The sequence below is a fragment of the Shewanella sp. 125m-7 genome, assembly GCF_052977045.1.
The window spans coordinates 1-51,810 of the sequence record NZ_JBRILQ010000038.1 but is presented as its reverse complement, the minus strand read 5'-3'; the positions used below and the strand labels follow the sequence as shown (position 1 = coordinate 51,810).

At 43.3% G+C, this 51,810-nt stretch carries 40 protein-coding genes and 12 tRNA genes; 26 read left to right on the top strand and 26 right to left on the bottom strand.

Features of this window, described 5'->3' with window-relative positions; translation table 11 throughout:
- Positions 1-117: 117 nt before the first annotated feature.
- From prmC to hemA, 3 genes are read right to left on the bottom strand one after another with little or no spacing between them, the layout of a single operon-like run.
- The gene (prmC, locus tag ACVBIL_RS16155) at positions 118-960 is read right to left on the bottom strand and encodes a peptide chain release factor N(5)-glutamine methyltransferase (protein ID WP_447167976.1); all 843 of its coding nucleotides are present in this window, start codon (positions 958-960) and stop codon (positions 118-120) included.
- A 47-nt stretch (positions 961-1,007) separates the two neighbouring features.
- Complete coding sequence (gene prfA / locus ACVBIL_RS16150) at positions 1,008-2,093, bottom strand: peptide chain release factor 1 (protein ID WP_447167975.1); 1,086 nt, start codon at positions 2,091-2,093, stop codon at positions 1,008-1,010.
- A 13-nt stretch (positions 2,094-2,106) separates the two neighbouring features.
- Positions 2,107-3,357 (bottom strand): glutamyl-tRNA reductase, encoded by a 1,251-nt coding sequence (gene hemA, locus ACVBIL_RS16145; RefSeq protein ID WP_447167974.1) that lies wholly within the window; start codon positions 3,355-3,357, stop codon positions 2,107-2,109.
- Positions 3,358-3,615: 258 nt separating this feature from the next.
- Between hemA and lolB the strand changes: the two genes are divergently transcribed.
- The 3 genes from lolB to ACVBIL_RS16130 all read left to right on the top strand — a co-directional run bounded on the left by lolB (position 3,616) and on the right by ACVBIL_RS16130 (position 6,136).
- Positions 3,616-4,272: a lipoprotein insertase outer membrane protein LolB gene (gene lolB / locus ACVBIL_RS16140; RefSeq protein ID WP_447167973.1), complete on the top strand. Its 657-nt coding sequence runs from the start codon at positions 3,616-3,618 to the stop codon at positions 4,270-4,272.
- The gene (gene ispE / locus ACVBIL_RS16135; protein ID WP_447167972.1) at positions 4,269-5,123 is read left to right on the top strand and encodes a 4-(cytidine 5'-diphospho)-2-C-methyl-D-erythritol kinase; all 855 of its coding nucleotides are present in this window, start codon (positions 4,269-4,271) and stop codon (positions 5,121-5,123) included. The genes lolB and ispE overlap by 4 nt, the downstream gene beginning before the upstream one ends.
- A 65-nt stretch (positions 5,124-5,188) precedes the next feature.
- The gene (locus tag ACVBIL_RS16130; RefSeq protein ID WP_447167971.1) at positions 5,189-6,136 is read left to right on the top strand and encodes a ribose-phosphate pyrophosphokinase; all 948 of its coding nucleotides are present in this window, start codon (positions 5,189-5,191) and stop codon (positions 6,134-6,136) included.
- Positions 6,137-6,239: 103 nt separating this feature from the next.
- On the opposite strand, the gene ACVBIL_RS16125 is transcribed toward ACVBIL_RS16130, so the two are convergent.
- The 15 genes from ACVBIL_RS16125 to ACVBIL_RS16055 form a co-directional block, all read right to left on the bottom strand.
- Positions 6,240-6,656, bottom strand: a complete 417-nt coding sequence (locus tag ACVBIL_RS16125) for a hypothetical protein (RefSeq protein ID WP_447167970.1) — start codon at positions 6,654-6,656, stop codon at positions 6,240-6,242.
- A gap of 44 nt (positions 6,657-6,700) precedes the next feature.
- The gene (locus ACVBIL_RS16120; RefSeq protein WP_447167969.1) at positions 6,701-7,159 is read right to left on the bottom strand and encodes a hypothetical protein; all 459 of its coding nucleotides are present in this window, start codon (positions 7,157-7,159) and stop codon (positions 6,701-6,703) included.
- Positions 7,160-7,337: 178 nt separating this feature from the next.
- Positions 7,338-7,412, bottom strand: a tRNA-Gln gene (locus tag ACVBIL_RS16115).
- 20 nt (positions 7,413-7,432) lie between these two features.
- Positions 7,433-7,517: transfer RNA gene (locus tag ACVBIL_RS16110), tRNA-Leu, on the bottom strand.
- Positions 7,518-7,603: 86 nt separating this feature from the next.
- Positions 7,604-7,678: transfer RNA gene (locus ACVBIL_RS16105), tRNA-Gln, on the bottom strand.
- A 20-nt stretch (positions 7,679-7,698) separates the two neighbouring features.
- Positions 7,699-7,783 (bottom strand) — tRNA-Leu (locus ACVBIL_RS16100).
- 85 nt (positions 7,784-7,868) lie between these two features.
- Positions 7,869-7,943 (bottom strand) — tRNA-Gln (locus ACVBIL_RS16095).
- A gap of 48 nt (positions 7,944-7,991) precedes the next feature.
- Positions 7,992-8,076: transfer RNA gene (locus tag ACVBIL_RS16090), tRNA-Leu, on the bottom strand.
- Between the two features lie 133 nt (positions 8,077-8,209).
- Positions 8,210-8,286, bottom strand: a tRNA-Met gene (locus ACVBIL_RS16085).
- A 5-nt stretch (positions 8,287-8,291) separates the two neighbouring features.
- A tRNA-Gln gene (locus ACVBIL_RS16080) sits at positions 8,292-8,366 on the bottom strand.
- A gap of 50 nt (positions 8,367-8,416) precedes the next feature.
- Positions 8,417-8,501, bottom strand: a tRNA-Leu gene (locus tag ACVBIL_RS16075).
- A 163-nt stretch (positions 8,502-8,664) separates the two neighbouring features.
- Positions 8,665-8,741: transfer RNA gene (locus ACVBIL_RS16070), tRNA-Met, on the bottom strand.
- A gap of 706 nt (positions 8,742-9,447) precedes the next feature.
- Positions 9,448-10,539: a redox-regulated ATPase YchF gene (gene ychF, locus ACVBIL_RS16065; RefSeq protein WP_447167968.1), complete on the bottom strand. Its 1,092-nt coding sequence runs from the start codon at positions 10,537-10,539 to the stop codon at positions 9,448-9,450.
- Positions 10,540-10,592: 53 nt separating this feature from the next.
- Complete coding sequence (gene pth / locus ACVBIL_RS16060) at positions 10,593-11,177, bottom strand: aminoacyl-tRNA hydrolase (RefSeq protein ID WP_447167967.1); 585 nt, start codon at positions 11,175-11,177, stop codon at positions 10,593-10,595.
- 315 nt (positions 11,178-11,492) lie between these two features.
- Positions 11,493-12,692 (bottom strand): FAD-dependent monooxygenase, encoded by a 1,200-nt coding sequence (locus ACVBIL_RS16055; RefSeq protein WP_447167966.1) that lies wholly within the window; start codon positions 12,690-12,692, stop codon positions 11,493-11,495.
- 266 nt (positions 12,693-12,958) lie between these two features.
- On the opposite strand from ACVBIL_RS16055, the gene ACVBIL_RS16050 reads away from it, so the two are divergent.
- The 7 genes from ACVBIL_RS16050 (at position 12,959) to ACVBIL_RS16020 (ending at position 19,606) form a co-directional block, all read left to right on the top strand.
- Positions 12,959-13,330 (top strand): hypothetical protein, encoded by a 372-nt coding sequence (locus tag ACVBIL_RS16050; protein ID WP_447167965.1) that lies wholly within the window; start codon positions 12,959-12,961, stop codon positions 13,328-13,330.
- A 95-nt stretch (positions 13,331-13,425) separates the two neighbouring features.
- Positions 13,426-14,853 (top strand): tRNA (N6-isopentenyl adenosine(37)-C2)-methylthiotransferase MiaB, encoded by a 1,428-nt coding sequence (gene miaB, locus ACVBIL_RS16045; RefSeq protein ID WP_447167964.1) that lies wholly within the window; start codon positions 13,426-13,428, stop codon positions 14,851-14,853.
- A gap of 162 nt (positions 14,854-15,015) precedes the next feature.
- Positions 15,016-16,056 carry a PhoH family protein gene (locus ACVBIL_RS16040; RefSeq protein ID WP_447167963.1) on the top strand — a complete coding sequence of 347 codons (1,041 nt, stop codon included), beginning with the start codon at positions 15,016-15,018 and terminating at the stop codon, positions 16,054-16,056.
- On the top strand, positions 16,049-16,519 hold the full coding sequence (gene ybeY / locus ACVBIL_RS16035; protein ID WP_447167962.1) for an rRNA maturation RNase YbeY: 471 nt from the start codon (positions 16,049-16,051) through the stop codon (positions 16,517-16,519). Before ACVBIL_RS16040 ends, ybeY begins: the two co-directional genes overlap by 8 nt.
- A 27-nt stretch (positions 16,520-16,546) precedes the next feature.
- The gene (corC, locus tag ACVBIL_RS16030) at positions 16,547-17,428 is read left to right on the top strand and encodes a CNNM family magnesium/cobalt transport protein CorC (protein WP_447167978.1); all 882 of its coding nucleotides are present in this window, start codon (positions 16,547-16,549) and stop codon (positions 17,426-17,428) included.
- A gap of 38 nt (positions 17,429-17,466) precedes the next feature.
- Positions 17,467-19,011 carry an apolipoprotein N-acyltransferase gene (gene lnt, locus ACVBIL_RS16025; RefSeq protein ID WP_447167961.1) on the top strand — a complete coding sequence of 515 codons (1,545 nt, stop codon included), beginning with the start codon at positions 17,467-17,469 and terminating at the stop codon, positions 19,009-19,011.
- Between the two features lie 217 nt (positions 19,012-19,228).
- Complete coding sequence (locus ACVBIL_RS16020) at positions 19,229-19,606, top strand: helix-turn-helix domain-containing protein (RefSeq protein ID WP_447164548.1); 378 nt, start codon at positions 19,229-19,231, stop codon at positions 19,604-19,606.
- 660 nt (positions 19,607-20,266) lie between these two features.
- Here the strand turns inward: ACVBIL_RS16020 and ACVBIL_RS16015 are convergent.
- Together ACVBIL_RS16015 and ACVBIL_RS16010 are read right to left on the bottom strand one after the other, a co-directional pair.
- The gene (locus ACVBIL_RS16015; RefSeq protein WP_447167960.1) at positions 20,267-27,793 is read right to left on the bottom strand and encodes an ImpA family metalloprotease; all 7,527 of its coding nucleotides are present in this window, start codon (positions 27,791-27,793) and stop codon (positions 20,267-20,269) included.
- A gap of 1,080 nt (positions 27,794-28,873) precedes the next feature.
- On the bottom strand, positions 28,874-31,744 hold the full coding sequence (locus ACVBIL_RS16010) for an EAL domain-containing protein (RefSeq protein ID WP_447167959.1): 2,871 nt from the start codon (positions 31,742-31,744) through the stop codon (positions 28,874-28,876).
- A gap of 87 nt (positions 31,745-31,831) precedes the next feature.
- Between ACVBIL_RS16010 and ACVBIL_RS16005 the strand changes: the two genes are divergently transcribed.
- Positions 31,832-33,373 (top strand): EAL domain-containing protein, encoded by a 1,542-nt coding sequence (locus tag ACVBIL_RS16005; RefSeq protein WP_447167958.1) that lies wholly within the window; start codon positions 31,832-31,834, stop codon positions 33,371-33,373.
- A 52-nt stretch (positions 33,374-33,425) separates the two neighbouring features.
- On the opposite strand, the gene ACVBIL_RS16000 is transcribed toward ACVBIL_RS16005, so the two are convergent.
- Entirely contained in the window at positions 33,426-33,926 is a 501-nt protein-coding gene (locus tag ACVBIL_RS16000; protein WP_447167957.1) for a zinc ribbon-containing protein, read from the bottom strand.
- A gap of 111 nt (positions 33,927-34,037) precedes the next feature.
- Here ACVBIL_RS16000 and leuS point away from each other — a divergent pair, with 111 nt between their 5' ends.
- The 14 genes from leuS to lipA all read left to right on the top strand — a co-directional run bounded on the left by leuS (position 34,038) and on the right by lipA (position 48,214).
- Positions 34,038-36,617, top strand: coding sequence for a leucine--tRNA ligase (gene leuS, locus ACVBIL_RS15995; RefSeq protein WP_447167956.1), 2,580 nt, complete (start codon positions 34,038-34,040; stop codon positions 36,615-36,617).
- 34 nt (positions 36,618-36,651) lie between these two features.
- Complete coding sequence (locus tag ACVBIL_RS15990; protein ID WP_447167955.1) at positions 36,652-37,146, top strand: LPS-assembly lipoprotein LptE; 495 nt, start codon at positions 36,652-36,654, stop codon at positions 37,144-37,146.
- Positions 37,146-38,177 (top strand): DNA polymerase III subunit delta, encoded by a 1,032-nt coding sequence (holA, locus tag ACVBIL_RS15985; RefSeq protein ID WP_447167954.1) that lies wholly within the window; start codon positions 37,146-37,148, stop codon positions 38,175-38,177. The genes ACVBIL_RS15990 and holA overlap by 1 nt, the downstream gene beginning before the upstream one ends.
- Positions 38,178-38,191: 14 nt before the next feature.
- Positions 38,192-38,842 (top strand): nicotinate-nucleotide adenylyltransferase, encoded by a 651-nt coding sequence (gene nadD / locus ACVBIL_RS15980; protein ID WP_447167953.1) that lies wholly within the window; start codon positions 38,192-38,194, stop codon positions 38,840-38,842.
- A gap of 98 nt (positions 38,843-38,940) precedes the next feature.
- Positions 38,941-39,270 (top strand): ribosome silencing factor, encoded by a 330-nt coding sequence (gene rsfS, locus ACVBIL_RS15975; RefSeq protein WP_447167952.1) that lies wholly within the window; start codon positions 38,941-38,943, stop codon positions 39,268-39,270.
- Positions 39,270-39,740 (top strand): 23S rRNA (pseudouridine(1915)-N(3))-methyltransferase RlmH, encoded by a 471-nt coding sequence (gene rlmH, locus ACVBIL_RS15970; RefSeq protein ID WP_447162497.1) that lies wholly within the window; start codon positions 39,270-39,272, stop codon positions 39,738-39,740. The genes rsfS and rlmH overlap by 1 nt, the downstream gene beginning before the upstream one ends.
- An 84-nt stretch (positions 39,741-39,824) precedes the next feature.
- Positions 39,825-41,681: a penicillin-binding protein 2 gene (gene mrdA / locus ACVBIL_RS15965; protein ID WP_447167951.1), complete on the top strand. Its 1,857-nt coding sequence runs from the start codon at positions 39,825-39,827 to the stop codon at positions 41,679-41,681.
- Positions 41,678-42,784, top strand: coding sequence for a rod shape-determining protein RodA (gene rodA, locus ACVBIL_RS15960; RefSeq protein WP_447167950.1), 1,107 nt, complete (start codon positions 41,678-41,680; stop codon positions 42,782-42,784). The genes mrdA and rodA overlap by 4 nt, the downstream gene beginning before the upstream one ends.
- Before the next feature lie 115 nt (positions 42,785-42,899).
- The gene (gene mltB, locus ACVBIL_RS15955) at positions 42,900-43,898 is read left to right on the top strand and encodes a lytic murein transglycosylase B (RefSeq protein ID WP_447167949.1); all 999 of its coding nucleotides are present in this window, start codon (positions 42,900-42,902) and stop codon (positions 43,896-43,898) included.
- The gene (locus ACVBIL_RS15950; protein WP_447167948.1) at positions 43,885-44,667 is read left to right on the top strand and encodes a septal ring lytic transglycosylase RlpA family protein; all 783 of its coding nucleotides are present in this window, start codon (positions 43,885-43,887) and stop codon (positions 44,665-44,667) included. The genes mltB and ACVBIL_RS15950 overlap by 14 nt, the downstream gene beginning before the upstream one ends.
- 104 nt (positions 44,668-44,771) lie before the next feature.
- Positions 44,772-45,944: a serine hydrolase gene (locus ACVBIL_RS15945; RefSeq protein WP_447167947.1), complete on the top strand. Its 1,173-nt coding sequence runs from the start codon at positions 44,772-44,774 to the stop codon at positions 45,942-45,944.
- A gap of 291 nt (positions 45,945-46,235) precedes the next feature.
- Positions 46,236-46,502, top strand: coding sequence for a DUF493 family protein YbeD (gene ybeD, locus ACVBIL_RS15940; protein ID WP_447167946.1), 267 nt, complete (start codon positions 46,236-46,238; stop codon positions 46,500-46,502).
- Positions 46,503-46,596: 94 nt separating this feature from the next.
- A complete protein-coding gene (gene lipB, locus ACVBIL_RS15935; RefSeq protein ID WP_447167945.1) occupies positions 46,597-47,256 on the top strand; it encodes a lipoyl(octanoyl) transferase LipB in 660 nt (219 codons plus the stop codon).
- On the top strand, positions 47,249-48,214 hold the full coding sequence (lipA, locus tag ACVBIL_RS15930) for a lipoyl synthase (protein ID WP_447167944.1): 966 nt from the start codon (positions 47,249-47,251) through the stop codon (positions 48,212-48,214). The genes lipB and lipA overlap by 8 nt, the downstream gene beginning before the upstream one ends.
- Positions 48,215-48,294: 80 nt before the next feature.
- On the opposite strand, the gene rimI is transcribed toward lipA, so the two are convergent.
- From rimI to ACVBIL_RS15905, 5 genes are all read right to left on the bottom strand, one after another.
- Positions 48,295-48,705, bottom strand: coding sequence for a ribosomal protein S18-alanine N-acetyltransferase (rimI, locus tag ACVBIL_RS15925; RefSeq protein ID WP_447167977.1), 411 nt, complete (start codon positions 48,703-48,705; stop codon positions 48,295-48,297).
- A gap of 26 nt (positions 48,706-48,731) precedes the next feature.
- The gene (locus ACVBIL_RS15920) at positions 48,732-49,079 is read right to left on the bottom strand and encodes a hypothetical protein (RefSeq protein WP_447167943.1); all 348 of its coding nucleotides are present in this window, start codon (positions 49,077-49,079) and stop codon (positions 48,732-48,734) included.
- 253 nt (positions 49,080-49,332) lie between these two features.
- A tRNA-Trp gene (locus ACVBIL_RS15915) sits at positions 49,333-49,409 on the bottom strand.
- A gap of 196 nt (positions 49,410-49,605) precedes the next feature.
- Positions 49,606-49,682: transfer RNA gene (locus ACVBIL_RS15910), tRNA-Trp, on the bottom strand.
- A 139-nt stretch (positions 49,683-49,821) separates the two neighbouring features.
- Complete coding sequence (locus ACVBIL_RS15905) at positions 49,822-50,772, bottom strand: glycoside hydrolase family 16 protein (RefSeq protein ID WP_447167942.1); 951 nt, start codon at positions 50,770-50,772, stop codon at positions 49,822-49,824.
- Between the two features lie 499 nt (positions 50,773-51,271).
- Here ACVBIL_RS15905 and ACVBIL_RS15900 point away from each other — a divergent pair, with 499 nt between their 5' ends.
- Positions 51,272-51,421 carry a hypothetical protein gene (locus tag ACVBIL_RS15900; RefSeq protein ID WP_447167941.1) on the top strand — a complete coding sequence of 50 codons (150 nt, stop codon included), beginning with the start codon at positions 51,272-51,274 and terminating at the stop codon, positions 51,419-51,421.
- The last annotated feature ends 389 nt before the right edge of the window (positions 51,422-51,810 follow it).

The following is a 51,810-nucleotide window of genomic DNA, read 5'->3' as shown; positions in this document are numbered from 1 at the left end:
ATCCACGTTCAGTGCTCTATATACCCAGCCGCTACCCACTTAAATATAAACAGTAGTGCTTATCCGAATAGCATTACTATCAATAGTGCCTTTTAGGTTTTGTTTTTTATCCTACGCTTAGCGTGGCCAGCGACCTAATGTACAGCGATCGTTACTGCCAAAGTCGCGTACTGTAGCAACATTCTCGTAGCCGAGCTCAATTAACTTTTCTCTTAACTCGATAGCTTGCTGATAACCATGTTCCAGTAGTAAATAGCCACCAGGAGCTAAATAATCACGGGCACAATTAGCAATATGAAATAAGTCAGCAAACCCTCTCAGTGGTGCAGTGAGTGCACTTTGTGGCTCAAACCTAACATCACCTTGAGAAAGATGTTCATCTTGTTCATCAATGTAAGGCGGGTTAGATACAATCAAGTTAAAATCGTAGCACTCAACCGCATCAAACCAGTCACTCTGAAACACATCAACTTGCTCAAGCTTTAGATTGGTTCTATTTTCTTTTGCCAGCGCGACCGCATCATCCACCTTATCAATCGCACACACTTGCCACTCATTACGCTCATGGGCCAGTGATAGCGCTATCGCGCCAGTCCCAGTGCCTAAGTCGAGTACTTTAGCGGTTTCCGCTAAAGGTAAATTAAGCGCCGTTTCAACTAGAATTTCAGTATCTGGACGTGGAATAAGCGTTGTCGGGTTAACTCTAAATGGCAGAGACCAAAATTCCCGTTCGCCAACAATGTGCGCGATAGGGTTGCCACGCAGACGCTTAGCTAGCATCTGTTTAAACTCAGACACCTCTTCAGGCTCTAGGCTCTTTTCAGGCCAAGTATATAAATAACTGCGTGGTTTATTAATCACATGTAGCAACATGACCTCAGCATCAAGAGATGCTGAGTCTGAGATACTTTCAAGCTGCGAAGAGGCCCATTTAAGCGCCCCTGAGATAGTTAATTGCAAGGAATATCCTTATTCATCTGTAGCACAGTAATGAGGTGGATGAAGGTCTAGCCTTCACCTAGTGCTGCAAGCATATCCGCTTGGTTTTCAAAAATGAGAGGTTCGATAACACAATCGATATCGCCTTCCATAAACTCGCCTAATCGGTACAGAGTTAAGTTAATTCGGTGTTCACTTACACGACCTTGTGGGAAGTTATAAGTACGGATACGCTCAGAACGGTCACCACTACTGACTAGGTTACGGCGTGTACTTTCTTCTGCACTACGACGCTTCTCGTCTTCAACCGCTTGAATACGCGCAGCAAGTACGCTCATCGCTTGGGCACGGTTCTTATGCTGTGAACGTTGATCCTGACACTCAACAACAATACCGGTAGGAATATGCGTAATACGAATAGCCGAATCCGTCTTGTTAACGTGCTGACCACCGGCACCTGATGCGCGGAATGTATCAACTTTAAGATCGGCTTTGTTGATTTCAATCGCTTCGGCTTCTGGCACTTCAGGCAATACGATAACTGTACAGGCAGAAGTATGTACGCGGCCTTGAGACTCGGTTTCTGGTACACGCTGAACACGGTGTCCGCCAGACTCAAATTTCAGTTTACCGTAAACGCCTTCACCACTGATTTTAGCAATCACTTCTTTAAAGCCGCCATGTTCACCGTCGTTGGTGTTCATAACTTCAATCTGCCAGCGTTTGCTTTCAGCGTATCTGCTATACATGCGGAACAGATCGCCCGCAAAAATAGCCGCTTCGTCACCACCCGCACCTGCGCGGATTTCGATAAAGCAGTTGTTATCATCATTAGGATCTTTTGGAAGTAGCAGAATTTGCAACTCATCTTCTAGGGTTGCGATCGCTGATTTAGCGATTTTAAATTCTTCCTGAGCCATCTCTTTTAGCTCAGCGTCATCTTCTTCCATCATCTCTTTAGCAGACTCAAGATCTTCTTCTGCTTGTTGAAATGCTTTAAAAGTGCTGACCACATCCTCTAATTGAGAATATTCTTTAGACAAGGCGCGGAAACGCTCCTGATCGGCAATAATGCTTGCATCGCTCAGTAACGCCAATACTTCTTCATTACGTTCAAGTAAGCCTTCAAGCTTACGAATCACACTGTCCTTCATTTAAACGCTAACCTTAGTCTTTATCTAGTCCAAGCACAGATCTTAATTGTCCAAGAGAATTCAAATCCCCTTGGCGACTCGCAGCGGTAAGCGCTTGTGTCGGTGCGTGGATCAGCTTGTTGGTAAGCTTGTTGGCCAGTTCTAGTAAGACTTGCTCACTATTACCACCCTGGGCCAACTTGTTGACCGCTCGCTCTACCAACTCATCTTTAATCGCCATACTCTGAGTGCGATATTCACGGATACTGTCTACCGACCCTAAAGAACGGATCCATTCCATAAATAGATGAGCTTGATCTTCTGCAATTAATTCTGCTTGCTCGGCGGCTTCTCTTCGAGACGCCATATTCTGTTCAATAATGCTTTGCAGGTCATCGACGGTATAGAGGAATGCATCATCTAGATCCGCAACTTCAGCCTCAATATCTCGAGGAACTGCTATATCAACCAATAACATAGGCTGATGACGACGCTGCTTAAGCGCTTTTTCTACCATGCCCTTACCAAGTATTGGTAACGGGCTAGCCGTAGAGGATATCACGATATCGGCCTTAGGGAGAAAATCTGGGATCTGTTCGAGTGTAATTGCTGTTGCGCCAAACTCATCACACATGGCTTCGGCACGTGAAATTGTGCGATTAGCCACAACCATGGATTTAACGCCATTGTCTTTTAAGTGACGCGCAACCAGCTCAATTGTCTCACCTGCACCAACCAATAAGACTTGGGTCGTGCTTAGCGATGAGAAAATATGTTTTGCCATACTCACTGCGGCAAAGGCAACAGAGACTGCAGCCGCACCTATTTCGGTCTCAGTGCGGATCTTTTTCGCAACCGAAAAGGTATTTTGAAATAGTCGGTCCATAGTCGCTGCAACTGTGCCAGCTTCTTTGGCTTTCACAAAAGACTGCTTCACCTGACCTAAAATTTGCGGTTCACCCAAAATCAGTGAATCGAGTCCAGCAGATACACGCATTAAATGTTTAACCGCTTCCTGACCTTTGTATTGGTACAAGCAAGGCGCAACATCTTCATGAGATAGTTGATGATAATCTTCCAACCAAGCAACAACATCAGCCGCTTCACTGTTGTTACAGTAAAGCTCTGTACGGTTACAGGTGGAAATGATGACGGCTTCGCCCGATCGTGTATGAGACGCAAGACTCTTCATGGCATCATGAATTCTGTCTGGTGCGAATGCGACTTTCTCACGTAGGTCGACCGTGGCCGTTTTATGGTTAATTCCGATTGCTACAAGGCTCATTTGACTCGTTCTGGACTCTTGGGCATCTCATTTATTGGTGCCATTCTACTGAATTGATGTTGTTAAAAACAGAATACGCTTAACAAAACCGAATAATAATCTATGTTCTTACCCATTTTTTCAATTAGCATCACTTTTTTAACAGATATGTCACGCTAAAACGACATTAACCATTGTACAAAAGCAATTTTTTGCATATGGGCATTGGTAATTCATTCAACCCCTCGTATCATAAGGGCTCTTTTATATCAGTAATAGATGAATAATTTGAGCCAGTTCACAAAAAGCACTTATCTATGGGTGATATTGGGCACTATTTTCATTAGTGGCTGCTCAACTACCATACCAGACAACCTAATTCCCGTCTCTGTTAACAAAGTGCAGCAGGCCAGTGCGTGGGAAATGCAAGGAAAGCTTGCAGTTAGAACCCCTGAAGATAGATTTAGTACTAACCTATATTGGCTGCATAGTCCTGAGCGAGATGAACTTAAACTCACGACCATGTTGGGTACAACTTTATTGTCACTTTCAAGCCATGATGGCAACGCAATACTCGAAGTTGACGGCAAAACGTATACCGACACCGATGCCCAACGTTTATTAACTCGCGTTTCTGGTTGGTCTATTCCTATCGACTCACTGCCGCTATGGCTCACAGGCCAGCTCACTCAAGGCGACAGACTGATCAGCACTGATAATCAAGGCCGCCCAATAAAGTTGCTGAACTCCGAGCAACTTCCGCCTTGGGAAGTTGACTTTAAAAGCTGGCAAACCCAAAGCGGCGCAGAAGTGCCTAGACTACTTAATTTACAACGCGGCGATATCCGCCTAAAGCTGCAACTAAATCAATGGCAGGCCTTAGCTCCACAAAGCCAGATACTGATGCAACCAACCTCACCCGAGAGCTCTTTATGACTACGGCACTTTCATTAGGCTGGCCAGCACCAGCCAAGCTTAATCTATTCCTACATATCAATGCCCAGCGCCTTGATGGATATCACGAACTTCAAACTCTGTTTCAGTTCATCGAACATTGTGACTATTTAGACTTTAAAGTGTTGGAACAGACAACACTAAAATTACACTCCAACATGACAGGTGTTGTTGCTGACAGCGATAACTTAATTCTTAAAGCCGCAAAATCACTTCAATCACGCACAAATTGTCAGTTAGGCGCTGAAATTTGGCTTGATAAACGCTTGCCCATGGGAGGCGGGCTCGGTGGAGGCTCATCTGACGCGGCCACCACATTAGTCGCTCTGAATCAGCTATGGCAAACAGGTCTTACCGTTACTGAACTGGCTGAGATAGGATTAACACTTGGCGCTGATGTACCTGTTTTTATTAATGGTTTTTCAGCTTTTGCCGAAGGTGTTGGAGAAAAACTCCAAAATGTAGAGCCCGTTGAACCCTGGTATTTGGTATTAATTCCCCAAGTGCATGTCTCTACAGCGGAAGTATTCCAAGACCCCGAACTGCCTCGAAATACACCAAAGCTAAGCCTTGACTCATTAATGAACAGCCCATGGAAAAATGACTGCCAATCATTAGTCGCAAAACGCTACCCACAAGTTGCCAAGACCTTAGGCTGGCTGATAGAATATGCGCCGTCCAGAATGACCGGAACAGGAGCATGTGTTTTTGGTCAATTCGAACAGGAACAAGAAGCTAAAGATGTATTGGCGAAATTGCCTGCATCGATACATGGCTTTGTTGCGAAAGGGGCAAATATATCGCCGTTAATGCTGAGACTAGCTCAGTGTTAACTAAATCCTGGGATGGCTTTTAAATCCCAGCCACTATCATGAAGCATACGCCTGAGGTTGATACAGTGCCTGACATTAAACTTTTTGCCGGTAACGCAACACCTGATCTCGCTAAGAAGATAGCCGACCGTCTATTTTGTAAACTTGGAGACGCAGAGGTAGGCGTTTTCAGTGACGGCGAAATCAGTGTCCAAATTAATGAAAATGTACGTGGTGCGGATGTATTCATCATTCAATCTACTTGCGCTCCTACTAACGATAACCTAATGGAACTTATCGTTATGGTTGACGCGCTTCGCCGTGCATCAGCTGGTCGTATTACAGCGGTTATTCCTTACTTTGGTTACGCGCGTCAGGACCGTCGTGTTCGTAGTGCTCGTGTACCTATTACTGCTAAAGTGGTTGCAGATTTTCTATCAAGCGTTGGTGTAGACCGCGTATTGACTTGTGATCTACACGCTGAACAAATTCAAGGTTTCTTCGACGTTCCAGTTGATAACGTATTCGGTAGCCCTGTGTTACTAGAAGACATGTTAGCTAAGAACCTAGATAACCCTGTAGTCGTTTCTCCTGACATCGGTGGTGTAGTGCGTGCTCGCGCCGTTGCTAAGCTACTTGATGATTCTGATCTTGCGATTATCGATAAGCGCCGCCCACAGGCGAACGTTGCGCAAGTTATGCATATCATAGGTGATGTTCAAGGCCGTGACTGCATCATCGTTGATGACATGATCGATACTGGCGGAACATTGTGTAAAGCTGCTGAAGCATTAAAAGAGCACGGTGCAAATCGTGTATTTGCTTATGCAACTCACCCAGTGTTTTCTGGTAATGCCGCCAAGAATATCGCTGAATCAGTGATCGATGAAGTAATTGTTACCGATACGATTCCATTGAGCGATGAAATCAAAGCATTAGAAAAAGTCACTCAATTGACTATGTCGACTGTTATGGCTGAAGCGATTCGCCGCGTAAGCAACGAAGAATCAATCTCTGCGATGTTCAAGCACTAATTCATCACGAATTAGCCAGCAAGATAAGCAGAAATAGAAACGCACTCAATTGAGTGCGTTTTTTATGCCTAGCGCTAACCGTTAGCTATCTCTTACTATGCCATTACTCAATAAAACTGCGTTTTAGCGCATCATCTCTTACCGCCTGAGTCACATCATAAGCGATGCTACGACGTAACTTAACCAGCCAACCATCAACCTTACCCATATTCACTTTACAGCTATTCTTAGCGCAGCCAGGACGTTCAGCGCTTATCAGCTTAACCGCGACGCTATTATCTTTGACCAGTAACTCAGCTTGAATTATATAGGTTTTATAGTTTAAATTAGCGTACCTAAGGCCGGCCTCATCTTTACTAAATACCCAATGATTACGTTTAAGCGCATCGGTCAACATGCTATCTAAGTCTTTAACGTAACTTCCATATGGGATGGGATCTTGGTAAAGCTGTAGCTCACTTGCCGCCACAGGTAGTAAACAACTGGTTACCATGATCACAGCTGCAATCACTTTCTTCATGTTTTGTCCTTTAACACTTCTTGAGCGCTAGTTGTTTAAAATGATTAAAGCCGTGCCAGCTGCTTACCAATGCTATTTCTCAGGTTTTTTATGTAGTTATAATAGCCACGGCTATTTTTATAACAGATGTCATCTATCAGGTTCTGGCAAATATAATCACCTAAGGCATCTTGATATTTGAGTTGTACTAACGATTGGTCATATTCAATACGCATAACATTGGTGTCACCGCGATAATCAAACCTTGCCAAAATATAACCATCTCCCTCACCTTGATACACCCAAGCAAATCCCTTTGTGGTCAACATCCCCTCTAGAATGGCATAACGGATCTTATTTAGATCATCAGTATTGGTTACTAGCTCTTTATGAACGGCGTGAATATAGCGATCTGAGGACTTTGGTTTGATATTGTCATCAATATCAAGTGTCGTTGGTACAGCCTGTACAGCACTGCTCGCTGACAATAAAAACCCTATAGATAAGGCAGCTAAAAGCCTCATAAGCTTCCCTCCCTGAAAAATATAAAGCAGAATCCTAGCACATATTTTGAACAACAGCCTTATGCCAACCACATTAAAGATTAGATTGAACAAACGCAGACATCTAGTGGATATAACAGAGAGGGATTGTGAAACGCAGAAACAAAAAAGCCCATCCGAAGATGGGCTTTCTTTTATATGGCTGGGGTACCAGGATTTGAACCTGGGAATGCCGAGATCAAAACCCGGTGCCTTACCGCTTGGCGATACCCCAACAAAACTGGTTAAACTCGATGGTACGGGAAGAGAGACTTGAACTCTCACACCTTGCGGCACCAGAACCTAAATCTGGCGTGTCTACCAATTCCACCACTCCCGCATCGAAGTTTACTGCAAGTTGCCTTGCTTTGTCTTATTTAGCTTAATCGCTAATAAGACAAGGTCAATTACTCAACCTTTTAAAAATGGCTGGGGTACCAGGATTTGAACCTGGGAATGCCGAGATCAAAACCCGGTGCCTTACCGCTTGGCGATACCCCAATTAAATCTTTTAAACTCGATGGTACGGGAAGAGAGACTTGAACTCTCACACCTTGCGGCACCAGAACCTAAATCTGGCGTGTCTACCAATTCCACCACTCCCGCATCGAAGTTTACTGCAAGTTTCCTTGCTTCATCTTATAAGCTCAAGAGCTAATAAGACAAGGTCAATTACTCAACCTTTTAAAAATGGCTGGGGTACCAGGATTTGAACCTGGGAATGCCGAGATCAAAACCCGGTGCCTTACCGCTTGGCGATACCCCAATCAATCTTTCTAACTCATAACCAGCCTAAGCTCGATATGTTAAATAATGGTACGGGAAGAGAGACTTGAACTCTCACACCTTACGGCACCAGAACCTAAATCTGGCGTGTCTACCAATTCCACCACTCCCGCACTGCATCTAGTTTTACATCTTGATTAAGATGGTGCTTGAATACAGCGTGTCTAATATCAACACCACAACTCTCACACGATATCTAGTTTTACATCTGGATTAAGATGGTTCTAGTTTACATCTAGAAAAAGATGGTAGCAATGGCGGGATTTGAACCTGCGACCCCAGCATTATGAGTGCTGTGCTCTAACCAACTGAGCTACATTGCCAAAGATGGCTGGGGTACCAGGATTTGAACCTGGGAATGCCGAGATCAAAACCCGGTGCCTTACCGCTTGGCGATACCCCAAAAAATCTTTTCTTACTAATGACAAGCAAGCTCATCACTATTTAAATAAATGGTACGGGAAGAGAGACTTGAACTCTCACACCTTGCGGCACCAGAACCTAAATCTGGCGTGTCTACCAATTCCACCACTCCCGCACTACATCTGTTTTTACATCTTGATTAAGATGGTGTTTGAACATGGCGTGTCTAATATCATCACTCACCACTCTTACACTGACTCTGTTTAACATCCAGAACACGATGCTCGGTATTTTATATCCTGAGAAGATAATACACTAACTAAGTTAGTGAAAGAAGATGGTAGCAATGGCGGGATTTGAACCTGCGACCCCAGCATTATGAGTGCTGTGCTCTAACCAACTGAGCTACATTGCCATCTTTCTTTTTCATCCCCCTGTCTGGGGAACGGGGCGTATTATGCTTATTCGGGCGGATCAGGTCAACTGCTTTTTTTCGCTAATTAACCGAAAAAGCATTGTTCGGCGATAACTTCACCAAACTGAGCAACAGATATCCAAAAACACGCCTTTTATATGAGAAATTTAGCACGTTTTAACGACAGCACATCCTCGTTTATCAAAAAGCCCACATCAAACACCTGGTTTTTCCGGCAATAACGGTTCAGATATCGATAGTAATTACTTTGTTAGCGCATAAGCTGCTGCTGAGTTAGCCTCATACTCAGCTTTTAAAACCGCTCGTTAGATGCAACAAGGCGACTAAAGCCATCCGTGACAACTTAGCATGACCTCCAAAAGAGCGTATCACCAAGAAGCGCTTTATCACGAGTTATATTTTAGACCTGTATCGAAGGGTAATTTCTCAGTTCTATTTATATGGGATAGCGCTAAGCCATAGAAGGATTACGAAGGGATAGCTCTAAACGACATGGTTGAACGCTATATTTAAGGGGGGGCAGCTAATTAGCAGTCTCTACAGTGCTACATCTGACTTAAACAACAGAAGCCAAAGACGCTCCTTCAAGTAAAGGTTAGCAAACACAGGTTAGCAAAGTGGCATTAAACAAAAAAAAAGCGACTAACACTGTTAGTCGCTTTCATTGTATAGGATATTAAATCGCTTATACGTTAAATAGGAAATGCATCACATCGCCATCTTTGACGATGTAAGTTTTGCCTTCAACGCGAAGCTTACCCGCCTCTTTCGCGCCAGCTTCACCTTTATAGGTAATGAAGTCGTCATATGCCATAACTTGCGCGCGAATAAAGCCACGCTCAAAGTCAGTGTGGATAACGCCAGCAGCTTGTGGAGCGCTTGCGCCCACCTTTACTGTCCAAGCGCGGACTTCTTTAACACCAGCAGTGAAATAGGTTTGCAAGTTCAGTAGCTCGTAACCGGCACGAATAACACGGTCAAGACCTGGCTCTTCTAGACCAAGATCAGCCATGAATTCTTCACGGTCTTCAGCATCCATCTCTGCAAGCTCAGATTCGATTGCAGCGCAAACGGCAACAACCACTGCATTTTCTTCTTCAGCAATCGCTTTTACGATATCTAAATGAGGGTTATTTTCAAACCCATCTTCAGCTACGTTAGCAATATACATAGTAGGCTTAAGTGTTAAAAAGTTAAGGTAAGCAATTGCCGCTAACTCTTCTTTACTTAGCTCCATTGAACGAAGCATTTTACCTTCGTCTAATACTGGACGCATTTTCTCAAGTACAGCCACTTCAAACTTAGCCTCGGCATCACCACCTTTAGCACGCTTGGCTTGACGGAAGATTGCACGTTCACATGAATCAAGATCCGCTAGTGCAAGCTCAGTGTTAATCACTTCGATGTCGCTCGCTGGGTCAACTTTATTCGCTACGTGAACAATGTTGTCATCTTCAAAACAACGAACAACGTGACCAATTGCATCAGTTTCACGGATGTTAGCTAGAAACTTGTTACCTAGACCTTCACCTTTAGATGCACCAGCAACCAAACCTGCAATATCAACAAATTCCATTGTTGTTGCTAATACACGCTCAGGCTTAACAATTGCAGCCAATGCGTCTAGACGTGAATCGGGTACAGGCACAACACCTGTGTTTGGTTCAATTGTACAGAACGGGAAGTTTGACGCTTCGATGCCAGCTTTTGTAAGTGCGTTGAAAAGTGTTGATTTACCAACGTTTGGCAGGCCTACGATGCCACATTTAAAACCCATATTGTTACCTTTAATATCAATGATTGACTTGAAGCAATGCTTCAAGCACTTGTTTATGCTTTAAAAGAATGCAGTCTATGCATCGCCTTTGCCATATCTTGGTTGAACAAGACTTCTGTTGAACGGACCGCTTCATCTATCGCTGCGTCCATCAGCTCTTGATCTATTGGGGAGGCTTTACTCAGCACGTAATTGCTTACCAAGTTTTTATCACCAGGATGACCAATGCCAATGCGTAAACGGTAGAAGCCTTTATCATTCGCCAATTTAGCTATGATATCTTTAAGACCATTATGACCACCGTGGCCACCACCCAACTTAAATTTTGCTACACCCGGCGGCATATCTAGCTCATCGTGTGCAACTAATATCTCTTCTGGCGCGATACGAAAAAAGTTCGCTAACGCGCCTACCGACTTACCACTTAAATTCATAAAGGTAGTCGGAATTAACAGGCGTACATCTTTGCCGTGCAAAGTCACTCTTGCCGTCATGCCAAAATATTTACTATCTAAGACTAATGTGGCACCACAGACTCTAGCGAGTTCTTCAACGTACCACGCGCCTGCATTATGACGAGTCCGTTCGTACTGCGCGCCGGGGTTTGCAAGCCCAACTATCAGTTTAATATTGCTCATAGTACCCAGTCTGTATTTGCCCAATTTTGGTTTTGTTATTGCCAATGTCATCACTGAAATAGCACAACAACAAAATTAAAAACGCGACATTTTAGCACTCAAATAGCCAGCCAACAAATTATCCGCCAACATAGGTTAATTGGCGTCACGTCTTAACCCTGATTGTTGCTAAAAAATGTTCTATTTTCAGTCACTACGACCACAATAGAGGCACACTTAGCAAATTATTAAAAAGGACGTTATAAACCTTACACAAAAAAGCCGAATACACGATTCGGCTTGTTTGATGATGCAAATACTCATAGCGCTAACGAATTAAAAGCCCATCGCGTATTTAAGCACCTGCTTTTTAATTGGCGAATCGATGTTTGCTAACTTAAGTGCACCATTGCGCAATAACTTCAGTGGCAAAATATCGTTACTAAAACTGGCATAGAACAGATCCATCGTCGACATCATTAACTGATTGTCTCTATATCGGCTCTTTTGATACTCAGCTAAGACCCGCGGCTGCCACCAGCCTTGCTCATCTTCTATATGCTTAGCAACCGTATCCACTAACGCATCAACATCTTTAAAACCAAGATTGACGCCCTGCCCTGCTAGTGGATTAATGGTATGTGCAGCGTCACCGAGGATCACTAGATTATCAGCATAATACGTTTGTGCATGCCGGCGAGTCAGCTTAAAGCTTGCCTTGTCGACAACGCTAAAGTCACGGTCAAGTCGTGCGGGAAAGTATTGGTCAATTTGCGCAGCTAATGCTCTATTGCTGAGCTGTGTTAATTGGGCGATTTTATTCGCATCGTCGTACCAAACTAGCGATGCGTTATTGCCAGGTAGAGGCAATAATGAGCGCGGGCCATTCGGGGTAAATTGCTGCCAAGTAACATCTTGCTCGCTGCAAGCCGTTTCAATGTTAATCAACATGGCGGACTGTGCATAATCCCAGCCACGGATCCCAATATTCGCCCACTGACGTACCATAGAGTTAGCGCCATCTGCGCCAACTAACAAACGCGCTTCGAGTAACTCACCGCTATCGAGCTCAACGCTTACCTGATCAGCCGCCTTTTGACGTGTAAGCTTGGCTATTTTTGCGGGGCAAAACAAACTGATATTATCTAACTGCTCCATGCGCTGCCAAAGTGCCAATTGGATCAGGCGGTTTTCAACGATGTGGCCTAAGTGCGATGAGCCGATTTGCTCGCAATGAAAACGGGTAATGCAGTCATCAATCTCCCAGGTTTCCAGGCCTTTATAAGCAACCTTTCGCACATCAGCTAGACCTGCCTGCGCACCTAAGCGCTCCAATAAAGCCTCTGATGCGGCACTAATAGCCGACACTCGCAGATCAATCGCTTGTTCACTATCATAAGCTTTAGGGGCAAACGCTTCGACTATCGCAATCTTTAATCCAAGTTGACCAAGACCAATTGCTATCGCGGCGCCAACCATGCCACCACCTACAACAATCGCATCATATAGATTGCTTTTAGTATTCGTCTGTTCCACAGCTTTTGTCTCCTGACAACTGAACGCATTTTTCGTTTCCAAGTTTACACCGAAAAGCACTGACTTTAGCGCTTTATCTAACAAAAGTTACACTATTTTGACGCAAATCAGATTACCCAGCCCCACGCTCGTAAACAAAGCAGTTTGTAAACCAAGCGCGGTTAAATATGTCATTTGGTGTGATATAGAGGTCTAACGTATGTAAATGTGTCTGAACTCAGGTTTGCTCACACCTGCTTACAAACCACAAAGCTTAGATCCAAACCATGCCATACACTCAAGCTATCAAATGGCTACGCCATCGCGGAATCAGTGAGGACATGATGAAAGCATTTACTTACCCTGTACTATTAGTTGCATTACTACTGCCAACGATAAGCTTTGCTAACAATAGTGCTGCACAGATAGAGCATATTACTGTCACCTACCGAACCCCACTTGAATACGCAACATATCAATATACCACTAGTATGTTGCAACATTTCAATCAACTGATCTTAAGCGAAATCCAGCAGCAAGCCAAAGCGAGCAGCATGCAAATGGCAAGAGAACAAGGCATTATTATCGACAAAATTGCCACTGCCATCGAACCATCAAAAACTTTAGTCAATTCAAGGATATTTGAATCAGCTGAATAAATTCACTTAATTAACGGCTAAATGCTAGCCACAGGCAGACTTAGGCGTTAAAATGTCGCGCTATTTTTTCGGTGCTTCTAGAGTGATACAGACTGATGAGTAAAAAACTCCATATTAAAACTTGGGGCTGTCAAATGAATGAGTATGACTCTTCTAAGATGGCTGATCTTCTTGACGAATACGAAGGTTACACATTAACAGACAATGCTGAAGAAGCTGACGTTCTGCTGCTGAACACTTGCTCTATTCGTGAAAAAGCACAGGAAAAGGTGTTTCATCAGCTAGGACGCTGGAAAACACTAAAAGACAAAAAACCAGGGCTAATTATTGGCGTTGGTGGTTGTGTTGCCTCACAAGAAGGTAAGGCAATCAAAGAGCGTGCTCAATGCGTTGACCTTATTTTTGGTCCGCAAACCTTACACCGTCTGCCTGAAATGATTGATCAAATCAAAGCGGGTAAGAAAGCGGTCATCGATGTTAGCTTCCCTGAAATTGAGAAGTTTGACAGTCTGCCAGAGCCTCGCGCTGATGGCCCTAGTGCCTTCGTGTCAATTATGGAAGGTTGCAGCAAGTACTGCTCATTCTGTGTTGTGCCTTATACACGTGGTGAAGAAGTTAGCCGACCTCTTGACGATATCATTCTTGAAATCGCCCAGTTGGCAGAGCAAGGGGTGCGTGAAGTAAACCTACTCGGCCAAAACGTGAATGCTTATCGTGGCGCAACCCACGATGATGAAATCTGTACCTTTGCAGAGCTTTTACGTTACGTGGCGGCAATTGATGGTATTGACCGTCTACGCTTTACTACTAGCCATCCGATTGAGTTTACACAAGACATTATCGATGTGTACCAAGACACCCCTGAATTGGTGAGCTTCCTTCACCTGCCTGTACAGTCAGGTTCAGACTTAATTCTAACGCAAATGAAACGTGGACACATGGCAATCGAATATAAGTCGATTATCCGCCGTTTACGTAAAGCTCGTCCTGACATTCTAATCAGCTCTGACTTTATCATTGGTTTCCCTGGTGAATCGAAACAAGACTTCGCTGACACCATGAAGCTGATTGAAGAGATACAGTTCGACCATAGCTTTAGCTTTATCTACAGTGCGCGCCCAGGCACGCCAGCAGCTGATCTGCCTGATGATGTTAGCTTGGAAGAGAAAAAAGAGCGCCTGGCGATTTTGCAAGACCGCATCACGCAACAAGCTATGCGTTATAGCCGCCATATGGTTGGCACAGTGCAGCGTATCTTGGTTGAAGGCCCATCGGTTAAAAACCCAATGGAGCTACGTGGCCGTACTGAAAATAGCCGAGTGGTTAACTTTGAAGGCAGCCATAAGCATATCGGTGGTTTTGTTGATGTTGAGATTGTCGACGTTTACACCAACTCACTACGCGGTGTGTTTGTTCGTGGTGAAGATGAAATGGATTTACGTCGTAATCTACGCCCATCTGACATCACTGCGAAATATAAGCAAGATGACGACTTAGGTGTGAGCCAGTATAAGCCAGCTTAACCCCTGCAGAATATTGAATCACAACACGCTAAAGGCGGCATCCTGAAATGCCGCTTTTTGCTTCTTAACTGCGCAAGGTAAATACCATTCGCAATTCTGAAGTATGGCTCGTAAACTAGCAGTATTAGCGTATTATCCGACGTCAATGAAGGGAGTGATTTTTTGTCAAATAAGTTAACCACGCTCAATCTATATTTAGAGCCAGCGGAAACCCGCCGACTCGCATCGCTTTGTGGCCCATTTGATGACAATATCAAGCAATTAGAGCGCCGTATTGGTGTTGAGATTAGCTATCGTGATAATCATTTTCAGATTGTCGGTACACCGCGTAACTGTTTAACGACTAATAATCTGTTAAAAGATCTCTATATAGAAACTCAGTCAGTCAAAGGCAACACGCCAGATTTAGAGCCTGATGCGGTGCATATTGCTATCCAAGAAGCTATTGCACTGGATATGGAAGCGCCACGCGACGAAAGTGAGTTATATATCAAGACCAAGCGTGGTGTGATAAAGCCGCGCACCCCAAACCAAAGTGACTATGTACGCAACATCGTCAGCCACGATATTACTTTTGGTATTGGTCCTGCGGGTACAGGTAAAACCTACCTTGCGGTCGCGGCAGCTGTTGATGCCTTAGAGCGTCAAGAAGTACGCCGAATTTTACTCACTCGTCCAGCTGTGGAAGCGGGTGAGAAGTTAGGTTTTTTACCGGGGGACTTGAGTCAAAAGGTCGATCCTTATCTGCGCCCACTTTATGATGCACTATTTGAGATGATGGGCTTTGAAAAGGTCGAACGCTTAATTGAGCGCAATGTCATTGAAGTCGCGCCGCTTGCCTATATGCGCGGCCGCACACTCAATGATGCCTTTATCATTCTCGATGAGAGCCAAAATACCACAGTTGAACAGATGAAAATGTTCCTCACTCGTATAGGCTTTAACTCTCGTGCGGTGATCACTGGCGATATCACCCAAATAGACTTACCTAAGCACCAAAAGTCTGGCTTGCGCCATTCTATTGAAGTGCTAGGTGAAGTGGACGAAATTAGCTTTAACTTCTTCCAAGCCAAAGATGTTGTACGCCACCCAGTGGTGGCACGTATTGTTGAAGCTTATGAAGCCTTCGAGTTAAAAGCACAATCGAGTAAAGGCAATAAAGATAGCCAATACCAATTACAGGAAACTGCAAACCATGAGTGACAATCAAGCGGTTATCGATCTTGATGTTCAAGTCGCTGTTGATGGTTTTACACTACCGTCTAACGCCGAGTTGGAACTTTGGGCAAAAACAGCAATCAGAGATACAATGAGTGAGGCTGAATTGACGATTCGTATCGTCGATATTGAAGAAAGCCAAATGCTGAACAATACTTATCGTGGCAAAGACAAACCAACTAATGTGTTGTCTTTTCCCTTTGAAGCACCACCGGGCATTGAACTACCACTCTTAGGTGATTTAGTGATTTGTGCGGCGGTGGTAGAGCAAGAAGCAATTGATCAAAACAAACCCCTAATCGCACATTGGGCACACATGGTTGTACATGGTTGCCTCCATCTGCTAGGGTATGATCATATTGAAGATGTTGAGGCTGAAGAGATGGAGTCATTAGAGACCCAACTAATTGAAAGCCTTGGTTATAACAATCCTTACAAGGAGCAATAATTGGCTCAATTGAGTCGAGAAAACACTATGAGTGACGATATCCCACCGAGTACTAACGCCTCTAAGAAGGGCTGGTTAGAGAAAGTAAGTCAGTTGTTCCAGGGCGAACCTAAAAATCGCGAAGAATTAGTAGACGTAATTCACGACGCAGTAATGCGAGAAGTGATTAGCGTAGACACCCGCGAAATGATTAAAGGTGTTTTAGAAGTATCCGATCTACGAGTACGGGATATTATGATCCCACGCGCACAGATTGTGGCTATCCAAATTAACGATTCTGTAGAAGACGTTTTATCTACAGTGATCAGTTCAGCACACTCCCGTTTTCCAGTAGTCAATGAAGATAAAGATCATATCGAAGGTATTTTACTTGCGAAGGATCTTATTCAGTATGGCTTTAAAAACAATGAGCAGCCATTTGAGTTACGCCAAGTAATTCGGCCTGCAGTCGTTGTTCCTGAAAGTAAGCGTGTTGATGTATTACTTAAAGAATTCCGCTCGCAGCGATACCATATGGCGATTGTCGTCGATGAGTATGGCGGAGTATCAGGCTTAGTGACCATTGAAGATATCCTCGAAGAGATCGTTGGCGAGATCGAAGATGAATTTGACCATGACTCTTCTGAAGAGACAGAGATCAAGCAAATTGCTAATCAGGTATTCATGGTAAAAGCGCTGACCCCTATTGATGATTTCAATGAGGCGTTTGGTACTGACTTTAGCGATGAAGAGTTTGATACCGTCGGCGGTATGGTGTCCCATGCATTTGGTCATTTACCAGAACGTGACGAAAAAGTCATGATCCAAAATATCGAATTTAAAGTTGTTAGCGCCGACACTCGTCGATTGATCCAACTAAGAGTTAAATTCCCAGATAACAATCATAGCAATGATGAGACTGTTGCCTAGCAACTAACTTTGTTATCACGACCCAATGATGAGGCTGTATGCTGAATAAACTTCGGGCATTAGCCCATCATCCGCGTTCGAAAATGGTGCTAGCCTACGCGGCTGGCGCCACTACGGCGCTCTCTTTTGCCCCCTACTCTATCTGGCCACTCTATTTGCTTGCAATGGCCTTTGTTCTCCACCAAAGCGCTAACTTAAACGCAAAGCAAGCTTTTCGCTATTGGCTAAGTTTTGGCTTTGGCTGTTTCTCAATAGGTATTAGCTGGGTCCATGTCAGCATGGACACCTACGGCGGCATGCCACTTATCGCCTCTATCGCCTTAATGGCACTGCTTGCCCTTTACTTAGCACTTTATCCCGCACTGACGGGCTATTTAATGCAAAAGCTTGCGCCGAAGACGTCCCTGTTACGTAACTTACTGGTGTTCCCTACACTCTGGACCATTACCGAATGGGCACGGGGTTGGGTATTAACTGGCTTTCCATGGTTATGGGCGGGTTATAGTCAAACTGAAGGGCCACTTAAGCCTATCGCCTCGATGTTTGGCACCTTAGGGTTAAGCTTTATTGTTGCTATGCTTGCTGGCGCCTTAGCATTATTAACGGTTAAGCGCTGGCGTAGTGCCGCTGTTTTAGTTCCAATACTTGCAGGGCTCAGCTTTATCGCTCCGATGACCTCAGAGGTTGAACCAAACGGCGAAACAATTAAAGTCGCGCTAGTTCAAGGCAATATAGCTCAGAGCATGAAATGGGAGCCTGACGCCCTGTGGCCAACCATGCTCAAATATATGGATTTATCACGCCCAGAATTAGCTGCAGACCTGATAATCTGGCCAGAGGCGGCTATCCCCGCTCCGGAATATATGGTGAAGGACTTCCTCTATAATGCCAACAAGGTCGCTAATTTAAATAATACCGCGATAGTCACAGGTATTATTAGTAACCATGGCGACGCTTTCTATAACTCATTAATCGTATTGGGCAACGCTAGTCATAAACAGCAATCAGAGCCGGATTACCTAGGTGATGGCAATAATGAATTTAAAAAGCATCACTTACTGCCAATTGGTGAATTTGTACCGCTTGAGTCACTGCTTCGCCCACTAGCACCGTTTTTTAACCTGCCGATGTCATCCTTTGCCAGGGGGGATTTTATCCAGCCAAACCTCAATGCGGTTGGCCATCAAATATCACCCGCTATCTGCTATGAAATCGCCTTTCCTGAGCAGCTACGCGCCAACATGAATGATAATACCGATCTATTAATGACCGTCTCAAATGATGCCTGGTTTGGCACTTCAAATGGGCCGCTGCAACATATGGAAATCGCGCAGATGCGCTCGGTAGAGCTTGGACGGCCACTCGTGCGCGCCACCAACAATGGCGTTACTGCGGTCGTCGATGAACAAGGCAATATCACCGAGCAGTTGCCACAATTTGAAGCTGGTGTGTTAGTTGCCGATATAGCATTAATGAAGGGGCACACACTGTTCACCACTATTGGTCAGTGGCCGGTGTTGATATTGAGCTTTTTAAGCATCCTAGTAGTCTTTATTCGAAAGTTTGCTTTAAATCAGAAGTAGCTCTTTTTATGCGGTAGCAATGCTACCGCATAAAAACACCGACTCTATTAAAATTAGCCGTCACAGCATATTTTTTATACCTATGTTTGTGTTGCGACCTCATTTTTGCGATTCACATATAAAAAAGGCTGAAACAGGCTTAATAAGAGAGCCCTAAGGTTCTCCGCTTCATGCCACGGCCTTAAACTATCATGACAGTTAACAACTATTAGGTATTATGATTAATCAAAGTTCTACAACAGAAGCTATCTCAAATCGGATTGAAAAAAGGAAAAATGAGCTTGATATTTCCAATGCTCAAATCGCAAAGGAATGTAACGTTACGGCCAGAACAGTGATTAACTGGACCAGTGGCTCCTCAACCCCTCCAATGACTAAGCTCGTGCCACTTAGTTTTCTCCTCAGAAAACCAATAGGCTGGATTGTTACCGGAACCGAAGATTTACCTCAGTGGCTAAGTATCAGTGTTGGTGAACTGATCGAGTTTCATAAACAGCTCACAAAATACACGCCATCTGAACGTAAGATGCTATTTAACTCAATAAGCACTTTAATAGATAATTTTGATTACATCCTAGAAAGTAGAAAAAATTAATAATACCGCTTCAAAATGAATATTAATTTTCTGAAATGACAAACATTTAAATACTAGATATAAGCCAAAATCGTACTACGCAGCAAGGTGATTCCTGCGCACTTATTGAAAATGTCTCACAACACGTTCATTACCGCGATATTATTAATATATGTGCTTATAAGTAAAGAAGTGACCTTCTGAAGAAGGTCGCTTTGCTATCTGTTGCATATAAGACTCCCTAGAAGGGAGCTTTCCTATCGTGCTTTACCAAGACGCCGTAAATATATCCCTATAGGCCTTTCTTAAAGGCGTGGGCTAAATCACTGATCGCCATGGATTGGCGGGAATGCCAATTAATGTAGGGAACATTTATGGCACTGATTTAGAAGCTTGCACTGCACTTCTAGCAAAGCTTAACTTTATCACTGAGCCTAACGTGGATATGTTTAAATGAACTTATAAGCCCTGTATCGCAGGAATGCTAAGCTCACCTCCATGGACACATTACTTTCAAAACAAGTCGGCGTGCTAATAACCCATTAAACATAGCCTACTCCATAACTTTCATTTGTTTTATTTCAGGCAAAGCCTAATTGATGATAACGGCCCCTACTGAAGTCGATTGTTTAGGGCTGAAAAAAAAATAGCGCCTTATAGGCGCTATTTTTAACAAATGCTTTATTTAATCATATCGGCAACATCTTGCGCAGTTAGGCTAATAAAGCTGATGCCTGAATCTCCCTCATACAAAATCCCCACACCATCATTAGCAAGTTTGATTGCGGCTGAGTAGCCAGCATGACCAGAGGCTAATGTATAAGGGGGGCTATACGTTTTCCCTTCATCAAGGCTACTCCATAATGCTAGGTTGTTTCGACCAGATCCTTTTGGACCAGAAAAAATAAGCTGATTTTGCATATCTCCATCTTTAACGGCACGGTAACGAACTAGCGAGGTATCGACTTTAGTGATATTAATCCCGGTTACTGAATTATCTCTACTCCAGCTAATACCGCCATCACTGCTTCGCAGCCAGATACGAGCACCACTTACCTCATTACCATCATTACGCGCAGAGATCATCAGCTGACCATCTTCTAGCTCAACAATCTCACTTTCTGTTGGCCCTGAAATAGGTGCTAATTCTCCTAACTGCCATGTAGCACCATTATCATCACTGTAAACTGAACCCGTGTAATAACGTATATTAGCATTCGGCTCAGTAGGCTCTATTGGTGCACGAACAATATTAGGGAATATCAAGCGACCATTAAGTGCGGGATCTGCTTGCCACTTTAGCTGAATACCGATTCCGGGACCGGAATTGATGCTATGCCAAGTTGTTTTTTTTGTGTATTGATGAACTATCGCCTCTTCCCATGTTTGACCATTATCGCGGCTGCGACGTGACACTAAGTAATTAGGTGAACTCGGTTTTGCACAGTTACCATTTTGCGCGCAACGATCTTCCCACTGGGTATACATGATGATGATATCACCAGTTTCTTCATCTAAGATTGCGCGAGGGTCTGAGTAATCAAAACCAATCGTCTCATGAAGAACAACGGTTTCCCCCCAGCTAGTTCCATTATCAGTAGAGCGCTTCATCTCCATCTTGATAATGCCGGCAGCCCCAGGATCTGCACTACTTGGTCTACCTTCAATAAAGGCCAGTAACGAGTTATCCTGCGCTTTAATCAATGATGGTATGCGATAATATTTACTGCCATTGACCCCTTCTTGATTGTGCCGAAAAACATCAACTGTGCTAAATTTCCCCGAGACCTCGTTCGCTACAGAAAACAGTGTCTTGCGGAGCTCCATTACACCTGCACCACTTGTTGTCACTTTCCCTAGAAAGACTCCGGTATGGCTACTCGAGCTACCCGTCCAGTTATCAATTAACTTATTATCGAAATAAAAGTCAGTTGTTCGAGTTTTCGCTTGATAACGCATCTCAAACTTATGGTATGCCTCACTCCCAGTCTCTTCGATTAAAGTATGAGTTTGACCTCCCTCAAGGGCAACAATCAGATCTCCGGCACTATTAATACTAAACATAGGCAAGAAACGGGTCCCAGTTGAACCAATGTAGAATGAATGTCTTGAACCTGACACAATCCTTGCGTCCATGACAAATGACCAGTCACTATTAAATACCCTAGCTGCTAGCTCGGAATCAAAACCATTTGATGTTTGCGCTAGGCCACCTTCACCATTAAATTCAGTCGCTGGCTTACCATTGAACGTAGTCTCAGTAATAAAGCCTTCACGGCTTAACTTATGAGTGAAGCCCTGTTCTGCAATGGGGCCTTTTTTCGCATCAAACTCAAATTCAGTTTTCTTATCAGCATTGTGTAAGTCAGAATTAAGACGTTCCCCCCAAATCTCATAGCCCATCGTCGTTAGGTGTAAGCCGTCATACATAATGGATGAGCTAATCGCACCATTTATCATGTCTCCATTTTCAACAAACTCACTGCCATAATCGACAAACTTAACATTGTCATTCGCTTGAGCTAAACGATTCAAGGCCTCATTTATCATGACCACTGTCCACTTAGATGCCTTTTGGGTTGACGGTAATAAGCCATGTAGATGAATACGCGCCTGTGGCTGCAGCTGACGTAAACGTTCAACTACCGCGGTAATACCATCTAGCGTATCGACAACACCGTTACTCTTATAGTTATTGATCCCTATCATCAGGCTGATATCTTCAGGATTATAACCAGCAAAGTTCTCCTCTAAACGCCAAAGCATCCACTGGGTTCTGTCGCCTGAAATACCAAAGTTAGCACTGGTTCTATTTTCAGTATTTTCGCTACCGAAATACTGCTCCCATACAGGGAAGCCGCGCACAATCGAACCACCATTTCGGTCATCGGGAGAGCCCCAAGTCCATAGTTCTGTAATCGAGTCACCAATCGCAATATAGTTTTCACCTATGCTATCGGCATCATTAATCACTTTGTTTCTGGCTGGATAGCCACTCGACGTACGTGTTGCAGGCATTGTGGTGGCTAATACTGGAACACGTTTTGTTAGACTACCGACGTAACCGGCACTATCTGTCACCTTTAACGTAACGTAATAGTTACCCGCTTTACTAAAGGTATGCTCAAACTGCTCACCTTGGCCAAATGTGCCATCAGTTAAGCTCCACTCATAAGTGAGTGCATCACGACCTTCAGCTAGCTTAGTTGCTCTGGCATCGAAGCTAACGCTGCGACTATTTGCATTACTGTTGAGACTACTGCGTAACATAGTGGTGGCAATATTAACTACTGGTGCACTATCAAATACATAATCGGCGACAGGAGCATCTGACAGTCTGGCAATATCATCTGCCGACAGCACTTTGTCAAAGAAGCTCACTCGTTCGATATTTCCTTCGAAACACATGTTACCTTGGCTGTCAGGTTGACCTATATGCAACCGCTCACTGTTGACCGCATCGCTAAAGAAACTCTTAGCCAGAGTATGTGCTTGCTCAACGCCATCAATATAGAGTCGAGTTCCCTGTTGTTGATCGGCAACCCAAACAAGAGCATGCCACTGTCCATCCTGCCATTGACCCGTTGCAATTAAGTTCATCTGCTTGCTGCCCGATTGCATCGCGTTCACCTGTAATGCATTATTCGCGGCATTCAAAGTCACAGATAAATTGCCTTTATTGACATCATTATTGCTAAATGTCAGTAAATTCATGTCCTTTCCATTCGCGTCTGCGCGGAATCGAATATAGACTGAGCCCGTAGACATAGCCCTAATTACAGCTGCATTGTCAGAGATATCGACACCGCTATTGGCTAAGCAACTAAAGTCACTATCACGTGTGTCATATTGCTGTGAAGGAGTATCGATGATAGGTAAGTTAGGCAACTCACCTTCTTCAACGGGAGGCTTAATTGCAGGTATCGCAGGGAACTGCCCATCCTCTGGCCACACAGACTCTCCATCGATAGGCAACGGGACCACTAAGTCCAGCCCATACATCCAGTCTGATCCTTTCACTGCATAGTAAATTTGTGGAATAGTCTCGAAGTTCAAGCTTGCTATCTGCTGTGAGGCTTTTTCAGAAATTCTAATACCATACATGGTTAAGAACTCTCGGAAATCACGCCCAGAAGCGATTGCCATATAGATGGCATTGCGATCATTGTTAGACGCAGCTTTTGCATCGGCTCGACTATATTCACTAAAACCAAGACGATCTCGCATGCTTAGCCATGTAGCTTCTTCCCTAACAGCCCGATTGAAATTAGAGTTCACAATATGCAATCGAGCATAGAAGTTCCAACCATCTTCAACAATGCCATTAGCCTGAGCAGACAGTACCATCTGTGCTTGAACTAATTCATGCTTAGCAATAATCCCTCGTTCTTCAAAATAAGCAATAGGGTCACCGCTTCGATAGGCCTCTTGAACTTGATTAAACTCTGATACCCAAGGCTGACTATGTAATGACGCAACGCGTCCTTTATCCACAATATAACGAGAGCGCGAGTAAAATGAATAAGCGTTGGTTCGGCTATGCGAGCCCCAACCACTAAATCCAAGCATACGTCCTTCGATACCATGGCCGATTTCATGTAAATCACCATGACCTACAATGCTAAAGTCCCACCCTGCATCATAGGGGTTACCCGAGCAGCCAGCTCCACAGGTAGCTTGGTCTGCATTCATATGCTTTACATAGTTATAAGTATCAACCACCCAACCATTCGTATCGGCAAAGTCATGAATCTCACTGACTCGCTCAATGCCATCGCCTTGATAACCAGCTAACAGTAATAAGTAGTTATGTGCATAGGTGTTTGTGTCTTCAGCAATAGTATCGATATCACCATAGTTTAATGTGCCTAAGAACTTACTGAAACGCGAGTGGACTTCAAAGTATGGTGTCGCCATCTCAACCCAATCATACTCAGCAGCAGCAATTTGCTGGTTAAACCGTTCGGTGTCTTCAGGTCCACTCCAATACGGATGTTCACCAATACTTTCAAACTCAAAAGTAATCTCATCACCTGCTGTATTAAACATACTTTGAATTGGACCGCCTATTGCCGAAGTGAAAGTAATCGTCTCACCTGGCACAATTGGTATTTTTTGACTCGTCGCCCATTTGGGCCGAGTATAGCTATTCGCCCCCCACTCTTTTGTCGCACCAGTACGCAGAGTATTAACAAATATTGACGTTATCGTCGGGCTATTATCGGTACGGGTAACTCGAACCGTTTGCCCAGGAATAGCGTAAACTCCCACAGATCCAAAGTTCTTCTTACTCAGCATCGACACTGTTTTATTTATCGGTGTGATATGACTAAAGTCGGTACGGCTAAAGTTACCAAGATCATTGGGAACAGGGTTATAGTCACGCGTAATATAGTGAGTAAAGTCGGCATAATAAGCTTTAAGGTAGTCAGCCGTTGGCGTAATACTTATTCCCATAGGGAAGCTTGCTTCAGTGCGGTAATGATCACCAATCAAAGTTAAAACTTTCTCGACACGCATGCCTGGTAACTTAAACAGATCGATATTCAAACGTTCTAACTGCCGTAAAATAGCACTAATACTATTGGCCGGGTTGAAAAACTCGGTTTGATATTCAGCTATATTTCCGCATCCCTTATCGCAATCAGCGATATCAAAGCTGTATACCCCCGAGCTAAAACCTGTCAATAACTGGTGATATTTTTCAAGCTGCGAAGGCAATGCCCCTATTGTCGCGCTACCATCGAAACCACGAACATTCTCAGTCCCCGTACCGCCACGGTTATCTGCGAGATAACGTACATCAAACAGATTAAATAACTCTTTTCCTAGTTCAGTTTGACCACCGTCGTAATGTAAGTAAAGTACAGGGATACCGCTTGCTGCCGCTTGCTTAACGACACGTGTAACTTCCTCTTCATAACCTGGATAACGCGGCTTTTGAGAGATAATGAGTAGATCAGGCTTTTCAGCAAGGCAGGCTGCAAGCGCGGTATCATCACACACATTTTCAGCGTTATAGCTTAATTGCTCACCATAGTTATCATCTAACCATTTACGAGTCGCAGGATCATCGCGGAACCAACCTTCATTTGCCATTTCAGCAATAACAACATTGCCTAAGGTGCTTTCATCTTTACCCGTAAGCCACTTAATAGTGTTACGCATAAATTGATGCATCTCTTCACTGACTAAACCGTAGCCTGAATACCAGACTCTAAACGGGTGAGCGCCCATGACTAATGAGCGTCCAGTTTCATTATCGGCCATTACCGCAAATGCACTACCTTTGGTCGATAGCAAGGTGTCACCGTTAACACCAAACGTGCTACTAATTCTAGCCGCGTCATGGTGCGCATCCCAATCAATAGACGTTAGGCTAGTGCCATCTTCTTTTGCTGTACCATCTTCATTAAGATTAAATAGCTGGCGTTTAATATCATCATACTTGAAACGTTCTGACTCAAACTCTTCCAATAATGTATCGATAAAGATATTCGGATCATCAACCAGCATTGCATTACCAGTTCTGATCGCTTCTTCAACAAGATTATTTTGGGTAGGATCCGTTGTAGCTGAAACTGTTTCAGGCTCTGATTGCTTACCTTTGGCATCAAGGGCTATCACCTCGTAGCGATAATTGGTTTCAGCGGTGACATCGCTATCAATGTAGTGCGTTACACCGCTATCAAGTGTCGCCACTTGCTGACCATCACGTTTAACGATATATCCAGCAGCATTATGATTATCGGTCCAATTAAGCGTCACATTTTCATGGCTCAACTCACTAATATTAAGCCCTGTCACGGCATTAACTGGCAGTGAGTCTGTCGTCGCAGAAACCGTAGCAGGCTCTGATTGCTGACCTTTGGCATCAAGGGCTATCACCTCGTAGCGGTAATTGGTTTCAGCGGTGACATCGCTATCACTGTAGTGCGTTACACCGCTATCAAGTGTCGCCACTTGCTGACCATCACGTTTAACTATATATCCAGCAGCATTATGATTATCGCTCCAATTAAGCGTCACATTTTCATGGCTCAACTCACTAACATTAAGCCCTGTGACGGCATTAACTGGCAGTGAGTCTGTCGTCGCAGAAACCGTAGCAGGCTCTGATTGCTGACCTTTACCATCAAGGGCTATCACCTCGTAGCGGTAATTGGTTTCTGCGGTGACATCGCTATCAATGTAGTGCGTTACACCGCTATCAAGTGTCGCCACTTGCTGACCATCACGTTTAACGATATACCCAGCAGCATTATGATTATCGGTCCAATTAAGCGTCACATTTTCATGGCTCAACTCACTAACATTAAGCCCTGTCACGGCATTAACTGGCAGTGAGTCTGTCATCGCAGAAATCGTTGCAGGCTCTGATTGCTTACCTTTGGCATCAAGGGCGATCACCTCGTAGCGGTAATTGGTTTCTGCGGTAACATCGCTATCACTGTAGTGCGTTACGCCGCTACCAAGTGTCGCCACTTGCTGACCATCACGTTTAACGATATGTCCAGCAGCATTATGATTATCGGTCCAATTAAGCGTCACATTTTCATGGCTCAACTCACTAATATTAAGTCCTGTCACTGCATTAACTGGCAGTGAGTCAGTTGCTGCTGATAATGTTACAGGCGGCCCTTCTCTACCGTCCGGACCAAATGCAATAATTTCGTATTGATAACTAGTATCGGCTTCAGCTCCTGAGTCTATGTACCAAGAAGTGCTCACGCCTACGATGGCAATTTGCTTACCATCACGCTTGATAAAATATCCCGTAGCATTCTTTGAAGGAGTCCAGCCGAACTTGATACTGCTAGCTGTCGTTTCAATAATGTATGGGTCTTTAGCTGAAATAATCCCCGAAGAGCTTGTTGTAATTGAGCTAGCAGCTATGGTGTATTTCCCTTTAGGTGTCCAAGCTATCACCTCATAATGATAAGTGGTGCCTTCCTCTACTCTTGGGTCATAAAACCAATCCGTTGTGGTACCGGCTGTCGCTTTTTTTACCCCATCTCGCATGACAATGTAAGCAAAAGCCTCATCATCGAGTTCCCAACTAAACCTTATGCTCTCTTCAGTGATTTTTACCACTTCTAAAGCGGCATAAACGCTCAAATTTATAGATGTTGTACTTTCATCTTTAGCATAAACAGACTGACTACAAGATAAAAGAAGCAGTGCTCCCGCGGCGCTAATTTTCTTCATTAGTTACCTTCACATTCAATTTTATTTTTTCGTTTTATTATAACAGTTTTGTTTTTCGCTATATAAAACCCGTCACTTAATAAACGTTAACTAGCCATGTAAAAACAATTTCTTTCTATACACTTAGTAATTTCGGCGTGTCATAAATATGACGGCAAACGAAACAACATAAATCTATAACATTGCAAGCCTCAAACGCAGGCATAACAAAGAAAACAAAAAGAGTTCATAAACACGCAACACCGACTTGTTACATCAAAACAAAATAACATTCATCACAACTGAAAATAACTACGCAAAAACCAGAGTATAAATCGAATTTATTTTCCACCAGCTAACATCAATAACAAACCGATTAGTACTAACCAATAAAATAATAAGTTTTAAACACTAAAGTAACTAGCATTGATAAGGGTCATTTTTTTGACACAATATATTACTACTTAGATAGAAAGATAATGAAAAACATAGACATTTCACACCAAAATAGAATCAAATATAAAGATTTAAAACTGGATTAATATTCACCCAAGGTTATCCACTTCATGCAACCACCTTAAATATCATGACCGTTAACAAGCATTAGGTACGATGATTAATCAAAGTTACACCATAAAAGCTATTTAAAAGTGAATCGAATAGAGAAAAATCAACTCGAATACAACAATACTCAACTAGACGAAGAGTGTGATGTCATAGCTAGAACCGTTAAAAAATTGGGCTACAAAGGGATCACCCTTCAATTAAAAAACTCTTTCCCCTTAGTTTTTTATTAAGAAAAATCGATTAGCAGGATTGTTACCGGAACCGAAGATTTATCTCATTGGCTAAGTATCTGTGTTGGTGAAATGATTGAGTTTAATAAGCAGCTAGCGAAGGTCCACCCGACCGAAAGATACTATTCACTCAATAGAAACTTTAATGAATAATTTTGACTACATACTACAACGTAGAAGCGGTAAGATAGACATTATCTTACCGCTTCTAAACTCCACTAATTAAATCCAATTGAACCACATAAAAAGCGCCGAGCTTCATTATAGATGGCCCTGTAAACCGACCTTAAATGGAACATTACGCTTATCTCTTTTCGCGTTCAAATAACAACACTAATTCATCCAGTGGCATGGGCTTGAAATAGTAATATCCCTGAGTAAAATCGATACCATTTTGCTTCATATATTCCTGCTCCTCCTTTGTCTCAACCCCTTCAGCAACAATCTTAAGCTTAAACTGGCGCAGCATCTCTACAACAGATGAAAAATAAGAGGAGCAATCACCGCAGAACTCTTCGTTAAGCGACAAAAGTTCTTTGTCTAGCTTAACACTGTCAAAAGGCAATAATGCAAGGTGCCGAATCGATGAGTTCCCTGTAGAGAAATCATCTAGAGCGATAGAAAAACCTAATTTCTTGAGGAAGTTTAAGCTAGCTGCAATGTCGTTCTTTTCATGTAAAAGCTGAGTTTCTGTAACTTCAATCTGAAGATAACCCGGGCTGACATTATAGGTATTTACAATATCGAGTAGAATATTTACAGTAGCTGGAGCTGCAATTGTATCTAAAGAAAAATTAAAACTAGCCTGGAAGTTAACGGGTAACTTATTCTTCAACTCGAGCTTTTTTACGGCTGCGATAGTTAGTTTTGCTATATAAAGATCAAGTTTTTCAATAATACCCAATGTCTCAGCGACACTAATAAACTCAATAGGACTAATAAAACCATACTCTTCAGTATGCCACCTCGCAAGCGCCTCTACTCCAGCGACTCTTCCAGTGTGATTATCAACTTTAGGTTGCAGGGCGATTGATAATAAATCATTGTCAATTGCCAACTCAATGTTTGACTCAATATACTGATTGCGCATATAGCTTGCTGCCACTTTACTATCAAAGTAACTAACTTTACCTTTACCCAAGGATTTAGACACATACATCGCCATATCAGCCTTTTCGTACCAATCACTTTTCCTAGCCGGTTTATTGTAGACTCCTACGCTAAAACTAAATTTAGGCAATCTTGAGTGTCCACGCACCCCTAACATGCAGCGTTTTAGTAATTCTTCTAGCTTTTCTGCTACGCAAAATGACTCTTTGGCTATATATATAAAAAACTCATCACCTGATAGGCGAAAAATACATCCTTTGGTAAAGCTACGAGTTAACTCCTGAGCAAAATAGATTAGAATCTCATCTCCAACCTTATGACCGTGGTTATCATTAATAGCTTTAAAGTCATCAATATCTATAATAATGCAAATAGCAGGCTGTAAAGCCATGCTCTTCTGACGTTCATAGAAACTTCTTCGATTTCTTACATGAGTTAGTGGATCATAAATCGCATTTAACTTACTTTTCTTATGGAATCGATACAAAATATAACTAACTGATAAGGTGAGAAAAATCACAATCATATATAAGTATGTCTGCCGCTTTAATCGATTATTCTCCTCAACAAGTTTGGTATCGAGCCGATTACTATTAATTGCAGTTTCTCGTATTAACTCTTCTGAAAGCTGAGCTCTATTGTTGCTAAAGAGCAGTAGCTCATCGATAGCATTTATCAACTTATAATTACTTGAGGCAAAATAGATATAATCTCTTGCTAAAATACGATTCGAGTCACCGAAGTAAAGACTATTGAATTTCGAATTATGAATTAGCGCATCTATTGCCCCCTTGCTATACGCTTCTTTTAATCCTCTTACATTATCAAATAAATGTAAGCTATAACCAAAGTCCTCATAACTATCTATAAAGTTGATAGCAATTTCATGACCCACATCGGACTCAATGACTCCAATGCGCAAAGGCTCTTCATAGGACTTAGATTTATCCTTAAAAAGTGATATATCAAGAGGTAATAGAGGTCGAGAAATAAATAAACCAGACTCCCTAACTCTCTCGCCGCTCACTAAAACCAGATCTGCAATATTCGAATCAAAGTTATCTATGATCAGATTCCAGTTCTGTTCGTCAGCCTTACGTTCGATCACGTTTAAACCATTGGGAAAATAACGACCTAACTGGTGCACTATCTCTACTAGCAAGCCAGAGTGATGCTGATTAGTATCGCTCCAAAAAGAATACGGGGCGTAATCACTATCAACCAATACATAAAACTCATCTTGAATAACTTTGCGTGAAACTTCAGTAAGTTGGCTTAACACCCTAACCTGTTTAAGATCTGCAAGCATTTCGCTGCTGTACCTAAAAAGATCATCTTTCAACTTACCAGTTTTAATCAGTCGATTAAGATCATGCTCTAGCTCCGGCCTAAGAGGAGAAATACCAAAAACCACTTCACCTAAAAAACCAAGTTCAAGGGCATAGTACTCTGAGGCAAACTGAAACAACTTACTACTAGAGGCGACTATTAAACAGTCATCATCATTGACACCTGTACCAAGTAAAATCTCTAGAGTGTCCGATTCAACAATATCGGCCGACACTTTATAAGAGCTTAAGTAGACTTCTAGAAACTCTTTTGTCGGATTACCTTTCTCAACAAATAACCGTTTTCCCGTTAGCTGGTTTGGATTTGAAATTGGCTTATGGCTATAAACATAAGCAGATTTTTCATAGTATGGAAGACTGAAGTGAATATCATCTTCTCCACTCGGAACTAGATCAGGAATTAAGTCGATTGTTCCTAAAGCAAGCGCTCGAGTTGCATCAAGCTTACTCTTAAATAGAGTGACTTCTAATTTATATGTTAGTGATTCCTCTAGCCGTGCGAGTATGAACCGGTCTAGAGCAGAGCCTTTACCTCCTTCGCTACTATAACCAACAAGCCCAACACGTACCGTCGAATCTTCAGCATAAACCTGCAAACTACAACCTATCGTCATTAACAATAAGATGCTACAGCATAAACTCATCGTTGAGTTACGCATAAACTTAAGCATGGCGTTATATAAAAACGCCCCCGTATAAACACAGATATCAAACATAATCACAACAACACAAATAAAGTCAAACTCTCATATTGATAAATACGTTAACATAATTACATTACCTCCATAGAAATAGGAATTTAATTGCCACCTTTAAAAACTATCCCAGGAAAATATTTTCCCATACTTAAGAAAGCCCAAGATTTATGTTTAAATAATACTAACGACATCCCGGTATCTCTAGTTATGAAAACCCCGTCTAATTTCCAAACATACATAAATAGATCTATCAAAAACAAATCGCTAATACTTTCTTTATTAACGAGTATTGTCATTACCACTGTTACCATCACTGTTATGATCGTATCCAATTATCGTGAGATTTCAACAGTTAATAGAATGATAAACGGTGCCGTCGCTGATATAAAAAAACAACAGAACAACCTTGCGCCACCGCTAACAATTGAACAAATTTTGATACGGAATTATCCGCCTGTTTATGACGTAACAGTGTCTAAGCCTCAAAGTAGCGTCAGCAAATCCTTCTACTTTATCGTCGAATACAGCAAATTAGGATTAGAGTTGAATCTCATAATACAGAGCAAGAACACCTATAAAATTGGTTTAAAAAGTAGCTACGTAACTCGCTGGATGAAGCAGAACCGATTATTCAATACCTACTTACCAAGCGATCCAGTAGACATAGATTCAGGTATATCACAAGAACTTAAGCTTGCTTCATTATCAAATAACAACAGTTTCAAATTTTCAAAAGACGGGGGAATATATTTGAATTCATCAGAGCTGAAGATGGCTTTGTTCTCATTTATTATTTTATGGTTTTCACTATTCTTGATCATAAACCTATATCTTAAAAGTACACTCTCACTATCAACATTACGCAAACTATCAAAGCAATATCTTTTTGAAATGATTTCAAAAAAAGCAATAAGTATAAAATTCCAACCCATAATAAACATCACCAACAAAAGGCTGACATCGCTTGAATGCCTTTGTCGCATTAATAATGCTAATGACCAAGCTCCAGATTGCATCAAGTATCTAGATGATGAAATATGCTTTGAGCTATTAAAGTTCTCTTTCACAACGATAAGGGAATATAACGATAAAGGGGTTTACCTCAGAAGTAATACGTACAGTATTAATATGCTCCCGGGCTCAATAATTAAGTATGCTAAGCACCCTATATGGCGACAACATGCATCGATTAACAATCTAAACATTATTATAGAGATCGCTGAATCGAAACTAAATGCTGATGTTAGAGGAGCGCTTAATGAGGCGATTAAAAAACTAAAAAAAATGGGCTATCGCTTTATGATTGACAGGTTTGGTAGTAGTCAGGCCAGTATCTATGACACGCTTACATTGCCAATTGATTATATTAAGATCGATAGGAGTATAGTAGAAAACGTCAACCATAAAAAAAACTACGATTTTCTAATGAGTGTCGTGAACTTTTGCCATAAAAACAATATCCGTGTCGTTGCTGAAGGTGTAAGTAAAGAATCCCATAGAGATACACTGCGAGAAATTGGTATTATTTTCCAGCAGGGATTTCTTTATGGCAAAGCACAATCTTTGTCACTGTTACTATCCAAGGACCATAAGCAAGACTTTTACACTTTGCCATACACTCAAATAAATCAGCTATATCCAGATTAATAAGAGAATCTAAAGGGAGCCGTTAAAGACTCCCATTAGTTAACAATAACCACTAAGGCGCCAACGCTTCTCGAGTAAATTCATCATTATCACACTCAGTGCAATCAGATAAAATATCAGGAAATTCTATTTCGGCCTCGTGACCACAAGCAGTGCAGACCATAGTGCCTTGGCCGACAATCTCACCACTTTTATAGTAACCATGGTGCTTAAAATCTTGCGCCACTTCATGCCATTCTACTTGGCTACGATCGGTTATTTCACCTAACCAATGCCATAAGGTGCTCTCAGCCGTAATAACCGTTGGGCTATGACTCAAGTCAGTGGCATTTTTTTCCTGTAAGAAACTAGCAATGTCACGTTTTAAAAATTGTTCAACTAAAGCGAGCTCTTCTTGCTTCGCCTGCTGTTTTATAGCCAAGTATTCTTTACAGCTTTGCATTTGCGCATACAAACTCTTTACAGTCAAAGAGTTATCATCGTTATATTGAGATTGCAATTGGTCAATAAGTGCCTTATATAGCGAAAGTAGCTCAATACTTTGTTCACTCATGGTAAATACTCCTTCAACGAACCTTTTTAATGACGCACTTCTAGTTTATTCTATGTCTATATCACTCGCGCTGAAATAGCGCTAGATCAAACAATAGCCGGAAATAGATTGATGCAAGAGCAATATACTCCTTCAGAAATTGAAGCTAAAGTGCAGCAGCACTGGCAAGACACCAAAACATTTGAAGTTACCGAAGACGCAAACAAAGAAAAGTTCTATTGCCTTTCTATGTTCCCGTATCCGTCGGGTCGACTGCACATGGGTCACGTACGTAACTACACCATAGGCGATGTTGTGTCTCGTTACCAACGTCTGCAAGGTAAAAACGTGCTTCAACCTATCGGTTGGGACTCTTTCGGTCTGCCAGCTGAAAACGCGGCTATCAAAAATAACACCGCGCCAGCACCTTGGACTTACGAAAATATCGATTACATGAAAAACCAGCTTAAAATGCTAGGTTTTGGCTATGACTGGTCACGTGAAATCGCCACATGTACACCTGAATACTATCGCTGGGAACAGTGGTTCTTCACTAAGCTTTATGAGAAAGGCCTAGTCTACAAGAAAACCGCTTCTGTTAACTGGTGTCCAAACGATGAAACCGTACTTGCCAACGAGCAGGTTATCGACGGCTGTTGCTGGCGCTGTGATACTACGGTTGAGCAAAAAGAGATCCCACAGTGGTTCATTAAAATCACTGAATACGCCGAAGAACTACTTAACGACATCGACAAGTTAGATGAATGGCCTGAGCAAGTTAAGACCATGCAGCGTAACTGGATTGGTCGTAGTGAAGGTATCGAGATGACGTTCCAGGTTGCTGATAGCAACCAGAGCTTTGACATCTATACCACTCGTCCTGATACGGTCATGGGCGTCACTTATGTCGCGATTGCTGCAGCGCACCCATTAGCTGAACAAGCGGCGGCGAATAACCCTGCATTAGTTGAGTTTATCGAAGAGTGTAAAAACGCTGATACCACTGAAGCGGCTATGGCTGCGATGGAGAAGAAAGGTGTTGCTACAGGTCTAAACGCTATCCATCCTATCACAGGTAAAGAAGTGCCAATCTGGGTGGGTAACTTTGTACTGATGAATTACGGCACTGGCGCAGTCATGTCAGTTCCAGCACATGATCAACGTGATTATGAATTTGCTAAGAAGTATGGCTTAAACATTGAAGCCGTCGTTAAGCCTGTAGATAGCGAAGTCGATATCAGCGAAGAGGCTTACACTGAAAAAGGTGTGCTATTTAACTCTGGCGAGTTTGATGGTTTAGATTTTCAAGCAGCGTTTGATGCAATCGATGCCAAGCTAACAGCTGAAGGCAAAGGTAAGCGTCAGGTTAACTTCCGTCTACGCGACTGGGGTGTTTCGCGTCAACGTTACTGGGGCGCACCAATCCCTATGGTCACTTTGGCTGATGGTACGGTTATTCCGACACCAGAAGATCAACTGCCAGTAATTTTGCCTGAAGATGTAGTAATGGATGGCATTCAAAGCCCAATCAAATCTGATAAAGAGTGGGCGAAAACAACCGTTAACGGTGAAGAAGCGTTCCGCGAAACAGATACTTTCGATACCTTTATGGAGTCTTCTTGGTACTACGCGCGCTACTGTAGCCCGCATGCTGATCAAATGCTTGATCCTGCAAAGGCGAACTACTGGTTGCCAGTGGATCAATACATCGGTGGTATCGAGCATGCTTGTATGCACCTATTGTATTTCCGCTTCTTCCATAAATTGTTACGTGACGCAGGCCTAGTCAACTCAGATGAGCCCGCTAAACGTCTTCTGACTCAAGGTATGGTATTGGCTGATGCTTACTACTATAACAATGAGAAAGGCGCTCGCGTTTGGGTTGCTCCATCTGACGTTACAGTCCAAGAGACTGACGACAAAGGACGTACTGTTAAAGCAGTAGACAGCGAAGGTCATGAACTGGTTTACACCGGTATGAGCAAGATGTCTAAGTCTAAGAACAACGGTATCGACCCACAAGAGATGGTTAATAAGTACGGCGCAGACACTGTTCGTCTATTTATGATGTTTGCCGCTCCTCCAGAGCTGACTCTGGAATGGCAAGAGTCTAGTGTTGAAGGTGCACACCGCTTCATTAAGCGTTTGTGGAAAACCGCTCACGACCATATTGCAACTGGCCCTACCGCTGAACTTGACGTTAAGTCACTTAACGCAGCTCAAAAAGAGCTACGTCGTGAACTTCACAAGACCATTGCAAAAGTGGGTGATGATATTGAGCGTCGTCAGATGTTCAACACCGCTATCGCATCTGTCATGGAGCTAATGAACCGCCTACAAAAAGCGCCTGCTGAAACAGAGCAAGACAAGGCATTAATGCAAGAAGCCTTGAATGCAGTTATCCGTTTACTTTACCCAATCATTCCACACACGTGTTTCGTACTATGGAACGATCTTGGTAACCAAGGTGCAATTGAAGATGTACTTTGGCCAGAAGTTGACGAGTCAGCATTAGTTGAAGACAGCAAGCTCATCATTGTTCAAGTTAACGGTAAACTGCGCGCAAAAATCACCGTTGCGGCAGATGCGAGCAAAGAAGAAGTTGAAGCAGCAGGCATGGCCGAAGAGGGCGTGGTTAAACACACCGAAGGTAAAACTGTTCGTAAAGTTATCTACGTACCGGGCAAGTTGCTCAACATCGTAGCAAACTAATCCTTCTAAACCCAAGGAAGACAAAACAAAGCTTATGCTAATTAAACGCATACTTTTAGCAACCTTGGCACTGAGCGTTTTGCTCAGTGCCGGTTGCGGCTTTAGACTACAAGGTAGCTACTCTATTCCTGAGCAGCTACAAACCTTAAGTCTTAGCAGTCAAGATGAATATAGCGAACTCACACGTTTAGTGAGAGAGCGCCTACGCTTAAACAGTATTGCCGTAGTTGAGCCTAGCGACGATATTCCGGCATTACGCCTGATCAGTGACTCACTCGACCGCTCTACGTTGTCTATCTACCCAACGGGTAACGTAGCTGAATATGAATTGATCTATCAGGTCAATTTTGCAGTACAGCTGCCAGATGCAGAATCTCAACGCTTTGATGTCGCGATTCACCGTGATTATCTCGATGATCCTCGCACCGCATTAGCAAAAAACCGAGAAATGGAGCTTTTGCTAAAAGAAATGCGTATTCAAGCTGCAGATCAAATTATTCAAAAATTGGCTGCGATAGAGGTTAATTGATGCGGGTCTACCCAGATCAGTTAGCGCACCAGCTTGCTCGATTACCACAGTGCTGCCTTATTTTTGGTGATGACCCATGGTTATGCGAGCAAAGCCGCGCCACGATCTTTACTGAAGCTAAACGCCAAGGTTTTGAAGAGAAAATTCAATTAACCCAAGAAACAGGGTTTAGCTGGAACGAATTGTTTGAACAGTGGCAAGCGATGAGCTTATTCTCAAGCCGTCGTATTATCGAGTTAACCCTACCCCAAGCAAAACCTGGCAGCGACGGCAGTACAATGTTGCAATCACTAATGCAAATGGATAATCCAGATGTGTTATTGATCTTAACGGGCCCTAAGCTTGCGACGGAGCAAACCAAGAGCAAATGGTTTAAGGTACTCGATGCTAAAGGTATTTATGTACCTTGCACCACACCTGAAGGCGCGCAGTTTCAGCGTTGGTTAGACGGGCGAATCAAGCATTATGGTTTATCATTAGCACGGGATCCTCGTGAGATGCTATTTGCACTTTACGAAGGCAACTTGTTAGCCGCAGATCAGGCGCTGCAACTGTTACAGCTTTTAAGCCCTACAGCCCCCATTGATTGCGATCAGTTAAGTCAGTACTTTGAAGATCAATCACGCTTCAGTGTGTTTCAATTAACTGATGCCATGCTTAACAACCAGCAAGACAAAGCGCAACATATTCTCTCGCAACTTAAAAGCGAGGGCGTTGCAATGCCGATTATCCTGTGGTCGTTATTTAAAGAGCTCGCTGTGTTGCTGCAACTTAAAACGGCACAAAACAACCGAGAGTCGCTGCAAAGCCTTTGGGGTAAATTGCGTATTTGGGATAAACGTAAGCCCATTTACCAAAATGCACTTAACCGTCTCGAATTAAATCATGTCGAAACCTTGCTTGCCAGCACATCTGCTATTGAGCTTAAGCTTAAACAGCAAGGTGTTGAGGACTGGACGGGACTAAGTCATATCAGCCTACTTTTCGATGCAAAGGCGCACACAAAACTCGCCCATATAGCATTAGACTAATATAGGTCTTGAGCATGAAAATTGGCATTTTAGGTGGCACCTTCGACCCAATACATTTTGGTCATATACGCCCAGCACTTGAAGTAAAACAGCAACTTAAGTTGGACCAGGTTTGGCTTATGCCAAACCATATTCCACCGCACAAACCCGGCACCCATGTTTCCACAGAAGATAGACTCGCCATGGCGCAGCTTATTTGCGATGAACAGCCTCAGTTTACACTCTGTGATATTGAGGCTAAACGCGAAACCCCTTCCTATTCTGCGATGACGTTAGCCAAGTTAACTGAGCAACATCCTCAGCACGAGTTTTATTTCATTATGGGCATGGACTCATTTTTAAATCTTACTAAATGGCATCAATGGCAACAGCTGTTCGACCTGTGCCACATCGTCGTCTGCAAGCGCCCAGGCTGGCAACTCGGCGCTGACGATCCTATGCAATCGATTTTAACGCCACGCCAACATGACATAGGCAAGCCAACGTTTGAAAATACAGGAAAAATCTTTATCCTAGATATCACAGAGCAAGATATCTCTTCGACGCAGGTACGTCAGCAGCTCATGCAAGGGCTGATACCAAGCTCTGCACTGCCCGCCTCAATTCAAGATTACATCCAACGTAACCAGCTATATCAAGCTCCGCCCTCACCGATTACAGATTAAACTGCACTCAAATACAGATATTTCTATTCAGAACTATTAATCTAGATCTGAAATACTGCTATACTATCGCGCTGTCTTAAAATTAATGGGGTACCAGCGTGGAAAGCGCAGAGTTAAAGCAATTTGTAATCGATAAGGTTGAAGACCTTAAAGCAAAAGATATCGTTGTATTAGACGTATCAGAGAAATCAAACATCACCGATTTTATGGTTGTATGTACGGGTAACTCAAAAACACACGTTAAAGCAATCGCTGAAAATCTAGTGGTTGAATCAAAGCGTGCCGGTCTATCTATCTTAGGCGTCGAAGGCCGTGAAGGTAGCGAGTGGGTTTTAGTTGACCTAGGCGATGTGATCATGCACGTAATGCAAGACCAAATTCGTGACCTATACCAGCTTGAAAAACTTTGGTCAGAAAAACCAGAGTAATGAAGATTCAGTTAGTCGCAGTTGGGACCCGCATGCCAGATTGGGTCGAAACAGGTTTCAAAGAATATCAGCGCCGCTTTCCTCGAGATATGGCGCTTGAATTAATTGAAATCCCTGCTGGCAAACGCGGTAAAAATGCCGATATAGCTCGCATTCTCCAAAAAGAAGGCGAGTTAATGTTGGCAGCGATCCCGAAAGGGAATCATATCGTCAGCTTAGACTTACCAGGTAAAAACCTCACAACACCGCAATTAGCAGAGCAAATGAACAAGTGGCTACTCGATGGCCGCGATGTTAGCTTGTTAATTGGTGGCCCAGAAGGTTTATCGCCTGAGTGCAAAAAAGCCGCAGCACAAAGCTGGTGCTTATCAGCCTTAACCCTACCCCATCCTTTGGTGCGTGTGATTGTTGCCGAAAGCCTATATCGTGGCTGGAGCATTAACAATAATCACCCTTACCATAGAGAATAATATCGACAACATATTGAGTTAGACTGACCTAAACAGGATTAGGATATGTGTTTGGTACCCTTTTTTATGCAGGAGAAAATGTAAGTGTCACCAAGAAAACGCATAACCATGAACGACCATGCGGCCGAGGCGTCGCTATTTAAGAGTCGTGCCCTGTTTACCTTCTTATGTGTCTTTATCTTGCTCAGCTTATTACTCGTTAACCTTTATAACCTGCAAATTACCTCTTTTAAAGATTACGAGACCCGCTCTAACGACAACCGTATTCGTGTGGTACCTGTGGCGCCGAGTCGTGGCTTAATCTATGACCGTCACGGCCAGTTACTTGCCGAAAACCAACCTTTCTTCTCATTAGAAATGGTGCCGGAAAAAGTTAAAAATGTCAGCGACACCTTAGATGAACTAAGTCAAATTATCGACTTGTCTGCTGATGACAAAGAGAACGTGCTTGATGCACTTAAGTATCACCGCCGTTTTAAACCTCTGACGATAAAGAACAAGTTAACCGAAGAGCAAGTTGCCAAGTTCAGTGTTAACCAACATCGCTTTCCAGGTATTTCTGTTGATGCGGGTCTAAAGCGTCACTACCCGCACAATGGCTTAATGACCCACGCGCTTGGTTATGTGGGTAAAATTAACAGTCGAGATCAAGACTCGCTCATACGTAATAATTTGTGGGCAAACTATGCTGCGACCAAAGATATTGGTAAGCAAGGCATTGAAAAATTTTACGAAAGTATGTTGTTAGGTAAGCCAGGTCACCTCGAAGAGGAGGTTAATAACCGTGGCCGCACCATTCGTACATTAAAGTCTGAAGCCCCGGTCCCCGGACAAGATATTTACCTAACCTTAGATTTGAACCTTCAGAGAAAAGCCATGGAACTGCTTAACGGCAGACGAGGGTCTGTTGTGGCTATCGATCCTCGCGATGGGGGTATCCTAGCGCTGGTTTCAAGTCCAACTTACGATCCAAACCAATTTGTCCATGGTATTAGCAGCAAGGCTTATAACGGGCTACTGAATTCTAAATCGCGCCCACTGATCAACCGTGCGACTCAGGGGCAATATGCACCAGCGTCCACCGTTAAGCCGCACTTAGCGCTACTCGGTTTGGAAAACAAAACCGTTACCCCTAAGACACGTATTTGGGATCCTGGTTTTTGGCAGATCCCAGGCGTTGAACGCAAATACCGTGACTGGAAACGTTGGGGCCATGGCTGGGTAGATGTGAACAGCGCCATTGTTGGTTCTTGTGACACCTACTTCTATGATTTAGCTTATAAGACAGGTGTCGATGCCATCGCTAACTTTATGCAGCCATTTGGATTTGGTGAACGTACTGGCGTAGATATTTTCGAAGAGTCTGCAGGCATTATGCCTTCTAAAGATTGGAAACGTCTGCGCTACAACCAACCTTGGTATATCGGCGATACCATCTCAGTCGGTATTGGTCAGGGCTACTGGACCACTACGCCATTACAGCTTGCCAATGCAACTGCGATTCTAGCGAACAAGGGCCGCCGCTTTGTGCCACACATGCTTAAATCGATTCAAGATCGGACAGCAAAGATAGACACTCCGGCCGATGAGCTACCACCAATCGAGCTGAAAAACCCTAAAAACTGGGACATCATCAACGAAGCCATGCGAGACACCGCCCATAAGTCCCGCTTTACTGATGCTCGTTATACCGCAGCAATGAAAACAGGTACCGCGCAGGTATTTAGTGTTGCCGAAGATGCAGAGTACGATGCCGAAAACATCGATGAACGCCTACGTGATAATGCATTAATTATTGCTTACGCCCCCTATGAAAACCCTAAAATAGTACTCGCCGTTGTAATAGAGAACGCCGGTTGGGGTGGCGTAAATGCAGGCCCTGTTGCACGAGCCTTGCTTGACGAGTATTTATTACGAGATTCGTGGAATAAAACCAAATGAGCACACATAACCACCGCCCAAACATCTGGCAGCGTCTGCACATAGACTTACCTCTGCTAATAGGCCTTCTTGCATTAATGGCCTTTGGACTTGTTGTTATCTATTCTGCGGGCGGTGAAGACCTAGCATTGATGGACCGTCAATTATTTCGCATGGGCTTATCGCTATTGGTGATGTTTACAGTCGCACAGATAAACCCAGAAGTACTAAGGCGTTGGGCGTTTCCTATTTATATCACTGGGATCATCTTATTGATTGGAGTGCACTTTTTTGGAGAGATCAATAAAGGTGCGCAGCGCTGGTTGAACCTAGGTTTTATGGAGTTTCAACCATCTGAATTAATTAAGCTCGCCTTTCCGATCACCATGGCATGGTATATCAGTAAATTCCCACTGCCGCCAAAGAAGCGCTATCTCGCAGGGGCCGGAATTATCTTGTTGATACCGACCATACTTATTGCCAAGCAGCCGGATCTAGGGACCTCTATTTTGGTCGCTGCATCGGGTATTTTTGTACTGTTTTTATCAGGCATGAGTTGGCGAATTGTGGGTGGTTTTATCGGCAGCGCACTGGCAATGTTACCTGTACTATGGTTTTTCTTGATGCATGACTACCAGCGTACTCGCGTGTTGACCTTGCTCGACCCTGAGAAAGATCCATTAGGGGCTGGCTACCATATTATTCAATCTAAGATTGCCATTGGCTCTGGCGGATTATGGGGCAAAGGCTGGCTACAGGGAACCCAATCTCAACTAGAGTTTTTACCCGAACGCCACACAGACTTTATCTTTGCCGTTATTGGCGAAGAGTTTGGGCTTATCGGTGCGTTATGTCTGCTTGCACTATACCTTTATGTCATCGGTCGTGGCTTAGTTATCGCCTCGCGCGCACAAACCAGTTTTGCTCGCCTATTGGCAGGTAGCATCACCTTAACCTTCTTCGTTTATATTTTTGTAAACATTGGTATGGTCTCAGGTCTTTTACCTGTTGTAGGTGTACCCTTGCCTCTAATCAGTTATGGTGGAACGTCGATGCTGACATTGATGACTGGGTTTGGCATCTTAATGAGTATCCACACTCACCGACGCTTTATCGACAGATAGCATTTTTACACGATTGAAAAGTGCGACACCAAATAAACAATTAATCTACGGAGGCATTATGGCGTATTCGAATCATTACCGTAATGTTTACCCACCACTAAGGATTGTCCAATAGATGACGCTTTTAAACCGTATTTTTGCGCCTTTGGCATTAACACTACTGTCTTGTTCAGCTGTAGCTGCGACCACAGAGATCGACGTTGAAGCGCTCAAGGCCGAGTTTATTAACAGCCAGGGCGATAAGGGATTTGATAGCCAAGAAACGGCAGCATTCATAGCAAATGCCGAATACAACCAAGCCGTTATCGATGCGATGACTAAACCTTGGGAAGCTAAACCTTGGCATCAATATTATCCAATATTTCTTACCGAAAAACGCCTCGATGCAGGCCTAGCCTTCTGGCAAGAACATGCCGACACGATCGAAAAAGCATCGAAAGAATTTAATGTCGACCCACAGATCATCGTAGCCATTATCGGTATCGAAACCTTCTACGGTGGCTATATGGGCAATTATCCCGTCAAAGATGCACTCTACACCTTAGGTTTTCATTACCCACCAAGAGCCACATTCTTCCGTAGCGAATTTGCCAACTTGCAATCTTTAGTTAAAGAGGAACAGTTAGATCTTAATAGTCTAAAAGGGTCCTATGCCGGCGCCATGGGCTTTGGTCAATTTATCCCATCTAGCTATCGCCATTACGCGGTGGATTTTGATAATGACGGTAGTCGCGATCTATTAAATAGTACGACCGATGCTATTGGCAGCGTCGCTAACTATTTCCATCAGCATGGTTGGCAGAAAGACCAGCCGGTAACACTGCAATTAACGTTAAATAAAGACTTACCTGATACAGTAAAAACATGGTCTGGTGAGAAGCTACACTATAAGGTTGCAGATATCCTCTCACCCAATGTCGCACTTGCTCAGTCGATGGATCTCGATGTGTCACAGCCAGCACTCGTGGTTAAGCTTGAGCAAGCCGACCATGATGAGTATTGGCTAGGCCTGAAAAACTTTTACGTTATCACTCGTTATAACCGCAGCCCTTTATATGCCATGGCAGTTTACCAATTTAGTCAGGAATTAAAAAAAGCTTATGTCGCGCAATAATACCCTTGCCATTCTATTCTTAACAGCCACATTAGCAGCATGCTCTAGTGGTGGTCGCTATGAACTTGATGACGATAAAGCGCCAACATCAGCCCCAGATGTCACTAAAGTTGAAGATGCTCACCCTAAATATGAGCCATATAGCCGTGGGGGGAATAAAAAGAATTACACAGTATTAGGTAAAAGCTACCAGGTCATGGATTCTGGTGCTGGCTACGCGGAAAAAGGGATTGCATCTTGGTACGGCGCTAAGTTTCATGGTCACCTTACCTCAAACGGTGAAACCTACGACATGTATTCGATGTCTGCAGCCCATAAAACGCTGCCATTGCCTAGCTATGTAAAGGTTACCAACCTAAAAAACGATAAGACTGTTATCGTCCGCGTCAACGACAGAGGGCCATTTCACGCAGATAGAGTTATTGACCTGTCTTATGCAGCAGCGCACCGCCTCGACATGTTAAAAACAGGTACCGCGAACGTGAGCCTCGAAGTGATCTATATTGCCGATCCTGAATCGACCGCCCTTGCAGAGTTAAAAGGTACTGAACTTCACTATATTCAAGTTGTAGCATCATCTAACAAGAAACGTTTAGAGAGCTTAGCCACTAGCCTAGAACAAAAGTACCAAGTTAACAGCCGAGTTCAAAGCGCAAACAACTTGTATCGGTTGCAATTAGGCCCTATTGGCCAACAGCAACTCGCAAACAAGCTAACAGAAAAGCTCAAACAAGAAGGTTACCCTCAAAGTTACCTGCTTACTGAATGAACCAAGATTAATGAACCTAGGCTGAATTCCATTGTCGACTAATGTTATACTCGTGGGAATTACACTTTCTTCATACCTAAACTATTAAGACGTGCATTATTAATATGAATTTACTGAACAAACCTATAAAAATGCTTTTGCTAGCGAGCTCTGTCTCCGTATTGTCAGCACAAGCAGCGCCTGTCGTTACCCCTAATGCACCCACTGTTGCCGCCAAAGCTTATGTGCTTATGGACTACAATACTGGACAAATCATTGCTGAAGAAAATGCTTATGAAAGCTTAAACCCAGCTAGTTTGACCAAGATGATGACAAGTTATGTTATCGGTCATGAGATCAAAGTCGGTAACATTGCACCAACCGATGAAGTGACCATCAGCAAAAAGGCCTGGTCTAAAAACTTCCCTGATTCTTCTAAAATGTTTATCGAAGTAGGTAAAACGGTTTCTGTTGAAGATCTAAACAAGGGTATTATTATCCAATCGGGTAACGATGCTTGTGTTGCTATGGCTGAGCATATTGCTGGCACTGAAGATGGCTTCGTAGACTTAATGAATTCATGGGCTAAGCAGCTAGGTATGCAAGATAGCTACTTTGAAAACAGCCATGGTTTAGACTCCGACAATCACAAAAGTACCGCTTATGACATGGCGATTCTTGGCGCAGCAATTATTCGTGATGTACCAGATGAATACGCAGTATATAAAGAGAAATCTTTTACCTACAACGGTATCAAGCAATACAACCGTAACGGCTTATTATGGGATAAGAGCTTAAGTGTTGACGGCATTAAAACTGGCCATACTTCAGGTGCAGGTTTTAACTTAGTGACCTCAGCGACTAAAGACGGTATGCGTCTAATCTCTGTTGTAATGGGCACCAAGAGTGAAGCCGCACGTAAGGCAGAAAGTAAGAAGCTACTTAACTATGGTTTCCGTTTCTTTGAAACCGTTACACCATACAAAGCTGGTGACACTTTCGTTACCCAAAAAATCTGGTATGGCGACCGTGAAACGATTGACCTAGGCGTTGTAACAGATACTCCTATCACCATTAGCCGCGGCCAAGCTAAAAACCTACAAGCTAACTTTGAACTGACTAAAGAGCTTAACGCCCCAATTGCAAAAGGCGAGACTGTGGGTCGTATCTACTTCCAGTTAAACGGGAAAGATATCGCTCAGTTCCCACTTGTCACGCTACAAGAAGTGAATGAAGGCAGCTGGTTTAGCCAATTAATGGATTACTTTAAGCAGATGTTTGCAGGCTGGTTTAGCTAAACCATACTGTATACAAAAAAGAAGCCACCGCAAGGTGGCTTCTTGCATTTGATAGCTAAACAAACCTTGTGAACTTGAGCCATACTAACCAAATTGTCATTGACCCAATAATGACTAAATGACACTTGCCATATTAAGCAATGAATAACCGTTAACTCATTCTTCTCATTTCAGAATTCATTACACAGCGATTCGAATTTGAGCCAGCAAGAGTGATCAAATATTTATTTAGCTTGGTATTAGGTATAATCGTCACCATATTATGATTATTGCAATCTATGAGAGTGAAAAATGTTAGATACTAAATTTGATGAATTAATGGAATTCCCAGCTTCTTTTCCATTTAAAATCGTTGGCGATGCAAGCGATACGCTAGCTGATCGTGTCGTAGCCGTTGCCCAAAGTTTGGCACCAGATGACTATACGCCAACAACAAAAGTGTCGAGCAAAGGCACTTACAATTCGGTCACCATACGTATAACCGTTACAAGTAAAGAGCAGATCGAGAAACTTTACACCGAACTTGCTGCGATTGAAGGCGTTAAACGCGTACTATAAATATTAATCATAAATGATAAATGTGATCCGTATTACATTTATCATTTTGAAGCGTATAATAGCCCGCACAAATATTTGAGGGGAGAGGTTGCCCTTGTACGATAACGCTTTGCATATTCGTCATCTCGGTAAACAAGATTACGAATCAGTGTGGCACGCGATGCAACACTATACCGATAATCGCGATGAGAACAGTCAAGATGAGATCTGGATTGTTGAACATACGCCAGTATTCACACAAGGCCAAGCAGGCAAGAGTGAGCACATCCTAAATCCTGGTGATATCCCGGTAATTCAGGTTGACCGCGGTGGTCAGGTGACCTATCACGGCCCAGGCCAGCTTGTCGTCTACCCTCTTCTCGATATAAAGCGGCTCAAGGTGGGTGTACGCCAGCTTGTCACCCATATTGAACAAAGCATTATCAATATGCTCAAGCGCTATCAGATTGAAGCTTATGCGAAAGCAGATGCGCCTGGCGTTTATGTTGAAGAGCGTAAAATCGCATCACTCGGTCTTAGGATCCGTAAAGGGTGCTCTTTCCACGGATTGGCCCTCAATGTCGACATGGATATGTCGCCATTTCAGCGTATTAACCCCTGCGGTTACGCTGGCATGGAAATGATCCAGTGCAAACAGCTCGGCGGACCACAAACGGTCGAAGAAGCAGGTCTGCAACTAATTGAAACCCTCAGCCAAGAACTCGGTTTAGATAAGCTAGTTCACCACCAAGGATTACCAGAGTCATATGAATAGGCCTGAAAGATTACAACCTGGCGTTAAACTTAGAGACGCAGACAAGGTTTCACGCATCCCTGTTAAGGTGGTGCCATCTGAACGTGACACCATGCTAAGAAAGCCCGACTGGTTGCGAGTTAAGCTACCCGCTTCCAACCAGCGCATCACCGAGATCAAACAGGCTTTGCGTAAAAACGGTTTACATTCAGTTTGTGAAGAGGCTTCTTGCCCTAACCTGTCAGAGTGCTTTAACCATGGCACAGCAACCTTCATGATTTTAGGTGCTATTTGTACCCGTCGCTGCCCGTTCTGCGACGTGGCTCATGGGCGCCCACTAAGACCTGATGCTGAAGAGCCAAAGAAGCTTGCACAAACGATCAAAGATATGAAGCTTAAGTACGTGGTAATCACCTCTGTAGACCGTGATGATCTACGTGATGGTGGCGCCCAGCACTTTGCCGATTGTATCCGCGAGATCCGTTTACTGAATCCAGAAATTAAGATTGAGACCCTCGTTCCTGATTTCCGCGGTCGTATTGATGCAGCGCTTGAGATCTTGGCGACTGAGCCACCAGATGTGTTTAACCACAATTTGGAAACGGCGCCTATGCACTATCGTAAGGCTCGCCCAGGTGCGAACTACCAATGGTCATTAGACCTATTGAAGAAGTTTAAAGAGCGCCACCCTAGCATTCCGACTAAATCGGGTCTGATGATGGGTCTTGGTGAGACTAACGAAGAGATTGCACAAGTGCTGCATGATCTACGAACTCACAATGTAGAGATGCTCACCTTAGGTCAATATCTACAGCCATCTAAATTCCATCTGCCTGTAGAGCGCTATGTCTCACCAGCTGAATTTGATGAGCTAAAAGAGCTTGCTGAAAGCATCGGCTTTACTCACGCAGCTTGTGGTCCATTGGTACGTTCAAGTTACCATGCAGATCTTCAGGCTCAAGGTAAAGAAGTTAAGTAAATTAACCTCGCGCTCGATAGCATAAGTTAAGACAAAAATAGCGCCTAATTAGGCGCTATTTTTATTGACTACAAAGGCGTTTAAAAGCTTAGCTGCATCAATACAGCATCTTCAGTGCCAGTATCCGATTTATAGTAACCTTTACGAATACCCGTTTGCTTAAAGCCAACTTTCTCATAAAGTTCTCTTGCAGCAATCGCAGACTGACGAACCTCTAACAGTAATACCTCAGCCCCTTTATCTTTAGCCTCGACGATTACAGCCTTTAACAGCATTTTACCGTAACCTTTGCCCTGCAGTCTGGGTTCCACACAGATATCCATTAAGGTCGCATCTTCAAATATCTGATGCAAAATAGCAAAACCACAAAGCTTATCGCCATCGAACAGGCCGAAATTACTATACAAATGACCGAAACAACTTTTTATTGTTGACTCACTCATTGGGTGGCTATGCGCATTAACCGCTATAGCAGCCATCTGAGCAGACATCTCATCGTTTAGCTGTATGATTACCACTAAATATCCTTTCGTGCCATAAAAGGCTGCATATTCAGCCACAGCGTCTTTTTAGCCTCAGCATTAGCCTCTAGCTCATTGATAGGTGCAGAAACTAAGGTATTATCATTAGTCACGGCTTGCTTACCACGCATATCCCAGATCACCTTAGCGCCCGATTCAGCCCTAACAGCGAAACGGCAAACGGCTAAATCGACTCCGAGTAAACTCAGTACCGTACTAATGATAGGGCTATCGACATCTTTAATCCGTAAAGGGTTTACTAGAATAGTAACCATATCAGTTTGGGGAATGGCTTTTTTCCAGCGAGTAATGCCCATGGCATCTAGGTAAGCACTTTTTTCCATCATGACTCATTCAAAGGGGGATAATAACGTTAGAGTGGCTAGCATAGCAGTTAGTCCTCTATTAGGTAACACAGTTTAGACGAGTGCGCAGAAACAATGTAGCACTGAGCTAGATGCTTTTACTATCAAGACTAATAAGCTATCGACAATATCAGTGAGTGGCATTCAGTGAAGAAATAGAGCAAAACGAAAGGCACATTATGCCAAATAGCAGATGCGAAAAAGCCGAGCTAATGCTCGGCTTTTTCTAATTTGGCAGGGGTGGGGAGACTCGAACTCACAACATCCGGTTTTGGAGACCGGCGCTCTACCAATTGGAGCTACACCCCTGTTGACGAAACGGATTATGCGTAATCAGCCCCGAAAGGTAAAGCTTTTTTTATTTAAAGCCCATCAAGTGTGTTTTTTTCAGACAAAAGCAAAGCCTAGTGACATCCAGAGCCTTAATTAACACAAAAAACGTTATAACTGAAACGATAAACCGCAGATGCAAAAAAGCCGAGCTAATGCTCGGCTTTCTCTAATTTGGCAGGGGTGGGGAGACTCGAACTCACAACATCCGGTTTTGGAGACCGGCGCTCTACCAATTGGAGCTACACCCCTGTTGAGGACACTGATTCTGCTTAATATTGCCCAAAAGGTAAAGTATTATTTACCTCAAAGGCTAACGAGTGCACATTTTCCCATCAACTCGTGCATGCTTTAACCATTAACGTCTAAGGCACATCCCATTATATCAAGCTTACAAGCCGCAAGGAGAAGGTAAGGCTGGTGACATATCAGCTACGCCATCAATATGCTTAATACGTTGCTTTTGAAGGTTAGCCACTTCTATTAATACCTGTTCTGAAGTAATGATCTCATCGGCAATATGATACACCCAATCAATATCTTGCTGATATTCTCTTAATTCATCAGAGTCAACAGGTCCAATTGAGCCATCAGCCCCTTTTGGCATAAACCATAAATTAAAATTAATCGACATTGGCTGCTCTGGTGTAACCTTTTCAGAATGGGTCGAGATCAGATCTCCATCAACATAGTAGTTAACCTCATCATCCTCTACCGTCATAACCAGTATTCGCCAGCCCGCATAGCTTCCTTCCTTACGGGTATACTCATTAACTTTGGTCCAAGGTGCTAATTGAAAAGTTTCCCAGGTCGTCGTCCACATGGCAGGCGAGCTATCACTTCCCCAACCACCATTGGGCAAATACTCAAAATCAACTTCACTATAGTTAGGGTCGAGTGGGTATTCTAAAGGGCTGATGGCATAAAAAGTTTGAATAACCTCATCACCATCGGGTCCATAAGTCGGCTCATTCCTAAAAAATACACGTGTTGCGTATGTCCCCACTAAATACTTACGCTTATGGCAAAATTGAGTATGCCGGGTATTATCACCTTCACCAGCCGTAACAGAGCTCATTCTAATCGCCCCGCTATTAGCCTCTTTAAGTACAGGGTGAAAACTTACCCCCTCCCCAGACCACGTTGCTCCAGCAATACCTGGATGGCCAGTTTCAGTTCTCACCTTCCAACCATTGCTGTTAAAACTCTCTATATTGGTGTAACTAAAATCATCGAAAAAAACCTGATCACCAATAGCATGTGAATTGTTAGCCAGCGAAAAATTAGCGCCCCCCATAGCTATTGAGAGCGATAAAATTGAAAAGCATTTAAACTTGTTCATCTGATTTCCATATCCTTTAGAGTTCATGACAGCGCTGTCAAAACTATCATCATCCATTTGAAGTTGTTATCAGCCATTAGTCGTATTCGTATACTTCTCGTTGAGCTAGCAGTATCGAAATTAGTCAACAATAGTCCTCTTGAAACGATCTAAACTATCGCTTTATATATGGCTTTATATTTATCTATGTTTAAGTGAATAGCTAAACCAATCTCTAGTCGCAAATCTTCTTATAAAATGACTAATAACCACGATCTGCACGGTTCTTTGAGGTTCTCATGACCTCCCATTTCATCATGGTTGAGTTGGCCCTAAAAATCGATGTGGGAAGTTCCACTGATACACGATGATATGGATTCAGGAGGTAGAGTGCTGTGACCTAGGGGGTTATAAGCAACCTATATGGCTAAGGGAAGCACCTGTAAGTGCATGGAGTAATTTAGGTCAACTCATAATTAAACAAATTACAGACGTTAAAAATCACCAGGGGAACATAGATGTGCCGAATGCCAGAAACGCATGGATGCAGTTTCTGGCTAAGCTTAGCGGCGGGCGACCGTCAAGGCCTTTCCTTGGCATCCATGCCACCAAGGCATTTGTTAACCCTAAACATCAGATGGCGGAAGTGTCGATTATGCAGGAGCAATAATCGACTCGACGTTGGGAGTCGCTCTTTTCACGCGACCTATATGGATATAGGAAGAGCCAAAAATTGTCTGGAACAATTTTGGTCAGTGACTATACGAAAAAAGCCCGTTGCGTTAGCAACGGGCTTTATCGCTTCTCTTTCGAGAATACTGTTTGTCTTCACTTTTACAAAAGTGAAAATAAAAGTGGCGCCTGGAAATGACCGAATCGGTTCGCGCAGCGAACACATGGGGGCGGAGAGGTTGCGTTTTATGTACGAAGTACATTGCAATCTTGCAGCGCGTAGCAGTGGTGACCGCCAAGGCCTCTCCTTGGCATATATGGACCCATCCAGTTTGCAAGATGTTTGATATCAATTTTGAGAAGAGTTCATTGCACCCATATATTCGG

Excerpts from the sequence above, each read along its gene's own strand:
- prfA (WP_447167975.1), bottom strand. The coding sequence starts at position 2,093 with ATGAAGGACAGTGTGATTCGTAAGCTTGAAGGCTTACTTGAACGTAAT.
- hemA (WP_447167974.1), bottom strand. The coding sequence starts at position 3,357 with ATGAGCCTTGTAGCAATCGGAATTAACCATAAAACGGCCACGGTCGAC.
- lolB (WP_447167973.1), top strand. The coding sequence starts at position 3,616 with ATGAATAATTTGAGCCAGTTCACAAAAAGCACTTATCTATGGGTGATA.
- ispE (WP_447167972.1), top strand. The coding sequence starts at position 4,269 with ATGACTACGGCACTTTCATTAGGCTGGCCAGCACCAGCCAAGCTTAAT.
- ACVBIL_RS16125 (WP_447167970.1), bottom strand. The coding sequence starts at position 6,656 with ATGAAGAAAGTGATTGCAGCTGTGATCATGGTAACCAGTTGTTTACTA.
- ACVBIL_RS16120 (WP_447167969.1), bottom strand. The coding sequence starts at position 7,159 with ATGAGGCTTTTAGCTGCCTTATCTATAGGGTTTTTATTGTCAGCGAGC.
- ychF (WP_447167968.1), bottom strand. The coding sequence starts at position 10,539 with ATGGGTTTTAAATGTGGCATCGTAGGCCTGCCAAACGTTGGTAAATCA.
- pth (WP_447167967.1), bottom strand. The coding sequence starts at position 11,177 with ATGAGCAATATTAAACTGATAGTTGGGCTTGCAAACCCCGGCGCGCAG.
- ACVBIL_RS16050 (WP_447167965.1), top strand. The coding sequence starts at position 12,959 with ATGCCATACACTCAAGCTATCAAATGGCTACGCCATCGCGGAATCAGT.
- miaB (WP_447167964.1), top strand. The coding sequence starts at position 13,426 with ATGAGTAAAAAACTCCATATTAAAACTTGGGGCTGTCAAATGAATGAG.
- ybeY (WP_447167962.1), top strand. The coding sequence starts at position 16,049 with ATGAGTGACAATCAAGCGGTTATCGATCTTGATGTTCAAGTCGCTGTT.
- corC (WP_447167978.1), top strand. The coding sequence starts at position 16,547 with ATGAGTGACGATATCCCACCGAGTACTAACGCCTCTAAGAAGGGCTGG.
- lnt (WP_447167961.1), top strand. The coding sequence starts at position 17,467 with ATGCTGAATAAACTTCGGGCATTAGCCCATCATCCGCGTTCGAAAATG.
- ACVBIL_RS16020 (WP_447164548.1), top strand. The coding sequence starts at position 19,229 with ATGATTAATCAAAGTTCTACAACAGAAGCTATCTCAAATCGGATTGAA.
- ACVBIL_RS16015 (WP_447167960.1), bottom strand. The coding sequence starts at position 27,793 with ATGAAGAAAATTAGCGCCGCGGGAGCACTGCTTCTTTTATCTTGTAGT.
- ACVBIL_RS16010 (WP_447167959.1), bottom strand. The coding sequence starts at position 31,744 with ATGTTTGATATCTGTGTTTATACGGGGGCGTTTTTATATAACGCCATG.
- ACVBIL_RS16000 (WP_447167957.1), bottom strand. The coding sequence starts at position 33,926 with ATGAGTGAACAAAGTATTGAGCTACTTTCGCTATATAAGGCACTTATT.
- leuS (WP_447167956.1), top strand. The coding sequence starts at position 34,038 with ATGCAAGAGCAATATACTCCTTCAGAAATTGAAGCTAAAGTGCAGCAG.
- ACVBIL_RS15990 (WP_447167955.1), top strand. The coding sequence starts at position 36,652 with ATGCTAATTAAACGCATACTTTTAGCAACCTTGGCACTGAGCGTTTTG.
- holA (WP_447167954.1), top strand. The coding sequence starts at position 37,146 with ATGCGGGTCTACCCAGATCAGTTAGCGCACCAGCTTGCTCGATTACCA.
- nadD (WP_447167953.1), top strand. The coding sequence starts at position 38,192 with ATGAAAATTGGCATTTTAGGTGGCACCTTCGACCCAATACATTTTGGT.
- rlmH (WP_447162497.1), top strand. The coding sequence starts at position 39,270 with ATGAAGATTCAGTTAGTCGCAGTTGGGACCCGCATGCCAGATTGGGTC.
- rodA (WP_447167950.1), top strand. The coding sequence starts at position 41,678 with ATGAGCACACATAACCACCGCCCAAACATCTGGCAGCGTCTGCACATA.
- mltB (WP_447167949.1), top strand. The coding sequence starts at position 42,900 with ATGACGCTTTTAAACCGTATTTTTGCGCCTTTGGCATTAACACTACTG.
- ACVBIL_RS15950 (WP_447167948.1), top strand. The coding sequence starts at position 43,885 with ATGTCGCGCAATAATACCCTTGCCATTCTATTCTTAACAGCCACATTA.
- ACVBIL_RS15945 (WP_447167947.1), top strand. The coding sequence starts at position 44,772 with ATGAATTTACTGAACAAACCTATAAAAATGCTTTTGCTAGCGAGCTCT.
- ybeD (WP_447167946.1), top strand. The coding sequence starts at position 46,236 with ATGTTAGATACTAAATTTGATGAATTAATGGAATTCCCAGCTTCTTTT.
- lipA (WP_447167944.1), top strand. The coding sequence starts at position 47,249 with ATGAATAGGCCTGAAAGATTACAACCTGGCGTTAAACTTAGAGACGCA.
- rimI (WP_447167977.1), bottom strand. The coding sequence starts at position 48,705 with ATGTCTGCTCAGATGGCTGCTATAGCGGTTAATGCGCATAGCCACCCA.
- ACVBIL_RS15920 (WP_447167943.1), bottom strand. The coding sequence starts at position 49,079 with ATGGAAAAAAGTGCTTACCTAGATGCCATGGGCATTACTCGCTGGAAA.
- ACVBIL_RS15905 (WP_447167942.1), bottom strand. The coding sequence starts at position 50,772 with ATGAACAAGTTTAAATGCTTTTCAATTTTATCGCTCTCAATAGCTATG.